This is a genomic window from Tabrizicola sp. (genome assembly GCF_051645465.1).
Taxonomy (GTDB): domain Bacteria; phylum Pseudomonadota; class Alphaproteobacteria; order Rhodobacterales; family Rhodobacteraceae; genus Tabrizicola.
The window spans coordinates 1-47,762 of the sequence record NZ_JBOFBI010000246.1 but is presented as its reverse complement, the minus strand read 5'-3'; the positions used below and the strand labels follow the sequence as shown (position 1 = coordinate 47,762).

Sequence of the window (47,762 nt, the reverse complement as noted above, 5' to 3'; positions counted from 1 at the left end):
GAGATCCCCGGCAAGCCCGGCAGCTACAACGCCGTGGCCTGGATGCGTCCGTGGCTGCAGATGGAAGAGCTGACGACATCGCTTAGAATGGTCGCGCGGATTCCCGAAAAGACCTGAAATGGGCGCCTCGACATCATATGTCGGGGTGTCGTGCACGGATGACGCGGCCAGCGACCGGTTCAGGGTTCTGGCCGCGCGTATTGATCGTCTGATTGCTGCAATCGACGCCGCTCTCACCCGGCAGGTCAATGCCATCCTGCATGCACCCGAGTTCCGTCAGATGGAGGCGCGGTGGCGCGCCCTTCATCTGCTGGTCGGCCTGTCGGGTACCGGCAGGGGCGTGATCATGCGCGTTCTAGATGTGTCCTGGACCGACCTTGCCCGCAGCATGGAGCGTGCGACCGACTTCGATCAGAGCCATCTTTTCCGGCTGATCTACGATGGCGAGTTTGGGATGCCCGGTGGGCTTCCGTTCGGCCTTCTGGTCGGGGACTACGTGGTGTCTCAGGTGACCGACCGTGCCCGAGGCGACCAGATCGAGGTTCTGCGCCGTCTGTCTTCCGTTGCGGCCGCTGCCTTCTGCCCGATGATCATGGGGGCGGATCCTGAAACCCTGGGCTTTGAAGCTTTCAGCCTGATCGGCGCGGAGAGCGATATCGAGCCGAACCCGCGTCGTAACGACCCGGACCCCAATCGCCGCCGGTGGGAAAGCCTGCGACAGGCCGAGGACACACGCTTTCTTGGCCTTGTAGCCCAGCGGGTGCTCGTCCGGTCCCCATATCACAGGTTTCAGCTGGCCCGCGCCGACGGCTTTTCGTTCGACGAAACGCAGGACCAACCGCTTTTCGCCAATGGCGCCTTCGCCTTTGCGACGACCGTGATCGCGAACTTCCTTGACAACGGTTGGTTCGCGGCGATCCGGGGCGCCTATCAGGATGCGCCCGGCGGGGGACGGGCCGTGGGCTTTCGACCCCATGAGTTCGGCACCGATTTCCACGGTCTGTCGGCCCAGTCGCCCATCGAGTTCCGACCGACCGCGGCGCAGGAAGAAGCTATGATCGAGCGCGGTCTGATCCCGCTTTCGGCGCTGTATCTGGACCCGGAACCGGTCTTCAACGCGAACCCGTCGCTGCACGCACCGCAGAAATACGACACCGAGATCGCGACCCAGAACGCGCGCCTGGCGTCGATGCTGCAGTATGTGCTCAGCACCTCGCGGTTCGCTCATTATCTGAAGGTGATCATGCGGAACGAAGTCGGGTCGGTAGCCGATCCGGCCTCGCTGCAGATCCGCCTGAACAACTGGTTGCGTGACTATTGCCTTGGCAATGACGACGCCTCGCAAGAGCTTAAGGCGCAGTATCCCCTGCGCGACGCGGGCGTCGAAGTGTCTGCGATCGTTGGCAAACCCGGGTCCTACGCCTGCACCGTCCGTCTGCAGCCCCATTTCCAGCTGGATGACATTTCGACCAGCTTCCACCTGATCGCAGAGGCGCCCGTGCGTCCGCTTTCCGAAAGGGTCTCTGCATGATGCATACCGAAATAGCGGCCCTTCTGTCGGAAGGGGCCCTGGATACGGCAGTTGCTGCGGCGGCTGAAGCCGTGAAGACAAAGCCGCAGGATGCGCATGGGCGGATTGTGCTGGCCGAGCTTTCCGTGCTTGCCGGTGACCTTGAGCGGGCCGAAACCCATGCGAAGCTGGCGGCCCGCCTGTCGCCTGGCGATGCGGTGGGTCTTGGCGTCTTCCGCCAGCACCTCCGTGGATTGCATGCCCGAAATCAGTGGTGGCAGACCGGCGCGATGCCGACCTTCCCTTCGGGCGCGACACCGCTTGACGAGCTGGCGCTGAAGCTGAACGTCGCCCTTTTTGCTGGAGAAGGTCCCTCGGCCCGCGCAGCACTTGATGCGTTGGACGAAGCACGCGGGCCTCGTTCCGCCCGTTGGAATGGTGTCCCGGTCGATGATTTGCGCGATCTGGACGACCGCCTGCCTCATGCGGTGGAGGCGGTAACGGCGGGTGGCAACTATCTTTGGCTCGACATGGCGCTGATCAGCGAAGTCGCTTTCCAGCCAACGCAGCGTCCGCTTGACCTTGGCTACCGCCGGGCCCGCGTCACCCTTACCGATGGCGCCGCAGCCGATCTTCTGATCCCTGCCGTCTATCACGGCTCTGCAGCGCCTGAGTATCTGCTGGGGCGGAAGACCGACTTTGAAGAGCTGCCCGGCGGGCTGACGGCCGCAAAAGGACAACGCGCGTTTCTGGCTGGTGAAGACATGGTCGGTCTTCTTGACGCCGAAACGATCGTGTTCGGGAGGGCAGACGATGGCTGACCCGCGCCTCAAGGACGACAGGCTCGCCCCCTCGCTGCTGGATCGGCTGATCGACCTTGATCCCGATCTTTCGCGCGATCCTGACGTTACGGTTGCAGAAACCCCCAGTGGGCTTCGGGCATCGCTCCGCCGCGATCTGGAGATCCTTCTCAACACCCGCTGCCTTCCCGCCACCCCGCCTCCGTCCATGCCAGAGCTTGCCGACAGCCTTGTAAGCCTTGGGGTCGAGGATTTCTTCGCTGCAAGCCTTGTGACCGACGGACAGCGCAACGATTTCGCCCGCCGTCTGCAAGCCCGCATCGCCCGGTTCGAGCCGCGGCTGGAAAACCTGTCGGTCGCGATCCTGGCTGATCCCGTACCGGGTCGGCGTGGCCTGAGGCTACGGATCGCAGCGCACTACCGCGCGCGCCCCGGCCTTCCGCCCATCGTGTTCGAGACGCGGATGGACCCGGTCGCGGGGCACTTCAAGGTGGTGGAGGGATCGCGTGGCTAACCGGTTCCTCGAATTCTACAATGACGAACTGAACGCGGTACGCCGCCGCGCGACACGGTTTGCCGAGGCCTATCCAAAGATTGCCGGTCGCCTCAGGCTGGCGCGCGAAACCTCGGACGATCCGCATGTCGAGCGGCTGGTCCAGAGCTTTGCCTTCTCGGCCGCCCGCATCCGGCAGAAGCTGGACGACAGCCTGCCGGAACTGACCGATGGCCTGATCGAGACGCTTTACCCCCATTACCTTGCCCCGGTTCCCGCGATGTCGCTGGTCGCCTTCCAACCGGCCCGCGGCCTTGATGCCGTGCAACTGGTGCCGCGTGGGGCGGAGATCGTGTCGGAGCAGATCGAAGGGGATGTCTGCCGCTTCTGCACGACGCAGGAGGTAAGACTGGCGCCGGTCCGCCTTGCGACGGTGCGGATGATGGACCGGCCGATCGAAGCGCCACAGGCGCCCGGCCTGAATGCGGCAGGCTGCCTGCGGCTAACGCTTGAGCCTTTGGGCAAAGCGCCAATTGCCGAGCTGGGGCTGTCGCGGCTTCGGCTGTTCCTGTCCGGCCCGCCGCGTCAGGCGAATGCCCTGTTCCGGCTGCTGCATCAACACACGGTCGGTGTCGCCGTAGCTGCGCATTCAGCCGACCAAGACGCTCGGCATCTGCCAAAAACGGCAGTATCTGCCGTGGGTTATGCAGATGAGGAGGCCTTGCTTCCCTATCCGGCCGGCAGTTTTCGCGGTTACCGCACCCTGACCGAACACTTCACGCTGCCTGAGAAATTCCTCTTCGTTGAAATCGATCTTGGTCAGGTCACCCAGACCGACCGGCTTGACGTCTATGTCTACTTCAACCTCCAGCCTGAAGGCCTGACGCGGCAGGTCGATACGTCCTCGCTGACGCTGCACGCCACCCCGATCGTCAATCTCTTCCGGTCGCGGGCGGAGCCGATCGTGCTGGACGGCACGCGGTCGGTCTACCCCCTGCAGGCCGACGCAAGGCGCCCCCTGACACGGCAGGTGCATTCAGTGACCTCGGTCACTATTGCCTCGAGCGACGGCCAGACCGAGGCGAGCAAGCCATTCTTTCACCGGATGACAGACCGGGCGGCCCAAGGCACCTTCTGGCAGCTTCGCCGCCATCCCGACGACGGCCAGCGCCTTCCCGGGGCCACCTCCATCGCGTTCGTGGATACCCGCGCGATGCCCCTGTCGCCCGGCGACAGCACGGCGGGGGTCGAGGTCCTTGCGACGAATGGCGCCCTGCCCCGCCGGCTGCCGTTCGGTGGCGGACAGCCCCGGCTGAAGATGGCCTCGGCGATCGACCATGTCGCGGCTGTGACCTGCCTCAGGCCGATGACGTCGACCCTCCGCGCGGGTCCGCCCGAAGATCGCGCGTGGCAGCTGATGTCTCACCTCTCGCTCAACCACCTGTCGATCACGGCGGATGGCGTCCCGGCGCTGCGCAACATCCTGCGGCTTTACGATCCGGGCGACAGCCGCGAGGTGGCGCAGATGATCGATGGCATCGAGGGAGTCCAGGCCACCCCTGCCCTTACCCGGATGGGCGGAGTGATGATTTCGGGCACCGACGTGACAATCACCTTCGATGACCAGCGGATCGACCGCGATCAGGCTGTCGTTTTCGGTACCGCACTGGACCGGTTTCTTGGCTGCTACACCACACTGAACACCTTCACCCGGCTGACGCTGCGGATGAGGGGGCGGACCGATGCACTTGCCGTCTTCCCCCCACGCGCTGGTGAGGAGGCGCTGATATGACCGCCTCGCCGCTCTTCGATCTTCTCTCCAGAAGGCCCGATACCTTCGACCCCGCAACCGCCCTGCGCGTCGCCGAGGCAGAGGCGGAACGTGAGGGCCTACCCATCCTGGTACGCGCAATACCAAGCGCTGTGCTGGAACCCCTTGCTGTCGCCGGGGTCAGAAAAAACGACGCGGCCGTCGAGGCTGAAGCGCATCTGATCGGCCTAACTGGCCCGCTTTCGCCGTTACCGCCCGCCTACACCGAGATTGCCGCACGGGACAACCGCCGCCGGGCCGGTGGGCTTTCGGCCTTTCTCGATCTCTTCTCGGATCGCCTGACCTGGCTTTTCGTTGCCGCCACCGAAAAGTACAATCTGCCCGCTCGCCTGCGTTGGACCCGATCGGACGAGAACACGATCCTGACGGCACTGCGTGCGCTGATCGGCTTTTCGACCCCCGGCATGGCCGAGCATACGCCGCTTCCCGGCGACGATACGCTTAGGTATGCGGGCCTTCTCGCGCAACGCACCCGCAATGCCGAAGGGCTTCGCGCGCTTGCGGCGGCAGAGCTTGGTCTTCCCGTGAAGGTGCAGCAGTTCCACTTGCGCTGGCGCGACGTGCCGGTGAGCGAGCAGTCGTGCATGGATGGCAATGTGCGGCTTGGCGAAACCGCGATGGCCGGAAGCCACATCCCGGATCGGGCCAGCCAGTGCCGGCTTGTCATCGGGCCCGTTCGTTACGCAGACTTCCTGTCACTTGAGCGGGGGCAACCGCGGCTGGAGCGTCTGAAACGCCTTGTCCGGCTCTATGTCGGGCCAGTCATGGACTACGACATCAACATCATCCTGGACCGCCGCGACATACCCGAAACCCAGCTTGGTGGCGGGGCGTCCGACGTCAGGCTTGGCTGGAACGCCTGGGCCCGGTCCGAACCGGCGACGCGCGACAGCGACGATGCCGTTATTGGATCGGCCGCATGAAAGGGGGACATAAGCCATGCAATTGACCCTCGAACTGATCGACGGCGCGCAGTCCGGTGCCACTCGGGCGGTTGACGGCAGTACGCCCTTTACCGTCGGCACCCGGCGCGGTGCGAACTGGCTTTTGCCTGGCGGGACGGGGCTTGCCTCGGTAACCATCCGCCGCGCCCCCGACGGCTTCCGCGCCGAAGCAACGGGTGAAGTCACGATCGAAGGCCATGCGATTGCCGACGGCACCACTGTAACTCTGGGACACGGCAGCCGGATCGGCATCGGCGGCCTGACCCTGGCCGTGACCCTGACCCAGGATTTGCCGTCGGATGCCGGCGGTCGCCATCCCGCACTCGGCCAGCCGACAATCAGCTCGATCCTTTCGGATGTGACGCCGGGGGGCGACAGCGCCGGGGGCCCGCTGCCCGGGCGTAGCGCCGAGGAATGGCTTGAAAGCTTCACACGCTCACGCGCGCCCGCAGCCCGAGCCGACTGGACCACGCTTGGTGCGTTCGGTGCAAACGCGGACCGCCCCGCAGCGCTGCCCGATCCGCTGGCAAAACCGCTTGCAACCTATCTGCCGGAAGACTGGGACGCACCCAGCGACCGGATGAACCGGATCTCGCAGGCCCAGGTCTCGACGAATGCGCTTGCCATCGGGCCGGTCAAGTCCGAGCCCGACAACGTAAAGCCTCTACGACCCAAGGGCGACATCAGACCGCTGCTTGAAGCCGCCGCAGTCCAGCGAGGCGAGGTGGAAGGTCCGCCGGACCGCCAGCTTGCCAATGCGGGTGCTGCGCTTCGTCTGGCGCTGGAAGGCATAGCCCGGCTCGAGACGCTGATCGCCCGCCAGCGGACCGAACTTCACTTGACTGCGCCAGTGCATTCCGAAGACCCGGCCACGCTGAGCGCGGCATTGCTTCTTTCGGACCCAGACGGCCTTCGTATTCAGGCGCTTGCTGCCCGAATTACTGCGTTGGAGGCCGCGCAGTCTGCCTTCGTCGAAGGCGCGCGCGATCATCTTGCAGCCGTGCGTCAGTCGCTCGATCCGACCTCGATCACAGCCGCGGTGGCAAGCCGCGGCGGCCTTGCGGACCGTCTGACGCCCGCCACCCGCGCCTGGGCCGAGTACCGCGCCCGGTTCGCAGGCGAGGCCCACAACGGCGCATCTGCCCTTTCGGACAAGGCGCTTGCCCGTGCAATCGGCGAGCGCCTTGACCGCCAGTACCCCGAGGAGTCGTCGCATTGAAGACCGAAAACCGCGTGGCCTGGACCGAAGGCATGTTCCTCAGGGTTCAACACTTCCAGCAAGCCGACCGCTGGACGGACCGTCTGATGCGCGACCGGACCGAGCCTTTGTCGCCCTATCCCTGGGGCTTTCTGGAGCTTTCGATCGACAAGACAGCGCTTGGGATCGGCCGGTTTGCGCTGACCTCGGTCCGGGGCATTCTTGCTGATGGCACACCGATTTCGGCGCCGGATCAGTGTGATCTGCCACCACCGATCCTCCTTTCTGAAGGCAGCGGTCCGTCGACCGTGCACCTGTCGCTTCCAATGCGTCGCCCGGGCGCTGCAGAGTTCGCCGCGACAGGGGGCGATAGCGCGGCGCGGCTCATGCGCAGCGACTACGACGCCGAGGATGCGAATGCCGACACCTCGTTCAGCGCGGCGATTTCGGTGGGGCGTTTTGCGCTTGGCCTGAAACTTGACAGCGACGAGCGCGCAGGCTTCGAGACATTGCCGGTCGCCCGGGTAGTCGAGGTGCGCGCCGACCTCAGCATCGTCCTTGACGAAGACATGATCCCGCCAGTCCTGTCGATGGGGGCCGTTCCGCGCCTTCGCGGCTTTGTGACCGAGCTTCTGGGTCTCGTCCGCCATCGGGCCGAGGCCATTGCCCGGCGTGCTGGCGATCCAAGCCTGCGCGGTTCGGCAGAAATCGGGGACTACCTTGTTCTGCAGGCCCTGAACCGTGCGGGGCCCGTCCTGGCCCATCTGAACGCGCAAGCCGGTCAGGTTCATCCTGAAACCGCCTACCGGGTCCTCGCCGGGCTTGCGGGAGAGCTTGCGACCTTCACCGCAGCGACCCGTCTTCCGCCGGAGTTCCCGGACTACACCCACATCGACCCTGCCGCGACCTTTGTGCCGGTGATGAACGAACTGCGCCGTTCGCTTTCGGCGGTTCTGGATCAGAGCGCCGTTCTGATCCCGCTGGAAGAGCGTCGCCATGGCGTGCGGGTCGGCATGCTGGCGGACGCCGGGCTGAAAGCCGGTGCGGCACTTGTGCTGGCTGCGCGGTCGGACATGCCGCAAGAGAACCTGCGCCGGATGCTGCCCAATCAGATCAAGATCGGCCCGGTCGAGCGGATTGCGGAACTGGTGAACGTGGCGCTTCCCGGCGTGGTCGTGCGCCCGATGCCGGTCGCCCCGCGTCAGCTTCCGTTCCAGTCGGGCACCGTCTATTTCGAGTTGGGCACTGAAGGTGACATCTGGCGCGGGGTCATTGCCTCGGGAACCGTCGCCATCCATCTTGCCGCCGAATTTCCGGGCCTAGAGATGGAACTCTGGGGGGTCCGGTCATGACGGCGAAATCCGACCCCATCGGCGGTGACGCCCCCCGTATCATCCTGCCGACCCCCGGCCGCAAACGCGTGGTCGAAGATCTGGCCCCGGCCGCCCCACCGCCCGACTTGCCCGAAGACGACGGCCTTTCGGTCAGCGACATCACGCACGGCTTCCGGCTTGAGGGCGGCGAGATTCCGGTGATGGTGACGGAAGCGGCCCCGCTTCTCAATCTTGCCAACGCCATGCGTCGTAAGCGGGCAGCCCCGGATATCGCCGCGTTGCGGCGGGATACGATTGCGGCGATCAAGACCTACGAGAAACAGCTGAGTGCGGCCGGGATACTGCCCGAACAGGCACGGGCGGCCCACTATGTGGTCTGCGCGACGGTCGACGACGTCATCCGCAACACGCCCTGGGGTGGCGACTGGTCGGTCGAAGGGCTGGTCTCGACGTTCCACCATGACGTGACGGGCGGCGACAAGGTCTTCGAGTTGCTGGCGTATTTCCAGAACGCGCCGGGCGCCAACCGCGACCTCTTGCTGTTGATCTATCTCTGCCTTTCGCTTGGCTTCGAGGGGAGGACACGCGTCTCGCCCCGCGGTGCGCTGGAGCTTAGCCAGATCCGCGACAACCTCTATCGTATCCTGCGTGGCCAGTTCGGAATGCCGGAGCGCGATCTGTCGCCCTCGTGGAAAGGCGAAGCAGCGGCGCATGAACGGCTGCGGGCAGGTCGACGGTTCTGGCTTATTGCCGGACTTCTGCTGCTTGGCATGGCCCTCTTGTTCGGGGGGTTCACGATGCGGCTTGGACAAAGCGCCGATGAGACGATAGCCCAGATGGCCGCCCTGCCGCCCGACACGCCGCCAAGCCTGTTCATCCCCGAACCGCCGCTTCCCGTCGTCGAAGAAGTGCCAGAGTCACCTCCGCTTACGCCACCCCCGGAAGATCCCAAGCCGAAGGATGTCGACGCGATCGCGGAGTTCATGTCGTTCCTCAAGCCCGAAGTCGACGAGGGTCTCGTGCGGCTTTACAGGGATGGCGATGCCGTCCTGGTCCGCATCGCCAACTCCGGGGCGTTTCAGCGCGCCCAAGCCGAGATCGACCCGGCGTTCGAGCCGATCTTCAATCGTATCGGCGAGGCGCTGGCGGTCGAGGACTTTGACGTCATCGTCTTCGGCCATACCGACAACATACCTATCCGCGACAACTTCCCGTCGAACTTTCATCTGTCCAACGCCCGCGCCAGGGCCGTGCATGACATTCTTGTCGGCCACATTGAAGCCAACCGCATCACTGTCCGCGGCGTCGCTGACCTCTGCCCGATCGCGGATAACGGCACGGAAGCGGGCCGTGAGGCCAATCGCCGGACAGAGATCCTGGTGATCGGGGCCGGAAGCAGCGTGGCGCCCTCGATGTTCCAAGAGGGAACGGAGTGCGTGAATACATCTTCACCCGCCGGCGAAGCGGGCGCAGCGGAGCTTGACCAATGAACCCGTTGGGAATGTGGACCAATCTGCGGTCGCAGATCGACAGCTATACTGCAGTTCTCGGGGGCCGGTTCATATCGCTTATCTGGGTCGGCGCGATCTGCGCGCTGATCTGGATTTTCGGCCCACGGCTGGAGCTTTTCGGGGACCGTCCGCTGGAATCGGTGCGCTCGCGGGTTATCGCCATCGCGGTCGTCGTGGCACTTTGGGCAATCTGGAGGTTTGTCGCCTGGCGGCGCGCCAGAAAGGCTGATGCGGCACTGATCGAAGGGGTCGCGGAAAGCCCCGAGGCCAGGGCTGCAGCTGAAACAAAGGAAGAGATCGCAGAACTGCGCAACCGCCTGCGCAACGCGATGGCGCTGATGCGCAAGGTGGTGAAGCGGCGCTACGGCTATGCCTATGAATTCCCCTGGTATCTGATGATGGGCGCGCCGGGCGCCGGCAAAACCACACTTCTGACCAACTCGGGTTTGAAATTCCCATTGGGCGACGCGATGGGCGCGGAACCGGTACAGGGCGTCGGCGGCACCAAGAACTGCAACTGGTGGTTCACCGACCGCGCGATCCTGATCGACACGGCAGGCCGCTACACGACCCAGGAAAGCGGGCATGAGCGCGACAAGGCCGGGTTTCTCGGCTTCCTCTCCATGTTGCGGAGCAAACGCCGGGCTCAGCCGATCAACGGCGTGATCCTGACGCTGTCGCTGACCGACCTTCTCTCGCAGGCGCCTGAAGACCGGATGCGCGAGATCCGTGCCATCCGCCAGCGCCTGTCAGAGGTCGAGGATACGCTGAAAGCGCGGGTCCCCGTCTATCTTGTCCTGACAAAGGCCGACAAGCTGACCGGCTTCTCGCAGTTCTTCGAGGCCTTGGGCAGCGAAGGCCGCGAACAGGTCTGGGGCATGACCTTTCCCCTTGAGGAGACGCGCAAGCCCGGTTCGGTCCCCGAGATCTTCAGCCGCGAATATCTTGCCCTTCAGGACCGGCTGAACGGCCTGCTTATCGAAAGGCTGCAGCAGGAAACCGATGTCGACCGCCGCGGGCGTATCTTCCGCTTTCCGGCCCAGGTCGGTGCGCTGCATGACTCGCTTCGCGAGATGATCGAAGAGCTGTCCTCGGGCACTTCGCATATCGCAGAACCGCTGATCCGCGGCGTCTACTTCGCGTCGGCCACTCAAGAGACCCAGCCGCATCGGGCCACAGGGCCGGTAAGGTCGATGAACCGCAGCTTCTTCGTCTCGCGGCTCTTTTCCGAAGTGATCCTCGGCGAAGCGGCGCTTGTGTCCCGTGATCACCGCGTCAGCCGCCGCCGCCGCATCATAACCGGCATCGGGTATGGCGTTACTGCCGCCCTGGCCGTTTTTCTGCTCGGGTCATGGACATCAAGCTATCTCTTCAACCGCGAGGCGCTGGCCCGGACCGGAACCGATCTGGCGCGCTACACGGAACTGGCCCAGAACATCCCGGTACGCGACGTTCAGGATGCCGATTTCCTGCGGGTGCTGCCCGCGCTGAACACCCTTTCCGAAGTGCCCACGGCCTTCGAGCCTTCGGCAGAAAACGGAAGCTTCGCCCTGCCGCTGCACCGCGTCGCTTTCGGGCTTGGCCAGGAAGCCCGGATCGTCGGGCAGTACGAAGAGGTCTATGACGAAGCGTTGGGGGCCTATCTTCTACCGCGATATATGGTGGCGCTGCAAAACCGCCTCAAGGACGAAAACCTTTCCGAGGCCGACGCGTTCGAGACGCTGAAACACTACCTTTCCCTGGCCGGTGTCGGCCCCATCGACTCCGATGCACTACTTGCCCAGGCCGAAGAGATCTTTGCCGATCTCTATCCCGGGTCCGACCGGACGACGACGCGGGCGGCCCTTCTGCGGCACATGACGGCGATGCTGGACCGCGGGGAACTTACCGTGATGGTGATCGACGAGGATCTTGTCAGCAAAGTCCGTGACAAAATCCGCACACGCAGCCCAAGCCAGCGCGCCTATGACCTTCTCTACACCCGGCCCGCCGCCCGCGCCCTTGGGGTCTGGACCCCCGCAAAGGCGCTTGGCCCGGCAGGCGCGCGCGCCTTCGCCCGTGCGTCCGGCACGCCGATGGACGAGGGCATCAACGGTCTTCTCACCCGGAAGGGGTATCAGGAGGTCGTGCTGACCCAGATCACCGCGGTATCCGAAATCGCCGCCAACGAAGGCTGGGTGCGGGGCCCAGGCGCCGATCAGGACATCACTGCAAGCGAAATCGCCGCTGATGCGGTAGAGCTATACTGGTCGGACTTCACCGACACCTGGGACGACATGGTCTCGGACATCGTGATCCGCGACATAACCGGGCTTGAGGACGCGGCGGAGCTCGTTTCGCTGATCGCGTCCGAAGCCAACCCGATCGAACGGCTCGCCACGGACATCGCGCGCCAGACCTATCTGATCGGGCCACCCGACATCGCCGAAGGGGCCGGTGAAGCAGCGATAGCAGGGGCCGAGGCGCTTCTTGTCGACCCCAATCTGCCCTTCAACGCTCTCGGGGCGCCCGATCCCTACGCTGCCCTGCGCCGAAGTCTTGCCAAGCAGGAAGCGGTAGAGGGTGAAGAGGCTGGCAACGCGATCTCCGCCCTGCTTCCAATCATGGACGAGATTTATCAGCAACTGAACCGCGTCTCTGCGACCGATGCCCAGGTGGCCGAGCTCTTTGCCGCCGAAAGTCAGCTGAACGCGGCCAAGCAGCAGCTGGTCGCCGCAGGCCGGAAGCTTCCCGCCCCGGTTGGCGGCTGGGTAGTCGGGCTTGCCGGACGTATCGCCTCTGCTGCGGTAGCGCAGGCGCGGACTTCGGTTGATGCGCTCTGGCAGGCGAACGGCGCCAAGGAATGCACGCGCGCAGTAAGCGGACGGTATCCGTTCGACCGGACCGCCTCGACCGAGGTCACCATCGACGATTTCACCCGGGTCTTCGGGCCGGACGGCATCTTCGACAGTTTCTTCAAGGACAACCTAGCCGGGTTCGTGGACGTCTCGACAAGCCCATGGCGCTGGAAAGGCGGGCTTGGCACCACCGGAGAAGAGTCGGCCGCTCTGGCCCAGTTCGAACGCGCCGCGGCCATCCGCACCGCCTTCTTCCCGCCGTCAAGCACCACGCCCCAGGTCCGGCTGACCATCGACATGATCAGCTTCGACCCCGCCACGACCTCGGTGTGGATCACCATTGGTGACGAGACATCCAAGCACAACCAGGCCTTCGACGACGACGTCATACTGCTCTGGCCGGGGGAGACCTCGAATACCGCCCGGATCAGCCTTTTACCGGTAAGGCCTGGAACGGAAATCGAAAAGGCCGGCCCGTGGGCCCCCTTCCGTCTCTTTGACGAAGCCGACATTACCCCGGTTTCCGAGAACGAGTTCGATGTCCGATACCAGACGGGCGGGCGCACCGTTGAATTTCGGGTCAAAAGCAGCAGCGTCAACAACCCCTTCCGGCTGGAGGCGCTGTCGCAGTTCTCCTGCCCCGACAAACTTTGAGGCGGGTCGCGATTGGGAGAAACAGAGGTCATCGTCCGGTCCGGCTACTTCGGCAAGGTGCCGACGCAGGGCGATTTCGTCTCGAACGGGCTGCAGCGCAACCTGGCCGATGCGCTTGACCGCTGGCTCCGCCAGGCGATGCAGCAAAGCCAACGCCGGATGGGACGGGACTGGCTGGACGCCTTCCTGGTCGCGCCGATCTGGCGAATGGCCCTGACCTCGGGCACGCTTGGCCCCGATCCCGTCGTCGGGCTGATGATGCCCAGCGTCGACCGGATCGGACGCTACTTCCCGCTTGTGATCGCGGCCCAGCTGACCGGCCTTTCTCCGGACGTTCACGACATGATCGCCCTTACCGAGTGGTATGATGCGGCAGAAAAGCTGGCGCTTTCCACCCTCGATCCCGGGTTTCTCTTCGCGAACTTCGACCAGGCCGTCACCAGCCTTGGGATGCGCATCCTGCCGGAGTTCTGGTCGCGGCACTCCAAAGGCAAGCCGCTTTCGGTCTGGTGGTGCGGATCGTCACCGGACGAAGTGGTCCAGTTCAACGGAATGCCCGATCCGCATGATTTCGAACGACTTTTCCTGCTTACAACAACTGTCGAAGCGGTGTCACCCGCGGCCCAGCAACCACCTGTTTCTCAAACCAACCGGACCCTCCTTTCGGTCGACTGTGCCGCCGCCTCGCTGAAAGGCCTGCGCAGTCCGGCCCTGATGGAAGCGACCGCCATTGCTGAGAACCAACAGGCGATGAGCGTTATCAGTGGCGTCGGCAAGCTCGTCGGCACCAGGGTCGCGGTCCAGATCGTGGCAGACACCCTAAGCACCATCGAAAACCCGTTCTCGATGAATGACCTGGTCGCCGAGGCCAAGGGCAAGCTTGGAACGGCCAACGCTCTTTTGCGTGCCCGCAATCAGCCGCCGGGCGAAGTATCTGCGGCATCGACGGTCACCCTGCTTGTGCAGGCGCAGCGCTATTCCGTGCTCTGGGCGGGCAACGCCCGCGCCTATCTTCTGCGCGACGGCGTGATGACGCTTCTGACGCGTGATCATGTCGAGGCGAGGCTGCCCACGGTCTTGATCCGCGCCGTCGGCGGCCCCGGCCCGCTTTTGCTTGACACGGTGGCCGGCGAAGCGCGCGAAGATGACAGATTCCTCTTGTGCTCCGCAGGTTTGGCGGTCGCCCTGACAGAACAGGAAATAGCTTCAACGCTGGCCAATGCTGCCTCTGCGCAACAGGTTGTCACACGTCTGACACAGGACGCCCTCATTGCCGGGGGCGCCGCCGATGTGACTGCTCTTGCTGTCATTCTATCGGCGCGTGCGCCCGGCCGTCGCCCGTGATCTTGGTCCGCCTTAAGGAGTGGTTGATGAAACGTTCCTGCCTAAGCTTGCTTCTGACCGTCGCCCTTGCGGCCTGCGCGCCCGCCGACGGCCCGACTACGAGTGGCGTGGTCTCCAAGGCGAACCAGAACGAAGTTCCGATCCTGCAGCTTGACGCAGCTACAGTCGCTGCCCTTGGCCCGGTGAGGAAAACTTCGAGTCTTTCAGGCTTTTCCGGGCAGTCCTATGTTCCGGGCATCATCAAGCCAGGAGACACCATCTCTGTTTCGGTTTTCGACACGGGCGAGTCCGGCCTTTTCTCGGCTACCGATGTCGCCAACGTATCGCTTGGGGAGTTCGCGGTTTCGTCAAGCGGCACGGTATCCCTGCCTTTCATCGGTACGGTCAATGTCGGGGGGCGGTCGGTCAACAGCGCACAGCAGCTTCTGACTGACAAGCTGCGCGAGACCTCGGTCAATCCGTCTGCGACAGTGAACATCCTCCGCAAGGAAAGCGACAGCTACGCCGTGCAGGGCAGCGTGGCCAGTGGCGGCACCTATGATCTTACGGCCCGGTCCGAGAGGCTATTGGATGGAATAGCCGCCGCCGGTGGCGCCCAGGGGGCTCCTGAAGAAACCATCGTGACGCTTGTCCGTGGGTCGAAGACGGGTAGCCAGTCCCTCGCGTCGATCATCGCCTCACCGGATCAGAACGTCGCCATCCAGCCAGGCGACGTGATCATCGTCGGCGGCGGCGAGGCATCGTTCATCGCCGACGGTGCCTTGCCCAGCACGGGGGAATTCAACTTCGTCGAGGGCGACTTCACCCTTGCGCAGGCCGTCGCACAGGCCGGTGGCCTTTCCGACAGCCGCTCGAACCCCCGGGCCGTCTTCGTCTTCCGTCGCATGCCCGAAGGAGAGAGCTTCATCCTCCGCGACACGCAAGGCAACCAGCGGCGGATCACCGGGGATGTCATCTTCCGCGCGAACTTCAGGGATCCGTCGGAACGCCTGCGCGCCAACCGCTTCCAAATGCGCGATGGTGACGTGCTCTATGTCGGAAATGCGCCGTTGGCGAATTTCTCGAAGTTCTTTCAGATATTTAACAGCCCGCCAGAGATTCCTGCCGTGCCGGAACTGTAAGACCGGCAGGAGACTGATCAATCGCTGAGGGCTTTGCAATCACGCCCATTGCAGGGTTCGCAGTTCGGCGACAGGGTGAGACAAGGGCTGTCATCGGCAGACCGGCACCACTGCTGGCGGGGAAATCGACATGACGCAGAGGATAGAAGACCTCCTGCTCCGTCTGACCGATCCGGTCGGCCCGCAGGGGTTTCTGAATGCGGGCTACGCGACCATCCGGGCCGACGGCAGGCTTGATGCGGTCGCGGTGGGACGCAGGACGCCCGATGGATCCATTCCGGCGACAGACCCGAATGCGCGCCTGCGCATGGCTTCCATTTCCAAAGCGGCAACCGCACGGGCCGTCTGTGCGCTGGTCGTCCGTGGCGAGATGTCGCTTGACGCGACCGTCACGGACGCCCTTTCGTGGCCCGCGCGCCCGGCATGGCTGCGGCAGCACCCGGTCACGATCCGGCATCTCCTGAACCACACCTCCGGTCTGACGGATGCCGCAGGGTATCTGGTCGATCCGGGCGAAAGCCTGCTTCAGTTCATCGATGCGAATGAGAAGGCGGTATCGGGGCGGCAGCCCGGGGCATACTTCGCTTACGCCAATCTGAACTACGTTCTGCTTGGTCACGTGATGGAGACGGTCACGCGCCGTCGGTTCGACCATATCCTGCAGGACGAGGTACTGACGCCCGCAGGCATTGCCGGTGGCTTCACCTGGGCTGGGGTGCCCCTTCCCGAACGCGCGAACCGCCTGCCGCTCTACCAGCGCGGCAAAGACGGCCTGACGGTGCAGGCCGATGCCGACGATGCCGACTGGCATGCCGACATCATCTGGCGCGGCGGGCGCGGGCATTCCTTCCGCGACTATCGCCTTGGCCGGGATACAAGCCTCCTCTCGCCCCACGCAGGCCTGCGAATGAATGTGGTCGAGGCTGCGCGCCTGGCCCGGTTCCTGGGCGACGCATCGCCAGCCGGGCAGCTGCAGCGTGAAGTTTCCTGGCGCTACGATCCCTCAGCCGCCAATGGCGAAGACTGCGACGGGCTGTTCACGGCCTTCGGGCTCGGCCTCACGATCTACGAAAGCCATCCCCGCATCCCCGGCCACCTGATTGGCCATGCGGGCCATGCGCTCGGCTTCACCGGCGGGGCCTGGCACAACGTAGATACCGGCATATCGCATGCCTACTTCCTGACCGGCTCGCGCGACGAAACCGAGGGGCTGGATGGTGAGGTCTTCTATGGCCCGGGCGAACTCGCCCTGATGCAGCAGTTCTGATGCGGTTTTTCAACCTGCGGCTTTCCGCCGATTCTTTTGGCAGTGCCGCCGAAGCGCGCCTTGCCGCAACGTCAATGCAAATAAAGTCTTTCAATCTGCGCGCGAACTGGGTGTCATATCCGGTATTCCGAACCAAGCGGCACCGCCAAACAGAGCGCCGCAACAGCAACCAACAGCAAAGGGGGTTTAGATGACTATCAGAACCGTTCTGGCCGCGACCGTCGCACTCTATGCACTCACCGCCGGGCTTGGCCTTGCCGAGGCCGTGCATCCCACGACCGGGGAGAAGCTCTCGGACAACCAGACCTACACCTACCGCGATCTGGACAACATCATCACGCTCGACCCGCAGCTCGTCGAGGACAACGCAGGCCACGACGTCGCCCGCAATCTCTTCGAAGGCCTGATGAACCAGGACGAAAAGGGCGGTCTGGTCCCCGGCGTCGCCGAGAGCTTCACCGTCAGCGAAGACAACAAGACCTACACCTTCATCCTGCGCAAGGATGCCAAGTGGTCCAACGGAGACCCGATCGTCGCGGGCGATTTCGTCTACGCCTGGCAACGGGCGGCCGATCCCGCATTGGCGTCGAACTATGCCTGGTATCTCGAACTCGCCACCATCAAGAACGCCAAGGCCATCGTCGCGGGCGAGATGCCGGCCGACCAGCTGGGCGTGAAGGCGGTCGATGACTACACACTGGAAGTCCAGCTTGACGAACCGACCCCGTTCTTCGCCGAAATGACGACCTTTGCCACCCTCTTCCCCGCCCACAAAGCCACCATCGAAAAGTTCGGTGCCGACTGGACGAAGGCGGGCAACATCGTGTCGAACGGCGCCTACACGCTCAAGGAGCTTGTGCCCAACGAACGCCTCGTGATGGTGCGCAACCCGATGTACTGGGACAACGCCAACACGATCCTTGAGACCATCACCACCCTGGTCATCAACGACGAAAACCTTGCCCTGACGCGCTATCAGGCGGGCGAGCTGGACAAGACCGACATCCCGATCGGCCAGTATCCCGATCTGGAGGCGTCGAACCCGGATGAGGCGACCTCGGTGCCGAACCTCTGCACCTACTATTACACCGTCAACCTCAGCGACACGGGCAACCCGGCGCTTAAGGACGTGCGTGTGCGACAGGCACTGGCCTATGCGCTTGACCGCGATGTGATCGTAAGCTCGGTCCTGAAAGGCGGCCAGTATCCCGCCTACAACCTGACCCACCAGTACACGAACGGCTTTGAAATGCCCGCCATCGACTATGCCGGATGGTCCCAGGCCGACCGCGATGCCAAGGCCTTGGAGCTGATGACCGCCGCCGGGTTCGGGCCTGACAAGCCGCTTGACCTGACGCTGATCTACAACACGTCCGATGCGCACAAGGCGCTGGCCACGGTCGCTTCGCAGATGTGGAAGCAGAAGCTGGGCGTCAACGTCACACTCGCGAACTACGAATGGAAGACCTACCTCGAAATCCGCGCGCAGCAGCAGTTCGACCTGGCGCGCTATGCGTGGTGCGGCGACTACAACGAAGCCTCGACCTTCCTGAACATCATGACCACCGGCAATGAGGCCAACGACGGCAAGTTCACCAGCGCCGAGTATGACGCGCTGATGGCCGAGGCGAAGACGCTGGCCGATCCCACTCCGAACTACACGAAGGCGGAACAGATCCTGGCGGCCGAAATGCCGATCCTGCCGCTTTATCAGTATACGTCGAACTTCATGCTGCGCGCGGACATCAAGGGTTATCCCTACGACAACGTGCAGAACAACTGGTACGGCAAGGACATGTATCGCGTCGCCGAATGACCATGCCCCGCGCGTGCGGCCTGCGCTGACCGCAGGCCCGCACGCGCCCTTTGCACGGAACCAGCCATGCTCAACTTCATCGCCAGGCGGCTTGCCGTCGCAATTCCGACCATTCTGGTCCTCATCATCGCATCCTTCCTGCTGATGTATTCCGCGCCGGGTGGCCCCTTCACCGCTGAGCGCAGGCTACCCCCCGAAGTCCTGGCAAACATCGAGGCGAAGTACGGCCTCGACCAGTCGCTGCCGATGCAGATCGTGAACTACACCTGGGGGGTCATCGCGCATTTCGACTTCGGCCCCTCGTTCAAATACAAGGACCTGACGGTCAACGACCTGATCGAAGCCGGTTTCCCCGTGACGCTGACCTACGGCGGCATTGCTTTCGTGCTCGCCGTCCTTGTCGGTGTCAGCCTTGGCATCACGGCCGCCGTCCGGCAGAACACGTGGCTTGATTACCTCGCCGTCGGCGTCTCCATCGGCGCGCAGGTGCTGCCGAACTTCGTGCTGGCGCCGATCCTCGTCCTGGTCTTCACCCTCTGGCTGGGCTGGCTGCCCGGCGGCGGCTGGCAGGGCGGGCAGTTGCCCTACATCGTCATGCCGGTCATAGCACTCGCCACCAGCTACATGGCCTCCATTGCGCGGATCACCCGGTCGTCGATGCTTGAGGTGCTGAACGCCAACTTCATCCGCACTGCCCGGGCGAAAGGCCTGCCGACGCGCCGGATCATCCTGCGCCACGCGCTGAAACCCGCACTTCTGCCGCTTCTGTCCTACCTGGGGCCAGTGTTCGTCGCGATGGTGACGGGATCGGTCGTCGTGGACCTCTATTTCACCACCGGTGGCATCGGGCAGTACTTCGTCGATTCTGCCTTGAACCGCGACTATTCGGTCATCATGGGCATCACGATCCTGACCGGCGTGCTGACCATCACCTTCAGCCTGGTGGTCGATGTGCTTTACGCCTGGATCGACCCGAAAATCCGGTTGTGAGGGGAAAATGGCCTCCATTCTTGACCCCACCCGCGTTCCCGAAAAGCTGATCACCGCGGCTGCGGATGTGCGCGGACGGTCCCTCTGGCGCGATGCCCGCACGCGGTTCCTGCGCAATCGCGCTGCATTCTGGTCGATGATCGTCCTGATCTTCGTCGGCGTCTTTGCCGCGCTTGGCCCCTTCATCGCGGCCTGGTCGATCGAGGAGATCGACTGGTCCGTGCTTGGCAACGTGGCCGAGAGCGGCCGCCCCTCCATCGCCAACGGCCACTATTTCGGCACCGACGACCTTGGGCGCGACCTTTTTGCCCGCACCGTGCGGGGAACCCAGGTTTCGCTGATGGTCGGCATCATTGGGGCACTGATTGCTGTAGTGGTCGGCACCCTCTACGGCTCGATCTCTGGCTATTTTGGCGGTCGCGTCGACAGCGTGATGATGCGCCTCGTCGATGTCCTGCTGTCGATCCCCTATATGTTCGTGCTGATCCTTATGCTGGTCGTCTTCGGACGGTCGCTGTTCATGCTTTTCGTCGGCATCGGCCTGCTCTCATGGCTTGAGATGTCGCGTATCGTACGGGGCCAGACACTCAGCCTGAAGAACAAGGAATTCGTCGAGGCCGCCATCGCCACCGGCGTGCGCCCGATGCGGATCATCCTGCGCCACATCATCCCGAACCTGCTTGGTGTCGTCGTCGTCTATGCCACGCTCCTGGTGCCGAGCATGATCATCTACGAGAGCTTCATCAGCTTCCTCGGCCTTGGCGTACAAGAGCCCAACACCTCGCTCGGCGCGCTGATCTCGGCAGGCTCTTCGCAGATGCAATACGGCACGCTGTGGCAGATCGGCTTCCCGCTTTTCTTCTTCGTCATCATCCTGTTCAGCCTGTTCTTCGTGGGTGACGGGCTGCGTGATGCGCTTGATCCGAAGGACCGCTGACGAATGCCCTTGTTGTCGGTTGAAAATCTGAGCGTCACCTTCACCACCGCCGATGGAGACGTGAACGCGGTCAACGGCATCGGCTTTGACATCGATGCCTCCGAAACCCTCGCCATCGTCGGGGAAAGCGGGTCGGGCAAAAGCCAGACCGCCTTCGCCATCATGGGCCTTCTCGCCCGCAACGGGCGTGCCTCCGGATCGGTCCGCTTTGACGGCAAGGAAATGCTTGGCCTGTCGCAGTCGGCGCTGAACAAGATCAGGGCGGAAGAGATCGCCATGATCTTCCAGGACCCGATGACATCGCTGAACCCCTACATGCGCATCGTCGACCAGATGACCGAGGTGCTGACCCTGCACAAGGGAATGACCAAAGCCGCGGCCCGGAAGGAATGCCTGCGCATACTGGATGCGGTCCGCATTCCCGATGCCGCGACGCGCATCGACATGTATCCGCATGAGTTTTCGGGCGGCATGCGTCAGCGGGTGATGATCGCCATGGCGCTTCTGTGCAAACCCCGCTTGCTGATCGCTGATGAACCGACGACTGCGCTCGATGTCACGGTGCAGGCCCAGATCATCGCCCTCCTCCAAGAGGTGCGCCGCGATTTCGGCACCGCGATCATCCTCATCACCCATGACCTCGGCATCGTGGCAGGCACCTGCGACCGCACCATGGTAATGTACGGCGGCCGCCTGATGGAGGCGGGAACGACCGAAGACCTCTTCGCCAGCCCAAGCCACCCCTACACGCTCGGCCTCCTGCAGGCCGTGCCGCGCCTTGACCGCGACGATGACCGCCTGCGCACGATCGCGGGCGAGCCGCCGAACATGACCGGTCTGCCGGACGGCTGCCCCTTTCAGCCGCGCTGCCGCTGGCAGATGCCGGTCTGCGCCAGCACGATGCCGCCCCTCGCCGCCACCAATGCCCGGATGCGCGCCTGTCACGCCAGTCCAGAGGTGGTCCGATGACACCGCTTCTGCAGGTCCAGAACCTGGAAGTCACCTTCTCCATCCCGAAACGCGGCGGCTGGCCCTGGACGCCGCCAAACGTGCTGCGCGCTGTCACCGATGTGTCGTTCGACCTGAACCCCGGCGAGACGCTGGGCATCGTCGGCGAAAGCGGATCGGGCAAGTCCACCCTTGCCCGCGCCATTGTCGGTACCGTGCCCGCATCCGGGGGCAAGGTGCTCTGGCAGGGGAAAAACCTGCTCGGCCTGACCGGCGATGCCCGCCGCGCGCAGCGCCGCGACGTGCAGATGATCTTCCAGGATCCCCTAGCCGCCCTGAACCCCCGGATGCCGGTGGGTGAGATCATTGCCGAACCGCTGATCACCCACCAGCCCGACACGCCACGGGCCGAGGTCCGCGCCCGCGTGCGCGACATCATGGAACGCGTGGGCCTTCTGCCCAACCAGCTGAACCGCTACCCGCATGAGTTTTCCGGCGGCCAGTGCCAGCGTATCGGCATCGCCCGCGCCCTGATCCTGAAGCCGAAGCTTGTCGTCTGCGACGAACCCGTCTCCGCGCTCGACGTGTCGATCCAGGCGCAGGTGGTGAACCTTCTGGCCGATCTGCAGCGCGACATGGGCCTTGCGATGATCTTCATCGCGCATGACCTGAGCGTGGTGAAACACATCTCGGACCGGGTCATGGTGATGTATCTCGGGCGCGAGATGGAGCTGGCACCTGCGCGCGACCTGATCCGCCAACCGCGGCATCCCTACACGCAGGCGCTGATCGCATCGGTCCCGGTCCCCGACCCGGCAAAGGAACGCGCCCGCCCCCGCAGGGTGCTTGAGGGCGACCTGCCCTCACCTCTCCGCCCGCCATCAGGCTGCGTTTTCCGGACACGCTGCCCGATCGCCCGGGCTGACTGCGCGATGCAGGTGCCGGTCATGACCGCAGTCTCGGGCCTGCATGAGGTTGCCTGCCCCTACGGGACCGCAAACGGGTGAGGCGATCCCGAAGTCCCTTGTCTCCGCTATAGCCCTTGGTGCAGAGAACCGTTGGCTGCAAGCTGCGCAGAACGTGCGAGTGTCGGGGAAGTGTTGGCCGAGTCGGGCCGATTCAAGCGGCCCACTCGGGCGCGGTTTCGGTCACGAGGCGAAAGCCCAGATGCGCCGGCGGCAGGCCCGAGGCGCAGCCTCCGTTTGCTGGGTCGCGAACAAGATAGTGCATCACCGCCTCATGCAGTCCTCCCATGATGAAGGCCGGGCAGTTCGCAGGCGAGGTGCGTGCGCTGTCGCCGTCATAGCAGTCCTGCGTCCATTCCCAGACGTTCCCGTCCAGATCGCGCAAACCAGCCGAGGTCGTTGAAAAGTCGCCCGTGGGGTGAAGCGCCCGGTCTACGCCCGGCGCTTCGACGAGATAGGCCGACGCCCAGCGAAGCTCTGGCGCGGTAAAGATCGGGTCAGGGGTTTCCGGCAAGACCTCGTCTGCCAAGGCATACCACTCCGCCTTGGTAGGCAGGCGATACCGCGCGCCGGGCTTGGAGTTCATCCAGGCAATAAACTCCTGCGCGTCGACATAGCTGATCCCGGTTGCGGGATAGTCCTGCTCGTCATCGGGCGCGCGCAATTCGAGCGTACAGCCACCCTCGGCGTGGCATACAGACCATTCCTTCACGGTGATTTCAGTCCGGCTGACATAAAGCGCCTGATCGGCACCAAGCCTGACTGGCACCAGATCAATTGGCATAGGATTAGGCCCGCCCAGCCAAAGCAGGGCGGACCCAACAGTTGCACCTACGGCAGCAAGAGCCAAGGCACGCATGGCCAGACCGTATCGTCCTCTTGATGCCGGGGGCCGTTCCATCTCTTTGGTTCTCAGGTCTCGAAGGTTCTCGGGGCCACGACCTGCTCCATCAGCGCATTGTTCCAGTCGCCCTCGACCACGAAATGGGCGGTGGCCCCAAGCATCACGGCCTCGATCAGGTTGTGATTGACGTAGGCGTAGACGCCCGGCTGCTCGAAGGTGTACATCGCCGCCCCTGACGAGCCGCCACGGATCAGCCAGGTCTCAAAATTGGTCGCGGGCGCGTCGTTGAACGACCCTGCCTCCCAGACATAATTGCCATGCCCGCCAATCAGATGGGGCCGCGTGTCGCGGTTGGCCTGGTTGTGGATCATCAGCACCGTGTTGCCCACCTTGCTGCGCAGCGCCTTGTCGCCGGTCAGCGCGCCAACGGCACCGTTGAACACCGAATGCGTTGGGATCAGCCCGCGCATCGCCTCCAGACTGTCGGAATAGTCTTCGCCCGCGGTGGAATAGGTCTTGTAGGTGCCGTCCTCGTTCTTCGGCAGGTAGTAGTCCTGCTCGCCGATATACGCGATCTCATCGTAGCGCAGCGGGTTGCCCTTGCCGTCCTTCAGCCCGTCGCGCGGCAGTACCATCATCGTGCCGTTCATGCCGTGGCAGACGTGATAGGGGATCATCTCTCCCCCAGGGGCGCAGTGATAGGTGAAAACACCCGATTTAGTCGCCTTCCAGCGCAGCACGGCTTCTTCGCCGGGGAAGACATGCGTCAGTGCGCCGCCGCCAAGCGCGCCCGTCGAGGCATGAAAGTCGATGTTGTGCTCGAATACGCTGTCGGCCGGGTTGCGCAGCGTCAGTTCGACATAGTCGCCCTCATGCGCGATGATCAGCGGACCGGGGACCGAGCCGTTGTAGGTCAGCGCCCAGATCTCGGCCCCGGTATCCTCGTCGACCTTCATGAGGCGTTCCTGCGTCTCCATGTAGACCTCGATGATCTTCGGGCCTCCGGTCGCGACCTGTTCGTGGACAGGGGCAAAGGGCGGTGCCACAAGCTCTTGCTTGACGCGGGTATAGCCGGTCAGGTCCGCAGGCGGCGCCTTCGCAATCGCCTCCTCCTGTACGCGGATCAGCCCTTCGGGAACCCGCGCGGGCATCGGCATCGGGCCACGGGGTGTGCGGGCCTGGCCCATTCCGGCACCAAGGGCCGCAGCCCCCGCCGCAAGCAATGAGCCCTGCAGAACGCTGCGCCTGCTGGCAATGCCAAGGCCCCGGGTGATGAGTTTCGTCATGATCATTCCTCCGATTTCGGTTTGACTTTCAAAGACCTGCAAGCGCAGCCTCAAGCCGCTCCTTCGCCTTCTTGGGGATCCGGCCTTCCAGGAAACCTTCGGGAACCGTGGTCGCATCGCCAACCGCGATCACCATGACCATACCCATCGCGAAATGCGGCTTGCAGCGCACCCCGTAAAGGCCGGGCTGCTCGAAAGTGACGGTAATCTCCTCGTTGAGCTTTCCCTCGAAAGCGGTCGCACCTTCGGGCAGCATGCCTTCGATCGTCTCGGCATTGTGGCCTTTGTCGGTGGCCACGAAGCGGACGCTGTCACCGGGGAGAAGCTTCACAAGTGCAGGCTCGAAAACCATCGTTCCGGCCTCGCCCTTGTTCAGCATCTTCACGTCCACGGTTTCCGCCCGCGTCATGCCTGCCAATGCCAGGCTGATGACCGCCGCTGTCGTCAGTTGACGAAACATTTTGTTGTCCTTTTCTGTCGCCTTCGCTGGCAACCATTTAGCCATCACGATCCGATCCGACTTTGCGCGGGATCAAACTCTGCGTAAGTTGGGCTGCACCGACAGGCCCACTTGGAAAGGCTGCAAAGTGTTGAAACGGCTGGACGAAAGCCTTGTGATGTCGCTGCCGCCGTTTTCGGGTCTGGAGCGCGTTCAGGTGCGCGCCATCCTGGATGAGGCCGCGGCGCATCGCCATGAGGCCGGGGCGACCGTCTTTGCCGAAGGCGCCAGCGCCACCCATTTCTACCTTTTGCTGGACGGCCACGTCCGGGCGCAGCGCGTGACCGCGAACGGCGAGCAGGTCATCCTGCACGAGATCCCACCCGGAGAATTGTTCGGCATCGCCCGGGCCCTGGGCCTTGATGCCTATCCGGCGACTGCCGTGGCGGTGTCGGAAAGCATCATTCTGGCGTGGCCCACGCGGCTTTGGGACGACTTCATGGCGCGGTTCGACGGGTTCGCCCGCCAGACCTTCCGCACCATCGGCCTGCGGATGCACGACAAGAACGCCCGGATCATGGAGATGGCAACGCAGCAGGTCGAGCAACGGATTTCCAACGCCCTTTTGCGGCTGGTGAACCAGTCGGGCCGGAAGACCGCGATCGGCATCGAGATCGACTTTCCGATCACGCGGCAGGATCTGTCGGAAATGAGCGGCACAACCCTGCACACCGTCAGCCGCGTCCTAAGCGCTTGGGAGAAGTCAGGGATCGTCCAAAGCGAGCGCAAGAAGATCACCGTAGTCCAGCCGCACCAGCTTGTACTGCTGGCGCAGCCGCAGACATGATGGCCGTGCGCAATTCGGCCAGCAAGACGTCGGGGTCGATGCCGTATTCGGCGCAGGCGTCATCGACGGTGTGAAACGGGCCGATCATGCAGCCGACGCAAAGCATGCCGCGCGCGATGAACACCGACATCGTTTCCGGCCACCGGCGCATGATGTCGGCAATCGGCAGATCGGGATCATCGAGGGACGGTACGCGCATGGGCTTCTGCCTTTCGTTCCGGCAGTGTCGCCCAAGATAGGGTCCTGGACTTTGTTGCGGCACAAACTCTTCGTCCGTGACAGCCTGCCCTCGTTACTGACTCCTCGTCCGCGGGCGGCGGCGGCAGGCTGCCGATGCCCCTGACCGGGCTTCGTGGCCTACGAAAAGGCCACCCCCATCGCCAGACTTGTCGAGACAGCCGCTCTGTGCGATGAAATTCCGATGGGAGACGTCGACACTGAACAGGCTGACAAGCTACGCCCGGCGGCGGGATATACTGCACCTGCCGGCGCCGCTTATGCCTATGTCGGCGACCGTTTGCGCGAACTTCGGAAGCAATCCGGCCTGACGCAGGTCGAGGTTGCCCGGATCATCTCTGTCAGCCCTCAGCAGTATCAGAAGTACGAGGACGCCCAAAGCAAGTGCAGCCTGACGACGCTGATCGCGCTGTCGGAACACTACGACGTGGCCCTTGCGTCCTTGCTGCCGCCGACGACACTGGTGGCCGAGACCCCGCCCGCCGAACCGCCGCGGAAGCTGCCGGACATCCCGACCGAGGCAGATCTTCTCGCCCGTCTGGTCGGCGCCTTCGTCAAGCTTCGCGACACCGAACAGAAGACCCGCTTCGTTCAGCTGGTCGAAGCCATCCAGAACTCGCATGACCGAACGAGCTGAAAGCAATGCACCCTTTGCCGAGTTCGTCGCGCAACGCCTCGACGCAGAGGAACGCGATGGCCTTGCAGGCGAGTCCGTCGTCATCTGCTTTGCCGCGGAGGGCAACCAGGTGCTTTTCGTCTCCGAGGCATTCGAGCGGCACACAGGCTATCCGGCACAAGAAGCGATCGGTCGCAACCTTTCGTTCCTGCAGGGCCCCGAGACCGAGCCCGAGGCGGTCGAGAAGTTCCGCCATCTGATAAGCACCGGCAGCGCCGGTACCGTCCTGATCACGAACTACCGCAAGGACGGATCGCGCTTCCTGCACGAATGCGAGTTTCGCCCCGTTCGCGACGGCTCGGGCATAATCACGCACTTCATCACCATCCAGCGCCCGGTTTAAGCGCTGCACCGCGACCGAAGCTACCATTTTGTGAGGAAGCGCGGATCGACGCTCTCATAAATTGCGTGCGCCTCGGGCAACTGATCTCCCCAGAATTGCAAATTCTCAAAATTTGGAGCCAAAATACAATCTTAAGTAGAGTGCGCCCCAAAAGGACCTAATTTCATAAGAAAAAACCCCACATTCTCCTCAATCCAGTCAAGGTCTACCTGTACCCAGAGCGAGAACAGACATCGCAATCGGGGCTGAACTGACCATGATTCTCTACTCTCACAGGCTTCACGGCGTCCTCCATCAGATGGTCAACGAGCTGGGTCTCGACCTGATCATTTCTGACGACAACTCGCCAGTTTCGTTGTCAGACAACGAAGCGACGTTGAACGACGTTTCTGCCGGTCTGAACATCGAGATGAAGAAGCTCGCAGGGGCAAACGGGTCCGTTCTCTACCGGTTCCGGAGGCGCACCTGATGACCAGCGTCGCGAAGATGGACACGGTCGGACGCCGCCGCGCCGGCATGCCGCTTGCGCGAGCCGAGCGTCTGGCGGCGAAGACCGAAACCCGGTCAAGCGCAAGCCCGCGGTTCTATGCAGCCCTGGGATTTGCGGCGATAGCGGGCCTGGTGGGCTACGGCGTCGTCCAGAACGGACATGACGCCGGCATGCCCGAGCTGGCGCTCGCCGTAGCGAAAACTGACGCAGCCGCACCGGCAGCCGCGATGTCGCCGGAAGCCCCCGTCAGCCTTGCAACCGCTGCTTCCCCCATCGAAGCCATGCCGACCACCGAAGCTTCCGCCGCGCCAAGCGAGGCCCTGCCCATGGTCGCCTCGGCCGCAGAGCCTTCAACGGCTGTCGCCGCGTCGGCCAGCTGCCTCGACACCATCGAAGGGCTGCTCGCTAGCCTTCAATCGGCAGCCGCGACCGACGGACGCTGGGCGACGCAGCAAGATGGCCTCGGCAAGCTGGTCCAGGCAACGCTCGACTGCGAAGAGGCAGATTTCCGCGTCGCGGGCAGCATCGAGCTGGCTGGCAGCGGCCTTGCGGACCTCAAGATCCGCTGGGACCGCGAAAGCAAGGTGCTCGATCTCGCCATGATCGACAGCTTTGCCGAGCCGCCGACGCAGGAACCTGCGTCGTCCGACGACCAGGCAATCGAATTCGTGATCCGCTGAGAGAGGAGCAGTCCAATGGATTTCAGCAAGCTAACCGAACTGGCCGAGAAATTCGCGCTGAAGGACTACATGGCCACCGTGGCGAACTTCGAGGTGCCGGTCCCCGACGCCGCGATGCTCGCCCTCTTCGCGGTCCTGATCTTCGCGCTCCAGCGCTCGCAGCGGGCAGCCGTAAACGGGATGCGCGCAACCTTGGAGGCAGCTTATGCCGAGGAACTTCTGACCGCGAACCGCCGGGGCCACCGCGCCCGGTCCGATCTGGTGATCGCGCGCCGCGAGATCGAGCATGAGCGGCAGCGGAAGCGCGGCCTTCAGCGCAAGCGCATCGCCGCCGAACAGGGCGGCGGACCGCGGCCGGTATCGGTCCTGCGCGAAGTCGCCACGAACGGGGTCGCGCGCCTTTGAGGTGCAGCCCGATGAACCACTTCAGACAAACACAGCACACGTCCTAACCGACCGTCTTCTCAACCTTCCTCCCAAGACCGGAGCCTCGCTATGAACCTTACCCGCCTTGTGTACTACAGCCAGCGCAACCCATCGATGAGCCTGAAGCTTGATGAGCTTCTGGTTACCTGCAAGCGCAACAACGCCCCTGCCAACGTCACCGGAATCCTGCACTACAACGGAAACTACTTCCTGCAGGTTCTTGAGGGCGGTCGCGCCGAGGTCAGCGCGATCTATCACCGGATCGCTGCCGACCCGCGGCACATCAACATCATCCTGATCTCGTGCCAGGACGTGCGCGAACGGATCTTCCCGAGCTGGTCGATGGGCCTGCACGAAGGCATGGGCGAAGCAACGCGGAAGATCTTCCTGCGCTACTTCCCCAGCAGCAACGTGAACCCTGAAGCAGTCAGCGTCGACAGCCTGCTCGACTTTCTCCAGGACGTCTCAGCCGAGCTGACCTGACCAACGGGGCAAAGCAGGCGCTGTCGCGACGAATGCGGCAAGCGCCTGCCCCTGCCTGCCAACCAAGTGCCTCTGCCTGACGCTTCATGTTCCACGCCAACTCTCAAGAAACACGAGAAGCTCTCTCCTCATTTGGACCCAGTTCGATGACAACTGCAGAAACACTCCCAAATCCGGAAGAAGTGGACGAGCTCAAGCCCGGCACGCAGCTCCTGCATGGGCAGTACAAGATCCGCGAATATCTGAATGCCGGCGGGTTCGGCATCACCTACCTTGCGGGCGACAGCCTGGACCGCACCGTCGTGATCAAGGAGTGCTTCCCCGGGGCGTTCTGCCGCCGGAGCGAGCTTCTGGTCCACGCAAGATCGCGCGCCTTCCAGGGTGAACTTCGCACGATCGTTCAGCTCTTCCTGCAAGAGGCGCGTTCGCTGGCGAGACTGCAGCACCCCAACATCGTCGGCGTGCACCAGGTCTTTGAAGGCAACAACACAGCCTACATGGCGCTGGACTTTGTCGAGGGCAGCGACCTTTTCGAACTGATCGAACGGCGCGATCCCCGGCTCAAGCCCGCCACGATCCGCGCGATACTGGAAAAGCTTCTGGACGCGATTGGCGCCGTGCATTCGGCCGGTCTTCTGCACCGCGACATCTCGCCCGACAACATCATCGTCACCGAAACCATGGAGCCCGTGCTGATCGACTTCGGCGCCGCACGGGAACAGGCGACACGGAAGACCCGCGCGCTGTCGGCGCTGCGCATCGTCAAGGACGGATACTCCCCGCAGGAATTCTACGTCGCCGGAAGCGAGCAGGGACCGGCAAGCGATCTCTACTCGCTGGCCGCCACCTTCTATCACCTGATCACCGGCCATGTGCCGCCCAACAGCCAGCTGCGTGTCGCGGCCCATGTCGACGGCCAGCCCGATCCGTACGTCCCGCTGGCCAAGCAGACCGACCAATACGACACCGCGTTCTGCGAGGCGCTGGACCGCGCAATCGGCATTCTTCCGCGGTCGCGCTTCCAGTCGGCGCACGAATGGCTCGATTGCCTGAAGGGCAAGCGCAGCACTAGCGTTGCAGTCGCGCCGAAGTCGCGCCCGATCAAGTCGGCCGCAACGTTCAGTCCCGCAGCTACAGCAGCGAAGACAGATGCCCCGCAGAAATCGAAGATGGTCAAACTCCTCGCCGGTGCCGCAACCGCGCTGGTCCTGGCCGGTGGTGGCATGGTCCTGACAAGCCCCGGCCAGGGAAATGGCGGGGCCGATGCCGTCGCCGGGGCCACCTCGCGGACCTCACCGCCCGCAGCCGAGACGACCAAGGCCGAAGCGGCCGAGGCGTTCAATTCGGCCCTGGCCAAGATGTCTGACGAACCCGCAGCGTCTGCCGCGCTGGCAGCAACTCCTGATGCCGCGCCTCGTGCCGCGACCCCTGCCCCGGCAGTCCAGACCCGCGAAGAGCTTCCCGGCGTGGGCGTCCTGACCGTCAGCTGGACGGTCGATCTGCCCTTCACCACCACCGCACCCGATGGCCTGGTCATTTCCAGCACCAGAGACGGCGCCGCGGCGGGCCTCGTGCCCGGAATGAAGATCACCGAAGTGGAAGGCCAGCCTGTGGCAAGCCTTTCCGAAGCGGTTGCGAAGATGCAGTCGGCCAAGTCGACCATTTCTGGCGAGATCGTCACGGTCACGCTGACGTTGAAGGACGAAGCGACCGGCAAGGTCGTTAATGAGAAAGTGGCGATGCCCGTCATTCGACAGGCGGCGTTTCCGAACGGCCTGTCGTTCCGCTCGCACTTCGCCAACGGGGCCTGGGTGACAGAAGTCGCCGAGGTGCCGGCCGATCAGGGCAGCGATCTTCGCAGTGGCGACGTCGTTGTCGCAACGATGCCGACGCGCGAACCGATCACGGACATCGATCAGCTTCGGGATCTGCTCGTGCGCGAGGCTCTGGCAGGCAAGACTTCTATCAGCATCGTGGTCCGCCGCGACGGATTGATCTGGGTCGGTGAGATGGCGGTCGGTGCGACCGCCGGATAGGCAGCAAGGTTTGTGGCGCATGCCCTCCATCCGGAAGATGGGATGGGCCTGCGGCCAGGAAAAATGGGGGAAGGGCGCGTGAATGTGGCGTTCATCTAAGGTTCGGTTCGATGTGGCGACCGCGATCGATCGCGGGAGCCGCGATTATCAGGAAGACGCCGTTGTCGCGGACTTTCCGGTCGGCAACGACTGTGGCCTCGGCATCCTTGCCGACGGCATGGGCGGGCATGCGGCGGGCGACGCCGCCAGCACCGTCGTGGTGACCGAGGTCTTCTCCTCGCTCAAGTTCCGCAAAGCCTCATTCATCGACCGTGAGCCCGAGGTGCCGTCCTACCTGCGCGCCGCCGCCACAGCCGCAAATGCAGCCATCGACCGCCATGTCGCGGCACACCCCGGCACGCGCGGGATGGGCTCTACCCTCGTCGCGACAGCCCTTGTCGGCCCGCATCTTTACTGGGTTTCGGTCGGGGACTCTCCGCTTTATCTGCACCGCGGCCGCTCCCTGAGCCGCCTGAACGAAAACCACTCCATGGGCGAGCAAATCGACGCCATGGTAGCCCTTGGCCAGATGAATGCCGAACTGGGCCGCACCCATCCGGACCGGAGCTGCCTGACATCGGCCATCTCTGGCCACAAGATCGCACGCATCAACTGCCCGCAGACGCCCTACGCTCTGCAGGCCGGCGACATCGTCGTGGTATCCAGCGACGGATTGCTGTCGCTGGACGACGAAACGCTCGAGAGGGTCCTCCGCCGCAACGCCAAGCGGCCAAGCCTCGAGATCGCCGAAACGCTGATCGAGGCGGTGCGCGACCTGCGCCAGACCGACCAGGACAACGTCTCGATCATCGTGATCAAGGTTCTGTCCGACAAGGCGCTTGCATCCCCCTTGGTGTCGGCTGGCGGCATCGTCGCTGGCGGCAGGCCGCAGACCCGGATCGTCGACTCGATGGAGGTCTTCGACGCCGTTGTCATTGACGAAGACGAGCCGGTGAAACCAATCCGCCACGCAGTGGGTCGATAGCCGACCGACGCACAACAGTTTCGATTTGACGCCGGGACGACCGGTTGTCCGCCACCCATTACGGAGAAGACCTATGTCGAAGATCCAGACCCGTTTGCATCGTGCCGGTTTCGGCATTTCCGCGCTTGCCGGAGCGATGCTGACTGTCGCCTCCGCCAATGCCGAGACGGTCACGCTTCGGTCGATTGACGGGCTCTTTGTCCTGACGGGTCAGGTTCTGGATGCAAGCAACGGCAACTACGTGATCCAGGGCCCCCTGGGCGAGTTGCGCGTCAGCGCGGAACGGGTGACCTGCGAAGGAACCGCCTGCCCGCAGGTCGCCGCAGCCGAGCCCGCTCCCACCAAGGCCGAGCCCGACGCCAAGCCGCTGGATACTGCTGCCTCCAAGCCCTTGGCAGCGACCGTCGAGACACGGCTCCTGGCGGGGTTTGCCGCAACCTTCGATGCGCCCCTCTCCGTGGAAGAGGTGCCCGGCATCGGCCATCGGCTTTCTGGTGCCGACACTGGTGAAGTTGTCGTAGCAAACGGTGCCCAAGCCGCCACCGCCTTGACCGAAGGCACAGCCGACTTCGCCTTTCACTCCGGTCCCCTTTCGGAAGCCGGCGCCCTGCGCGCGGATGTCGTGGCCTTCGATGCTCTGGCCGTGCTTGCGAACCCTTCTAACCCGGTCGACAAGCTGACACTCGAAGAGCTCCGTGATGTCTACGCCGGGCGCATCACCAGCTGGGTTGATCTCGGTGGCGAAGACCGGCCCATTCGGGTGATCGGCTTCGATCAAAGCCTGGCCACGCGCGACGCGCTCGAGGCTGCTCTATTCGCGGGCGCCGAGGTGGCGCGCGCTCCTGGCCAGACGATGCCGCAGGGGGCCGACGCTGCCGATCTCGTGGTTGCCGACCCTTCGGCGATTGCCTTTGTGCCCCTGTCTGCAAAAGGCGATGCACCTGCGGTTGAGGTTGTCGATGCCTGCGGCGTTGCCACTGCGCTCGACACCACCTCGCTCAAGACCGGCGCCTATCCACTTCTGGCCCCGGTCGCTCTGCTCAGCCGCGCTGACGCTACCGACGCCCAAGGCCAGGATTTCCGGGCCTACGCGCTTTCGACAGCAGCCGACGCCGCCTATGCCGAGGCCGGTCTGGTCGACCGCAGCATCCTCCGCGTCCCGCACAGCGAGGAGGTCAGCCTTCCGGCTACTACGGGCACCAACCGGACGGCGCGGCTGGCGCAAGAGCTGCTTGACGACACAGCGCGCCATGACCGGCTGACGACGATGGTCCGGTTCGGCTCCGGCTCTACAGCAATTGATGCCGACAGCGTGGCCCACCTCGCGCGGCTCGTCGACTATCTTGCCGAACTGCCGCAAGGGACCAGCGTCCTTCTTGCCGGTTTCGGCGACAACGTCGGAACGGCACAGACCAATCGGGCAGTGTCGGCCAGCCGGGCGCTCAACGTGGCCGAGGCTTTGCAGCGTGCCGGCGGTGAGCGGCTCGCCGGGATCGAGATCGCGGCCAAGGGTTTTGGCGATCTTGCCCCACTGGCCTGCAACGATGTGGAAAGTGGCCGCGCTGCCAATCGCCGCGTCGAGGTCTGGATCGAAAGCCCCGTCCAGGGCTGACATCCCGGCACGAGGCGCTGGTCTGCTAACGAACCAGCTGCCTTGGCAGCACAATCCGCACCGCAAGCCCGCCCAGCGTTTGTGATGCGTCAAGCTCAAGCGTGGCATCATAGGCCTTCAAGAGATCGATTGCGATCGCCAGCCCTAGGCCGGTGCCCGGCGTCGACGTGTCAAGCCGCCTGCCCGACTGCAGCGCCGCATTACGATCCTTTTCGGCGATCCCGGGGCCGTCATCCTCGATAGTCAGCTCGATCCCCTGGGACACCCGCCGCGCCGTCATCGAAATCGCCCGGCGGCACCATTTCAGTGCGTTGTCCAGCAGGTTGCCCAGCACTTCCTCGATGTCCTGCGCATCGACGCGGATCGTCAGATTTGGCTCGCAGACCGTCGACAGCTCTTTGCCATCCCGTTTGGCCATTGCCGCAAACATCCGCGAGAACCGGTTGACCGAATTGCTGAGGTCGGTGCGCGCAAAGGTCGTCTCGCCCGTGTTCGACATCCGGATCCGCGCCAAAGACCGGCCAAGCTGCGCATCCAGCCGATCGAGCGCATCAAGCGCCTTGTCGGTGGCCCGGCCCTTCCCGGCCAGGGCCGAAAGCTCATTGCGCAGGATCGCACTTGGCGTCTTCAGCGCATGGGCCAGATCGGCGGCCTGGCGGCGTGACCGGCCGACGATGTCGCGGTTGCGCGCAAGCAAGGTGTTGATATCACCGACAAGCGGCGCCACTTCTTCGGGATAGTCCTTGCCGTCCAGCGCCTCTTCGCTTTCCCACCGATGCGCTACGTCACGTCGAAGCTTGTCAAGCGGTCTGGCAATCGCCGCCGTCTGCAGGATCGTGCTGGCAAGGCCCAGCACTGCGACCAGCGCAAAGGCCACGATCAGACTGCGGCGCGTCTCGGCACGTTCGGCGACCAGATCCGCCCGGCTTTCGGCGACAGCCACGCTCCATTCGCTGCCGTCTTCCAGCGTGATGACCTGATGGGCGATCCGAACCTGATCAAGCTCGGTGCTCTCGGCGTCCGTCAACGTCAGCTTACCAGACCCGGTTTGCGGAACCGGCAAGGTGCCGTCCAGAAGCGATGCCGACGCATAGATCTGGCCATCCGGCCCGACAACCTGCCAATAGCGGCCAGAGAGCGGTGTCTGATAAGCAGGGTCGAAGATCAGATCGCCAAGGCCGTCGGGGTCGTCGGGAACGTTGCTCAGCGCTACGACAATCTGAGTATGGCGATCCGCGAGCGTACTGTCAAAACGGTCCAGAACCTTCTGATTCAGAAAGGAATACAGCAACAGGGTCCCGACAGTAACCGCCACCAGGGCCGACACCCCGCCGCTGATCCATGCCCTCTTCCGCAGCGACAGCATCAGGACGGTTCGATCATGTATCCGCGGCCGCGCATGGTCTGTATGAGGTCAGGCCCCAGCTTCTTTCTCAGACGGTTGATGAAGACGGCAATCGTGTTGGAATCGCGGTCGCCGTCGTATTCGTAGATGTGCTCGGAAAGCTCGGTGCGCGAAATCAGACGCCCGGCGTTGTGCATCAGGTACGACAGAACCGCGACTTCCTGAGCCGTCAGATCGACCGGCACTCCCCCGACAGTCACCCTGCCCGTCCGGGTATCGAAGACGACGCCTTTGCTTTCCACAAGCGGGCTCACCCGTCCGGCGCTTCGCCTCAGCGTCGCACGGACGCGCGCGGCCAGCTCGGGCAAATGGAACGGCTTGGTCATATAGTCGTCGGCTCCGGCATCCAGACCATCCACCCGGTCCGACCAGCCGTCCCGCGCCGTCAGGATCAGCACGGGCGTCGAAATGCCGTTGCTGCGCCATTCCTTAAGGATCGACGTGCCGTCCCGGATCGGCAGTCCGATATCCAGAATGATCATGTCATAAGGTTCGGTCGAACCCAGAAAGCAGGCTTCCTGGCCGTCGTGCACGACATCGACGATCCTGCCCTCCGCCGACAGCAGCTTCTTGATCTGGTCGCACAGGACCGGTTCATCTTCTGCAAGAAGAATTCTCATGGCCGCCGGGGTACTACCCTAGTTTGGCAACATTAAGGGCAAGACCTAGCCTTTGCCGCCACCGTTGCCATTCCCGCCGCCGTTGCCCCCACCATTTCCGCCACCACCACCATTGCCGCCGCCGTTACCCCCACCGTTTCCGTTGCCCCCGCCATTGCCGCCGCTGTTCCCGTTCCCACCGGAGTTGCCGTTTCCGCCCGCGGCCTTGCCCTTGCTCTTGCCGTTCTTGCCCTCAGAGTCCTGCGCGGCCTTGGTCACCTGCTTCCCGACGGAAGAGTTCTTCTTGACCTGCTCACCCGTGCTTGCATCGACAATCACGCTGATCAACGTCCCATCGGACCGCTTCAGCACGATCCGGTAATAGACCCCGTCCGCCTCGAAGGCACGCGCCTCGATCGCTTCGGCACCGATCGAAGTCACGACGGCATCGATCACCGCCTTCAAGCTGATCGTCTGACCCGCATTCACGATCCTGCGCAGCTCAGAGGCACTGATCTCACGCACAGTCGCATCGACTGCAGGCGCAAGAAGCGACAGCAGTCCCGCAACGAGCAAAGCTTGGACACGTTTCATGGCACCATTTGTAGCAAGCCTGACGTGAACTCAAGATGAATGGCCGGTTCCTGCCCCGTTAAACCCGCTTGGTGTCTAATGCCCAAACACCCTGCACTGCCGCGTCGGCTTCAGGCGCGAGATCTTTGCAGTCCAAGTCAACCCGCGGGAAGGCGACTTCCCGGATTTACCCCGAAATGAGGTTTAGCATGAAACACGCAACCAAAACGATCTTGAAAGCCTGTTCGCTGTCGATGGCCCTGCTCGGGTCGGCATCATTTATCGCAATCGTATCGCTTCCGGACATGGCCCAGGCCGACAACGGAAAGGGTGGTGGAAACGGCAATGGCGGCGGCAATGGCAATGGCGGCGGGAACGGCAACGGGAACGGTGGCAGCAAAGGCGGTGGAAACGGGAACAGCAGCGATGGTGGAAACGGTAGTGGCGGCGGCAAGGCCGACAGGGCCGACAAGGCCAGCAAGTCGGAAGGCGGCAAGAGCCAGACCACCAAAGTGAAGAAAACAAAGTCGGTCGAGACCACCAAGACCGGAACCGCCGAAACCGCTGAAACCGGCAAGACCAAGACGGCCAAGGCAAAGAAGATCAAGGCGAAAAGCACCGAAGACGGCGTCGCCCATCCTTCTGAACTTGGCGCGCTGAACGCCGCACACGCATCGCCGAACGCGCTGAAGAACGCCTCGCCGAATTCGCGGGTCGGGCGCATTGCGGCCTATCGCGATGCCGTGGTTGCAGGTGAGGCGCTGGAGGCCGAACTTGAAGAAAAGAAGGCCGAGCTGGAGACGTTGACGCCGCCTGATCGCCCACTTGCAGAGATCGACGCCGACGTGGATGCCGCCGCAGCCGATGTTTCGGACAAAGCGGCAACGGTGGCCGAGCTGGAGCAGGCTCTGGCCGATGCCGGCGGATCGGACGAGCAGATCGAAAGCGATCTGGCTGCAGCCGAGGAAGACCTTGCGGCCGCCGAAGCCGCGCTGGATGAGGTCGAGGCGGAACAGGCCGCAGCTGTCGAGTATGAAACGGTCAGCGCGGAAGTCGACGAGCTGACCCAGAAAGTCGAGGATCAGCCCGAGCTTGAGCGCGACCTCCTGGAAGCCGCGGCGAACAAGCCGGTGACCGACGAAGTCGAGGCTGCCGTCAAGAAACTGCTCGGTCTCGATACGGAAGAGGCGGAAGAGACTGAAGAAACCGTCCAGTAAGGGCAGCCCCCCGGCGGGCCTGGCACCACTTGCCATGACTGCCGGGGATTTCATCGCTTTGCCAAATGCCCTTTGGCGCTGCGGTGAACCAAAGTTGCAAAGCAAGAAGGGCCACCTTTGAGGGTGGCCCTTCTTGCTTGCTGAAGTATCCGATCACGCGTTGGTGGTGCGCGACGCGATCATGTCCAGCGCGGTTACCAGATCCTCGATTGGCGGAAAGCGCTGCAGCTTTTCAAAAGGCCTGCGGCTTGATCTTGCCCGGCCTTGCGCTACCCATTCTTCGCGCTGCTGAAGGTCAAGTGTCAAAGAAAGTCGGTCTTGAGCAGACTTGGAACCAATCATTTCAAACCCCCTGGCCCGTCGGAACTGCGATTCGGTTGGAGTACCCGACTGAGCTTCCGCTGATCCTGCAACACTGAAGTTAAACCGGCCGAAAACCCCGCGTTCACTTTCTATTAATCTTCGCAGATGGGCCGCCTATCCTTCTGCCGCCCGTTCAGATGTCGATCTGCGCAAAGCCGTCACGCAGCGCACCCGACCAGGCCTCGCTCATCGCGCGGAAAGCCGGGTCGCCCGCCTCGATCCGCCGCCTCTGCGAAACCTCGCAAGCGTCCCGTTCGATCACGCAAAGGTCCAGCGGCATGCCTACTGACAGGTTCGACCGAAGCGTCGAATCCATCGACAGAAGCACCGCCTTCTGCCCGTCCTTCAAACTGGTCGACGGCTTGACGACCCGGTCGAGGATCGGCTTGCCGTATTTGTGCTCGCCGATCTGCAGGAAGGGGGTGTCCTCGGTCGCTTCGATGAAATTGCCCTCGGGATAGATCAGGAACAGCCGCATCGCACCACCCTTGCGCTGCCCTGCGACAATCATCGCCGCGCTCGCGCCCTGCATCGCGGACAGCTTCTCGTCGACCTCGGCCCGGACGCTTGCCAGACGACTGCCAACGATCTCGGCCACCTTCAGCATGGTCGGCGCCAGCATGATCGATGTCTCGGGCGTGGCCTCGGGGTCGTCGATCGCTTCGCGCAGCTGGGCGATCGTGGTCTGCGACACCGAAAGGCTGCCCGCGGTCATGATGACAATGACCCGCTCGCCCTTGTCCTCGAAGGTGAACATCTTGCGGTAGGTCGAGATGTTGTCGAGCCCGGCATTGGTGCGCGTATCCGACAGAAGCACCATGCCTTCGTTCAACAACAGGCCCACGCAATACGTCATCTTTCCCCTCCGGCTGCGGGCCGACACTATTGTGAGGACAGTCTTGGGTTCAAGCCTTCCCGCACAGGAAACGCGAGAGAAACCTGCGCGGATGGCATCGCCCGTCCTACCGTCCGTCCCTGACGGCGCTTGCACCTTGCAGTGAAGGATCGGACCATCATGCCACAGCATCTCCCTGACGAAATCGTCCACGACACGCGGCTCTACGATGACCGCTACTGGGTGTCCGAGCCGGAGTTCCCGGATGTCAGTTGGCTGCCCCTGATGTTCGACCTGTCCAGCGGCAACCATACCGAAATCATGCGGGTCAAGAAGGGCGGCCAGCTTGGCCGGAACTTCCATACCACGCCGGTGCGTGGCTTCGTTCTCGACGGGACACCAACGGGCTTGGTGCAGACCTGATCGACCGGCTCTGCCGCTAGACGCGAACCTGGCCGCTTACTGGCTCTGGCTCTGGCTCTGGCTCTGGTTCAGGATCGCGACCGTCACGTCCATCTCCTCCCTCCCGCCGCCACGGGCCACGCCGCGGATCGGGGCCGCGTCCTGCGCGTCAAAGCCCGAGCCGAGCCGGATGTAGCGCTCGTCCGGGCAACAGCGGTTCGCCGGATCGAAACCAACCCAGCCAAGCCCGGGCACATAAAGCTCGGCCCAGGCATGGGCGGCCTCGTGCGCGCTGCCATCCTCGGTCGCGAAGAGATAACCCGAGACATAGCGCGCCGGGATCTCCCGCACCCGCGCCACCGCGATCAGGGCATGCGCATGATCCTGGCAAACCCCCTCACCCAGCGCCAGCGCCTCGGCCGCCGTGGTATGGGCGTGGGTCACGCCCGGACGGTAGGCAATCGCATCCGCCACCACCGCACTCAGCACATGGGCCAGTTCCAGCGGTTCCGCCGCCTCGGCCCGCCCGGCAAGCGCGATCAACGCCACGTCAGCCCGCGTAGCCCCGGTGGCCCGCAGATAGCAGCCCGGCGCGACGGCTTCCCGATGCCCGCGCAAGACGCCGGTCAGGTCCACCGTCTCGACCGTGCCGCGTACCCTGACTTCGACCTCGCTGACCGGCCCGGCCACCGTCCAGCCCTGAACCCGGTCGCCCGCCCCGTCGCGATGCGTGGCCCCCTTTACACCGCCCGAGACCGTGACCTCCCAGTCGATGACCTTCTGTCCGGCAAACGTCGAAGGCGTCAGCCGATGGCTCTGCACCACCGACCGCACTGGCCGGTCGTATTGGTAGCGGGTCACATGATCGACGGTCAGTCGCATGTCAGCGCATCTCTCCGCTTAAGTAGGCGTCGTTGATGGCCGTGGCCAGTTCCGCTGTCTCGGCGATGAAGCGCGTCAGGTATTCGTGCAGCCCCTCGTCGAAAATCGCATCGACCGTCGTCCCCTCAACCGCCGCCATCAAGGCCCCCGCCCTTTCCTGCGCTGCCGTCTCGCGGCCATAGGCCTTGGCAACGCGGCCGAGATGATTGACCAGCCCCGCCGAGCAGGTGGCCAACGACCGCGGGGATTGCGGGTTGCGGATCAGGAAGTCGGCGATCTTCGCCGCCGTAACCTCGCCGCCATAGGCCCAGTGAAATGCCCGATGCGAGCCCATGGCGCGCAACAGCGTGGACCATTGATAGTTGTCCAGGCCCGAGCCGACGTAATCCACCCGCGGCAGAAGGACATAGTACTTCACGTCCATCAGCCGCGCGGTGTTGTCGCCGCGTTCCAGGTAGTAGCCGACGTTCAGGAAGTTGAAGCCGTCGTCGCGCAGAAGCGTTGCATCGATGGCCCCCCGCAGCATGGCCGCATGACGCGTCGTCCAGTCGGTCAGCCGACTCAGTTCCAGGGTCGAGCGTTCCATCCGCTCCAGCCCACGCAGTTCCTGGAAGGCCGTGTTCAGCGCGTCCCAGACCTGCGTCGTAAGCGCCGTCCGCACGATCCGCCCGTTTTCCCGCGCGGCGGTAATGCAGCTTGCAATCGACGAAGGATTGTCGCGGTCGAAGAACAGAAAGCTCTCGATGTTGCGCTGCACCGGGTCGCCGTATTTCCGGTCAAACGCCGCAGCCATGCCGGTGGCTTGCAGAACGCTGTCCCACTCGCTCCGGTAGCCATGCGCTGATGGCAGAAGGCTGATCCGGCTGCCCACTTCCAGTAGACGGGCGACGGTGTCGGCCCGCTCCAAGTAGCGCGCGATCCAGTAGAGGTTGTCGGCGGTCCGGCTCAGCATGGGCGGCCCTTCGGCCCGGCGGCCAGCCCCCCCACCCCGGCCCTCCCCCCCGAGGGGGGAGGGAGGTGCTGGTTGCCACGGTACTGCCAGATGCCACACCGGGTCATTGTTCGTGATGGCGGTGCCGGGCACCTCCCTCCCCCCCCGTGGGGGAGGGCCGGGGTGGGGGGGCTACCACCAGTCACGGCGAAAACGCCTGTCAAACCCGCACCCCTCATTCCGCCAGCACCCATGTATCCTTGACCCCGCCCCCCTGGGACGAGTTCACCACCAGCGACCCCTCCTTCAGCGCCACCCGCGTGAGGCCACCGGGCACAAGCTCGATCCGCTCGCCCACCAGGCAGTAGGGCCGCAGGTCCACATGCCGCGGCGCCACGCCCTCATCGACAAAGGTCGGCACGGTCGAAAGCGCCAGCGTCGGCTGGGCGATGTAGTTTCCAGGATCCTCGCTCAGCTTCGCACGGAACCGCTCCACCTCCTCGCGGCTCGCTTTCGGCCCGACGAGCATCCCGTACCCGCCCGAGCCGTGGACTTCCTTCACCACCAGGTCCGGCAGCTGGTCCAGCACATAGGCCAGGTCGTCCGACTTGCCGCACTGCCAGGTCGGCACGTTCTGCAGGATCGGCTCTTCGCCCAGATAGAACCGCACCATTTCAGGTACATAGGTGTAGACTGCCTTGTCGTCCGCCACCCCCGCCCCAGGTGCGCTGCAGATCGACACCCCGCCGCTGCGATAGACATCCATAAGCCCCGGCACACCAAGCATCGAGTCCGGCCGGAAGCACAGCGGATCGAGGTAGGCATCGTCGATCCGCCGGTAGATCACGTCAACACGCTGCGGCCCCTCGGTCGTGCGCATGTAGACATATTCGCCATCGACAAAGAGGTCCTGCCCCTCGACCAGCTCCACCCCCATCAGGTCCGCAAGGAGCGAATGCTCGTAATACGCACTGTTGAAATGGCCCGGCGTCAGGATGACGACCGTCGGCTCGCCCTTGCACTTCGCCGGCGCGACGCTGGCCAGCGTCCGGCGCAGCTTGTCTGAATAGTTGTCAACCGGCTCGATCCGGTTCTCGCGGAAAAGGTCGGGGAACATCCGCATCATGATCTCGCGGCTTTCCAGCATGTAGCTGACACCCGACGGCGTGCGGCAGTTGTCCTCCAGCACATAGAACTCGTCCGGCCCGGTGCGCACGATGTCGACGCCCACGATATGGGAATAGACCCCCTTCGGCGGAACAAACCCGGTGACCGCCTTCTCGTAAGCCTCGTTCTGGTAGACCAGACGCGCAGGAATACGCCCCGCGCGTATGATCTCGCCCCGCCCGTAGACATCGACCAGAAAGGCGTTCAACGCCCGCGCCCGCTGCTTGATGCCGCGTTCCAGTTTCGACCACTCGGCGCCGGAAAAGACGCGGGGGAACATGTCGAACGGGATCAGCCGATCCGGATCGCCCCCCTCGCCATAGACCGCGAAGGTGATCCCGATCCGCCGGAACAGCGCCTCGGCCTCGGCCTGCTTCAGGCTTCGCAGCTCTTGCGGCATGGTCGCCACCCAGTCCTGCAAGCGCGCATAGGGCGGGCGGACTGCGGTCCCCTGAAACATCTCGTTGAACTGCGCCAAGGATTCCCTCCGGCTGCCTTGTGCCGACTAGAGCAGAGTGCGTGCATCGCGAAAAGGGCTTGATCGACAGTAGCGCCTTTTGCCTGACCATCTGCCTAAAGTTTGGGCGGGGGTCGCGGCTGCCACTTACCCAACCGAACGGAGGCCCGCTGTCCCCCAGGCGAACATCGCCGCCTTCCTCAAGTCCTACCGGAGCATCGCTATCCAGTCATGGCCGGGATGCAGCTGCTCCAGCCAACGGCGCAGATCGGCCTTTTCGTTCGACTGCAGTTTCGGCAGAGCCGCTTGAAAATCACGTTCATCCTTTTCGCGGTGGTACTTGGCCTTGAACAGGAGCACGATCGACGGCGCCAGGTAGGATATGCCAGCGGCACTCCTGCGAATGGCTGCCGCTCTCGGCAAACGGATCAACGGATCCCGCTTATACGCCCAAAACTCCGGCGTTCCCCGTTCCAGCATCATGTCCACCCGCCAACGTCCCGCAGCAAGGTCGGCTCCCCACAGCTGCCAGGTGTCGGCGGGCACGGTTACAGTCGAAGGGAGATGGGTCAGAGTCCCCGCGCTGGCGATGAAGAACTCCAGTTCGGACAATGACTTCCGGCAGCTTTCAATCTGCTCCGGGCGAACGGCAAACTCCAGATCGTCGTGCGCACGCGTCTGGTGGCCGTGCCACAAATCCAATGCCCAGCCGCCGGCAACGTACCAATCCGCCGTCGAGCGCCCGAGACGAGCCGAAAGCTCATCTGGCGACCAAGCGTCCCAGGCGTTTTCCGGAAGTGGCATCATTTAGACAACGATCATAACAGCTTGGGGCCCGCTTCTATCCCGCCCGGATCACGGAACGCAACGACCGCTTCAACGCCAGGCAAAAGCCCGAACCGGCCCGCTGCGGGTTGAGTCGCGCCGCATGGTTAACCACCTTCCACTCAGATGCGCGCATAGACGGAAACAAGATGAAAACAAGACGGAAACAAAATCATAGACCTGTTCGAAAGCTCCAGGATTAACACAGCGTTCTCAAAAGCTTGCAGGTCGATCTAAATCCTTTTGTACGGTGTTCCGATGTTTCTCGTTCACCGCTCCTTAGCTCCATACCACGGCACCCTAAGCCGCCGTCCCAGGCTTCGCCTCGGGCCGCAAAACCAACCCGCCCTCGCGTTCCAGAAACGCCACCACCTCGGCCACCCCCTGCCCCTGCCGCAACCTGGCCATCACATAGGGCCGCGCACCCCTCGCACGGCGGGTATCGGCTTCCAGAAGCATCGGGTCCACGCCGACGTAAGGTGCCAGATCGGTCTTGTTGACGATCAGAAGGTCCGACCGCGTAACCCCCGGCCCCCGCTTCCGCGGGATGTCCTGCCCGGCCGCCGTGTCGATCACATATATAGTGATATCAGCAAGTTCCGGGCTATAGGTCGCAGCCAGATTGTCGCCGCCCGACTCTATCAGGATCAGGTCCAGGTCCGGATGCGCCCGCCGCAAATCGGCGACAGCGGCCAGATTGATGCTGGCATCCTCACGGATCGCGGTATGCGGGCAGCCCCCCGTTTCCACCCCCCTGATGCGGTCGGCAGGCAGGACCTGCGCGCGCAAAAGGTACTCGGCATCCTCGCGCGTGTAGATGTCGTTGGTGATCACCGCCATCGAGCAGCGCGCACCCAGGGCTCTCGCAAGTTGTTCAGTCAACGTGGTTTTCCCGGCTCCGACCGGTCCACCGATACCCACTCGCAAGGGACCGTTCGCGCTCATGTCCTGAAAATCCTCACATCCATCGTCTCATGCCTCATCGCAGCGAGGTCCGCCCCAAAAGCCGCGGCCCCAAGATCGTCCAGCGTCAGGGTGATCGCCTCGCCAGCCAGAGCATCGATCAGAGGGTGCAGCGCCGCAAGCACCCCCTGCCCCTCCGCCTGCCCAAGCGGCATGAACCGCATCGCGACCGAGGTCAAGTTGCTGGCAAAAGCATGCAGATACAAGGCTGTAACCTGAGCCTCCGGCAGGCCCAAGGCACCAGCCGCCTCTCCCACCGCGACCGGCAACGCACGCGGGGGAAGCGCCCGGCCCGTCAGTCCGGCGACTGTAGCCGCAAAGGCCGCCCCCTGATCCAGCGTTTCGGTCAGCCGCTCCGACGAGGGCTGCAAGGCGCGGGCCATGGCATCCAGAGCGTCGTGGTCGGCGTCCCCCCGCAGCGCCTGCACCAGAAGGATCGCGTCCTGCTGGCCCGCGCCGAACTTCAGCACTTCCGACAGCCACAGCTGCAAGCCTTTGGCATTGCTCACCGTTCCGTCAGAAATCGCAGCCTCAAGCCCGTGCGAATAGGCGAAGCTCCCGGTCGGAAACGCCGGGGACAGCCATTGCACAAGGGTCAGCAACGCGGTCACGAGGCATCCCGATGACCGAACGGCAGCTTGGGGGCATGGAAATGCGCATGCCCATCGCCATGATCGTGCCAGCCTAAGCTCTCCTCCGGCCCATGCGAATGCCCCATCGTCCGCCCGATGCCATATGCGCCACCTTCAGGGGTGAAGGGCTCGCTGACGGACGCCAGAGTAGCACCCAGCCCGGTCAGCATGGCCTCCAGCACATGATCGCGGCGGATGAGCAGGCGCCCCGCTTCGATCTGGCAGGGTGTATGCCGGTTGCCAATGTGCCAGGCATATCGAAGAAGGTCCGGACCGGTGATCTGGACCAGCGACTCCTCCGCCGCAACGATCTGGATCGCGCGGCCATCTTCAAGAAGAAAGCCCCAGTATTCGTCAAGGTTGGTCACCGTAGGCAAATCCACCAGGAAACCCTCGTCATGCGCGGTCACCAGCCGCTTCCGACGCAAGACGCGCTCGTCATAGCCCAGAACCACGACGCCATGGCAGGTCTCTGGTGCTTCTTTCAGAAGTCCGAGTGCGGCAGGAAGATCTGTCATCTCAGTGCCTTAGCTAAGGGAGCTATCACGGCGACCCTCCCTTCAGTACAGGAAGTACCGCTGCGCCAGAGGAAGCTCCTCCGCCGGTTCGCAGGTGAGAAGCACCCCATCGGCCCGCACCTCATAAGTCTCCGGGTCCACCTCAATCGCGGGCGTGGCCGAGTTCAGCCTCATGTCGGCCTTCTTCACCCCCCGCGTCCCCATGACGGCGACGGTCTCTTTCGCAAGTCCTAACCGCTGCCCGATCCCGTCCTCCTGCGCGGCCTGGCTGACAAACGTCACCGCATTCCGCGTAAGGCTCCCGCCATAGGCCCCGAACATCGGCCGTGTGTGGACAGGCTGCGGCGTGGGGATCGAGGCGTTCGGGTCGCCCATCTGCGCCACAACAATCACCCCACCCATCAGCACCATCTCGGGCTTGGCACCAAAGAAGGCGGGCGACCACAGCACCAGATCGGCACGTTTGCCGACCTCGACACTGCCGATATGGTCCGAAATCCCATGCACGATGGCCGGGTTGATCGTGTACTTCGCGATGTACCGGCGGACGCGCAGGTTGTCGTTCTGGCCTTGCTCGCCCTCCAGCCGCCCACGCTGCAGCTTCATCTTGTGCGCGGTCTGCCAGGTTCGAGTGATGACCTCACCCACCCGGCCCATTGCCTGGCTGTCCGATGACAACACGCTGAAAGCACCGAGATCATGCAGGATGTCCTCCGCCGCAATCGTCTCGCGCCGGATGCGGCTTTCGGCGAAGGCCACATCCTCGGGCACCCGGCGGTCGAGGTGGTGGCAGACCATCAGCATATCCAGATGCTCTTCGATGGTGTTGACCGTGTAGGGCATCGTCGGGTTGGTCGATGACGGCAGCACATTCTGCGACGACACCACCTTGATGATATCCGGCGCGTGCCCGCCCCCCGCACCCTCGGTGTGAAACGCGTGGATCGTCCGGCCCGCGATGGCCTTCAGCGTATTCTCCACGAAGCCGCTTTCGTTCAGCGTGTCGGTGTGGATCATCACTTGCACGTCCATCGCATCGGCGACCGTCAGGCAGCAGTCGATGGCCGCAGGCGTCGTGCCCCAATCCTCGTGCAGTTTCAGGCACGAGGCCCCCGCCCTGATCTGCTCCTCCAGCGCGGCAGGCAGCGAGGCATTGCCCTTCCCCGCAAAGGCCAGGTTCATCGGAAACGCATCTGCGGCCTGCATCATCCGCATCAGGTGCCAGGGGCCGGGGGTGCAAGTGGTCGCCAGGGTGCCGTGCGCCGGGCCCGTGCCACCGCCAAGCATGGTCGTAAGGCCAGAGTGCAAGGCATCGTCAATCTGCTGGGGGCAGATGAAATGGATATGGGCGTCCATTCCCCCGGCTGTCAGTATCTTCCCCTCGCCCGCAATGATCTCGGTCCCCGGCCCGATGATGACGTCCACACCCGGCTGGGTGTCGGGGTTCCCCGCCTTGCCGATCCTGGCGATCCGCCCGTCGCGAAGGCCCACATCCGCCTTCACGATGCCTGTCCAGTCCACGATCAGCGCGTTGGTGATCACCGTATCCATAGCACCCTGCGCCCGGGTCAGCTGCGACTGCCCCATCCCGTCGCGAATGACCTTGCCGCCGCCGAACTTGACCTCATCGCCATAGCGCAGCGCATTCGCCTGCCCCGAGGAGCGTTCGGCGATCAGGTCACGCTCGACCTCGATGACAAGGTCGGTATCGCCCAGCCGGACCCGGTCGCCCACCGTCGGGCCATACATGTCGGCATAGGTCTTGCGGGAAATCACTGCAGGCATCGGCAATCCTTCGTCATCGGCGGTTCACGCCAGAAACCTCTCATCCACCGGCACACCCAGCGCGGTCGCCAGCGCATTCGTCTGGCTCGCCATCGCGATCACGGCCAAAAGCTCGCCGTGCTGCGCCGCGGTCATCCCCTTGGCCTTGGCCGCGGCCGTATGGGAATGGACGCAATAGGCGCAGCCGTTGGCGGTGGAGACGGCGAGATAGACCATCTCCTTCACCAAGGGGTCGAGCGCGCCCGGCGCCATCACCACCTGCAACCGCTCCCATGTGGCCTTCAG

48 protein-coding genes are annotated in these 47,762 nt (G+C 63.8%); 30 read left to right on the top strand and 18 right to left on the bottom strand.

Going from position 1 to position 47,762, the window contains the following annotated elements:
* Positions 1-3 precede the first annotated feature (3 nt).
* The 18 genes from ACRCSW_RS16230 to ACRCSW_RS16145 all read left to right on the top strand — a co-directional run bounded on the left by ACRCSW_RS16230 (position 4) and on the right by ACRCSW_RS16145 (position 22,542).
* Positions 4-117 carry a hypothetical protein gene (locus ACRCSW_RS16230; RefSeq protein ID WP_438706689.1) on the top strand — a complete coding sequence of 38 codons (114 nt, stop codon included), beginning with the start codon at positions 4-6 and terminating at the stop codon, positions 115-117.
* 1 nt (position 118) lies between these two features.
* Positions 119-1,531: a type VI secretion system contractile sheath large subunit gene (tssC, locus tag ACRCSW_RS16225; protein WP_438706687.1), complete on the top strand. Its 1,413-nt coding sequence runs from the start codon at positions 119-121 to the stop codon at positions 1,529-1,531.
* Entirely contained in the window at positions 1,528-2,331 is an 804-nt protein-coding gene (locus tag ACRCSW_RS16220) for a type VI secretion system accessory protein TagJ (RefSeq protein ID WP_438706686.1), read from the top strand. Before tssC ends, ACRCSW_RS16220 begins: the two co-directional genes overlap by 4 nt.
* On the top strand, positions 2,324-2,824 hold the full coding sequence (gene tssE, locus ACRCSW_RS16215; protein ID WP_438706685.1) for a type VI secretion system baseplate subunit TssE: 501 nt from the start codon (positions 2,324-2,326) through the stop codon (positions 2,822-2,824). Before ACRCSW_RS16220 ends, tssE begins: the two co-directional genes overlap by 8 nt.
* A complete protein-coding gene (tssF, locus tag ACRCSW_RS16210) occupies positions 2,817-4,595 on the top strand; it encodes a type VI secretion system baseplate subunit TssF (protein WP_438706684.1) in 1,779 nt (592 codons plus the stop codon). The genes tssE and tssF overlap by 8 nt, the downstream gene beginning before the upstream one ends.
* Positions 4,592-5,557, top strand: a complete 966-nt coding sequence (tssG, locus tag ACRCSW_RS16205) for a type VI secretion system baseplate subunit TssG (protein WP_438706683.1) — start codon at positions 4,592-4,594, stop codon at positions 5,555-5,557. Before tssF ends, tssG begins: the two co-directional genes overlap by 4 nt.
* A 16-nt stretch (positions 5,558-5,573) precedes the next feature.
* Positions 5,574-6,797: a hypothetical protein gene (locus tag ACRCSW_RS16200; RefSeq protein ID WP_438706682.1), complete on the top strand. Its 1,224-nt coding sequence runs from the start codon at positions 5,574-5,576 to the stop codon at positions 6,795-6,797.
* Positions 6,794-8,128 carry a type VI secretion system baseplate subunit TssK gene (gene tssK / locus ACRCSW_RS16195; protein ID WP_438706681.1) on the top strand — a complete coding sequence of 445 codons (1,335 nt, stop codon included), beginning with the start codon at positions 6,794-6,796 and terminating at the stop codon, positions 8,126-8,128. The genes ACRCSW_RS16200 and tssK overlap by 4 nt, the downstream gene beginning before the upstream one ends.
* Entirely contained in the window at positions 8,125-9,600 is a 1,476-nt protein-coding gene (gene icmH / locus ACRCSW_RS16190) for a type IVB secretion system protein IcmH/DotU (RefSeq protein WP_438706680.1), read from the top strand. The genes tssK and icmH overlap by 4 nt, the downstream gene beginning before the upstream one ends.
* Positions 9,597-13,112, top strand: a complete 3,516-nt coding sequence (gene tssM / locus ACRCSW_RS16185) for a type VI secretion system membrane subunit TssM (RefSeq protein ID WP_438706679.1) — start codon at positions 9,597-9,599, stop codon at positions 13,110-13,112. Before icmH ends, tssM begins: the two co-directional genes overlap by 4 nt.
* A 12-nt stretch (positions 13,113-13,124) precedes the next feature.
* The gene (gene tagF, locus ACRCSW_RS16180; RefSeq protein ID WP_438706678.1) at positions 13,125-14,456 is read left to right on the top strand and encodes a type VI secretion system-associated protein TagF; all 1,332 of its coding nucleotides are present in this window, start codon (positions 13,125-13,127) and stop codon (positions 14,454-14,456) included.
* Between the two features lie 26 nt (positions 14,457-14,482).
* Positions 14,483-15,577, top strand: coding sequence for a polysaccharide biosynthesis/export family protein (locus ACRCSW_RS16175; protein WP_438706677.1), 1,095 nt, complete (start codon positions 14,483-14,485; stop codon positions 15,575-15,577).
* A 130-nt stretch (positions 15,578-15,707) separates the two neighbouring features.
* On the top strand, positions 15,708-16,844 hold the full coding sequence (locus tag ACRCSW_RS16170) for a serine hydrolase domain-containing protein (RefSeq protein WP_438706676.1): 1,137 nt from the start codon (positions 15,708-15,710) through the stop codon (positions 16,842-16,844).
* 190 nt (positions 16,845-17,034) lie between these two features.
* Positions 17,035-18,660 (top strand): peptide ABC transporter substrate-binding protein, encoded by a 1,626-nt coding sequence (locus ACRCSW_RS16165; RefSeq protein ID WP_438706675.1) that lies wholly within the window; start codon positions 17,035-17,037, stop codon positions 18,658-18,660.
* A 66-nt stretch (positions 18,661-18,726) separates the two neighbouring features.
* Positions 18,727-19,650, top strand: coding sequence for an oligopeptide ABC transporter permease OppB (gene oppB / locus ACRCSW_RS16160; RefSeq protein WP_438706674.1), 924 nt, complete (start codon positions 18,727-18,729; stop codon positions 19,648-19,650).
* Between the two features lie 7 nt (positions 19,651-19,657).
* A complete protein-coding gene (locus tag ACRCSW_RS16155; RefSeq protein ID WP_438706673.1) occupies positions 19,658-20,587 on the top strand; it encodes an ABC transporter permease subunit in 930 nt (309 codons plus the stop codon).
* Positions 20,588-20,590: 3 nt separating this feature from the next.
* A complete protein-coding gene (locus ACRCSW_RS16150; RefSeq protein WP_438706672.1) occupies positions 20,591-21,556 on the top strand; it encodes an oligopeptide/dipeptide ABC transporter ATP-binding protein in 966 nt (321 codons plus the stop codon).
* The gene (locus tag ACRCSW_RS16145; RefSeq protein ID WP_438706671.1) at positions 21,553-22,542 is read left to right on the top strand and encodes an oligopeptide/dipeptide ABC transporter ATP-binding protein; all 990 of its coding nucleotides are present in this window, start codon (positions 21,553-21,555) and stop codon (positions 22,540-22,542) included. Before ACRCSW_RS16150 ends, ACRCSW_RS16145 begins: the two co-directional genes overlap by 4 nt.
* Positions 22,543-22,654: 112 nt before the next feature.
* On the opposite strand, the gene ACRCSW_RS16140 is transcribed toward ACRCSW_RS16145, so the two are convergent.
* The 3 genes from ACRCSW_RS16140 to ACRCSW_RS16130 form a co-directional block, all read right to left on the bottom strand.
* The gene (locus tag ACRCSW_RS16140) at positions 22,655-23,284 is read right to left on the bottom strand and encodes a formylglycine-generating enzyme family protein (protein WP_438706670.1); all 630 of its coding nucleotides are present in this window, start codon (positions 23,282-23,284) and stop codon (positions 22,655-22,657) included.
* Positions 23,285-23,412: 128 nt separating this feature from the next.
* Positions 23,413-24,630, bottom strand: coding sequence for a copper-containing nitrite reductase (gene nirK / locus ACRCSW_RS16135; protein WP_438706669.1), 1,218 nt, complete (start codon positions 24,628-24,630; stop codon positions 23,413-23,415).
* Positions 24,631-24,658: 28 nt separating this feature from the next.
* Positions 24,659-25,090, bottom strand: coding sequence for a pseudoazurin (locus tag ACRCSW_RS16130; RefSeq protein ID WP_438706668.1), 432 nt, complete (start codon positions 25,088-25,090; stop codon positions 24,659-24,661).
* Between the two features lie 130 nt (positions 25,091-25,220).
* On the opposite strand from ACRCSW_RS16130, the gene ACRCSW_RS16125 reads away from it, so the two are divergent.
* Positions 25,221-25,916, top strand: a complete 696-nt coding sequence (locus ACRCSW_RS16125) for a Crp/Fnr family transcriptional regulator (protein WP_438706667.1) — start codon at positions 25,221-25,223, stop codon at positions 25,914-25,916.
* On the opposite strand, the gene ACRCSW_RS16120 is transcribed toward ACRCSW_RS16125, so the two are convergent.
* Positions 25,864-26,115 carry a DUF1858 domain-containing protein gene (locus ACRCSW_RS16120; protein ID WP_438706666.1) on the bottom strand — a complete coding sequence of 84 codons (252 nt, stop codon included), beginning with the start codon at positions 26,113-26,115 and terminating at the stop codon, positions 25,864-25,866. The genes ACRCSW_RS16125 and ACRCSW_RS16120 overlap by 53 nt on opposite strands.
* Before the next feature lie 222 nt (positions 26,116-26,337).
* Between ACRCSW_RS16120 and ACRCSW_RS16115 the strand changes: the two genes are divergently transcribed.
* From ACRCSW_RS16115 to ACRCSW_RS16075, 9 genes are all read left to right on the top strand, one after another.
* Positions 26,338-26,790: a helix-turn-helix domain-containing protein gene (locus ACRCSW_RS16115; RefSeq protein WP_438706665.1), complete on the top strand. Its 453-nt coding sequence runs from the start codon at positions 26,338-26,340 to the stop codon at positions 26,788-26,790.
* Positions 26,774-27,172 (top strand): PAS domain-containing protein, encoded by a 399-nt coding sequence (locus ACRCSW_RS16110; RefSeq protein WP_438706664.1) that lies wholly within the window; start codon positions 26,774-26,776, stop codon positions 27,170-27,172. The genes ACRCSW_RS16115 and ACRCSW_RS16110 overlap by 17 nt, the downstream gene beginning before the upstream one ends.
* A 256-nt stretch (positions 27,173-27,428) precedes the next feature.
* The gene (locus ACRCSW_RS16105; protein ID WP_438706663.1) at positions 27,429-27,641 is read left to right on the top strand and encodes a hypothetical protein; all 213 of its coding nucleotides are present in this window, start codon (positions 27,429-27,431) and stop codon (positions 27,639-27,641) included.
* The gene (locus tag ACRCSW_RS16100; RefSeq protein ID WP_438706662.1) at positions 27,641-28,342 is read left to right on the top strand and encodes a hypothetical protein; all 702 of its coding nucleotides are present in this window, start codon (positions 27,641-27,643) and stop codon (positions 28,340-28,342) included. Before ACRCSW_RS16105 ends, ACRCSW_RS16100 begins: the two co-directional genes overlap by 1 nt.
* A 15-nt stretch (positions 28,343-28,357) precedes the next feature.
* On the top strand, positions 28,358-28,747 hold the full coding sequence (locus ACRCSW_RS16095; protein ID WP_438706661.1) for a hypothetical protein: 390 nt from the start codon (positions 28,358-28,360) through the stop codon (positions 28,745-28,747).
* 90 nt (positions 28,748-28,837) lie between these two features.
* The gene (locus tag ACRCSW_RS16090; protein WP_438706660.1) at positions 28,838-29,251 is read left to right on the top strand and encodes a BLUF domain-containing protein; all 414 of its coding nucleotides are present in this window, start codon (positions 28,838-28,840) and stop codon (positions 29,249-29,251) included.
* A gap of 146 nt (positions 29,252-29,397) precedes the next feature.
* The gene (locus tag ACRCSW_RS16085) at positions 29,398-31,287 is read left to right on the top strand and encodes a protein kinase domain-containing protein (RefSeq protein WP_438706659.1); all 1,890 of its coding nucleotides are present in this window, start codon (positions 29,398-29,400) and stop codon (positions 31,285-31,287) included.
* 82 nt (positions 31,288-31,369) lie between these two features.
* The gene (locus ACRCSW_RS16080) at positions 31,370-32,311 is read left to right on the top strand and encodes a PP2C family protein-serine/threonine phosphatase (protein ID WP_438706658.1); all 942 of its coding nucleotides are present in this window, start codon (positions 31,370-31,372) and stop codon (positions 32,309-32,311) included.
* A 73-nt stretch (positions 32,312-32,384) separates the two neighbouring features.
* Positions 32,385-33,923: a phosphate ABC transporter substrate-binding/OmpA family protein gene (locus ACRCSW_RS16075; RefSeq protein ID WP_438706657.1), complete on the top strand. Its 1,539-nt coding sequence runs from the start codon at positions 32,385-32,387 to the stop codon at positions 33,921-33,923.
* Between the two features lie 25 nt (positions 33,924-33,948).
* Here the strand turns inward: ACRCSW_RS16075 and ACRCSW_RS16070 are convergent, their stop codons facing one another.
* From ACRCSW_RS16070 to ACRCSW_RS16060, 3 genes are read right to left on the bottom strand one after another with little or no spacing between them, the layout of a single operon-like run.
* Positions 33,949-35,289: an ATP-binding protein gene (locus tag ACRCSW_RS16070; protein WP_438706656.1), complete on the bottom strand. Its 1,341-nt coding sequence runs from the start codon at positions 35,287-35,289 to the stop codon at positions 33,949-33,951.
* The gene (locus ACRCSW_RS16065) at positions 35,289-35,948 is read right to left on the bottom strand and encodes a response regulator transcription factor (protein ID WP_438706655.1); all 660 of its coding nucleotides are present in this window, start codon (positions 35,946-35,948) and stop codon (positions 35,289-35,291) included. The genes ACRCSW_RS16070 and ACRCSW_RS16065 overlap by 1 nt, the downstream gene beginning before the upstream one ends.
* Before the next feature lie 45 nt (positions 35,949-35,993).
* Positions 35,994-36,521, bottom strand: a complete 528-nt coding sequence (locus ACRCSW_RS16060; RefSeq protein WP_438706654.1) for a PepSY domain-containing protein — start codon at positions 36,519-36,521, stop codon at positions 35,994-35,996.
* Positions 36,522-36,709: 188 nt separating this feature from the next.
* Here ACRCSW_RS16060 and ACRCSW_RS16055 point away from each other — a divergent pair, with 188 nt between their 5' ends.
* Positions 36,710-37,717: a hypothetical protein gene (locus ACRCSW_RS16055; protein WP_438706653.1), complete on the top strand. Its 1,008-nt coding sequence runs from the start codon at positions 36,710-36,712 to the stop codon at positions 37,715-37,717.
* 153 nt (positions 37,718-37,870) lie between these two features.
* On the opposite strand, the gene ACRCSW_RS16050 is transcribed toward ACRCSW_RS16055, so the two are convergent.
* Together ACRCSW_RS16050 and ACRCSW_RS16045 are read right to left on the bottom strand one after the other, a co-directional pair.
* Entirely contained in the window at positions 37,871-38,059 is a 189-nt protein-coding gene (locus ACRCSW_RS16050) for a hypothetical protein (RefSeq protein ID WP_438706652.1), read from the bottom strand.
* 154 nt (positions 38,060-38,213) lie between these two features.
* Positions 38,214-38,936, bottom strand: a complete 723-nt coding sequence (locus tag ACRCSW_RS16045) for a proteasome-type protease (protein ID WP_438706651.1) — start codon at positions 38,934-38,936, stop codon at positions 38,214-38,216.
* Positions 38,937-39,095: 159 nt separating this feature from the next.
* On the opposite strand from ACRCSW_RS16045, the gene ACRCSW_RS16040 reads away from it, so the two are divergent.
* On the top strand, positions 39,096-39,338 hold the full coding sequence (locus tag ACRCSW_RS16040; protein WP_438706650.1) for a hypothetical protein: 243 nt from the start codon (positions 39,096-39,098) through the stop codon (positions 39,336-39,338).
* Between the two features lie 36 nt (positions 39,339-39,374).
* Here the strand turns inward: ACRCSW_RS16040 and ACRCSW_RS16035 are convergent, their stop codons facing one another.
* The 9 genes from ACRCSW_RS16035 to ACRCSW_RS15995 all read right to left on the bottom strand — a co-directional run.
* Complete coding sequence (locus tag ACRCSW_RS16035; RefSeq protein WP_438706649.1) at positions 39,375-40,199, bottom strand: transglutaminase family protein; 825 nt, start codon at positions 40,197-40,199, stop codon at positions 39,375-39,377.
* 1 nt (position 40,200) lies between these two features.
* Positions 40,201-41,151, bottom strand: coding sequence for an alpha-E domain-containing protein (locus ACRCSW_RS16030; RefSeq protein WP_438706648.1), 951 nt, complete (start codon positions 41,149-41,151; stop codon positions 40,201-40,203).
* A 214-nt stretch (positions 41,152-41,365) separates the two neighbouring features.
* Positions 41,366-42,757, bottom strand: a complete 1,392-nt coding sequence (locus tag ACRCSW_RS16025) for a circularly permuted type 2 ATP-grasp protein (protein WP_438706688.1) — start codon at positions 42,755-42,757, stop codon at positions 41,366-41,368.
* A gap of 204 nt (positions 42,758-42,961) precedes the next feature.
* The gene (locus ACRCSW_RS16020) at positions 42,962-43,561 is read right to left on the bottom strand and encodes a nucleotidyltransferase domain-containing protein (RefSeq protein ID WP_438706647.1); all 600 of its coding nucleotides are present in this window, start codon (positions 43,559-43,561) and stop codon (positions 42,962-42,964) included.
* A 318-nt stretch (positions 43,562-43,879) separates the two neighbouring features.
* The gene (gene ureG, locus ACRCSW_RS16015) at positions 43,880-44,524 is read right to left on the bottom strand and encodes an urease accessory protein UreG (protein ID WP_438706646.1); all 645 of its coding nucleotides are present in this window, start codon (positions 44,522-44,524) and stop codon (positions 43,880-43,882) included.
* Entirely contained in the window at positions 44,521-45,153 is a 633-nt protein-coding gene (locus ACRCSW_RS16010) for an urease accessory protein UreF (protein WP_438706645.1), read from the bottom strand. The genes ureG and ACRCSW_RS16010 overlap by 4 nt, the downstream gene beginning before the upstream one ends.
* Entirely contained in the window at positions 45,150-45,692 is a 543-nt protein-coding gene (locus ACRCSW_RS16005) for an urease accessory protein UreE (protein WP_438706644.1), read from the bottom strand. Before ACRCSW_RS16005 ends, ACRCSW_RS16010 begins: the two co-directional genes overlap by 4 nt.
* 42 nt (positions 45,693-45,734) lie before the next feature.
* Positions 45,735-47,477, bottom strand: a complete 1,743-nt coding sequence (ureC, locus tag ACRCSW_RS16000; RefSeq protein WP_438706643.1) for an urease subunit alpha — start codon at positions 47,475-47,477, stop codon at positions 45,735-45,737.
* A gap of 24 nt (positions 47,478-47,501) precedes the next feature.
* A partial coding sequence (locus ACRCSW_RS15995; RefSeq protein WP_438706642.1) for a carboxymuconolactone decarboxylase family protein occupies positions 47,502-47,762 on the bottom strand: 261 nt, incomplete at its 5' end.

What these genes read in the sequence shown, in the direction of transcription:
- ACRCSW_RS16035 (WP_438706649.1), bottom strand. Translation starts at nt 40,199, where the DNA reads ATGCGACTGACCGTCGATCATGTGACCCGCTACCAATACGACCGGCCA.
- ACRCSW_RS16080 (WP_438706658.1), top strand. Translation starts at nt 31,370, where the DNA reads ATGTGGCGTTCATCTAAGGTTCGGTTCGATGTGGCGACCGCGATCGAT.
- ACRCSW_RS16075 (WP_438706657.1), top strand. Translation starts at nt 32,385, where the DNA reads ATGTCGAAGATCCAGACCCGTTTGCATCGTGCCGGTTTCGGCATTTCC.
- tssG (WP_438706683.1), top strand. Translation starts at nt 4,592, where the DNA reads ATGACCGCCTCGCCGCTCTTCGATCTTCTCTCCAGAAGGCCCGATACC.
- ACRCSW_RS16110 (WP_438706664.1), top strand. Translation starts at nt 26,774, where the DNA reads ATGACCGAACGAGCTGAAAGCAATGCACCCTTTGCCGAGTTCGTCGCG.
- ACRCSW_RS16175 (WP_438706677.1), top strand. Translation starts at nt 14,483, where the DNA reads ATGAAACGTTCCTGCCTAAGCTTGCTTCTGACCGTCGCCCTTGCGGCC.
- ACRCSW_RS16120 (WP_438706666.1), bottom strand. Translation starts at nt 26,115, where the DNA reads ATGCGCGTACCGTCCCTCGATGATCCCGATCTGCCGATTGCCGACATC.
- nirK (WP_438706669.1), bottom strand. Translation starts at nt 24,630, where the DNA reads ATGACGAAACTCATCACCCGGGGCCTTGGCATTGCCAGCAGGCGCAGC.
- ACRCSW_RS16100 (WP_438706662.1), top strand. Translation starts at nt 27,641, where the DNA reads ATGACCAGCGTCGCGAAGATGGACACGGTCGGACGCCGCCGCGCCGGC.
- ACRCSW_RS16025 (WP_438706688.1), bottom strand. Translation starts at nt 42,757, where the DNA reads ATGTTTCAGGGGACCGCAGTCCGCCCGCCCTATGCGCGCTTGCAGGAC.
- ACRCSW_RS16115 (WP_438706665.1), top strand. Translation starts at nt 26,338, where the DNA reads ATGGGAGACGTCGACACTGAACAGGCTGACAAGCTACGCCCGGCGGCG.
- tssM (WP_438706679.1), top strand. Translation starts at nt 9,597, where the DNA reads ATGAACCCGTTGGGAATGTGGACCAATCTGCGGTCGCAGATCGACAGC.
- ACRCSW_RS16095 (WP_438706661.1), top strand. Translation starts at nt 28,358, where the DNA reads ATGGATTTCAGCAAGCTAACCGAACTGGCCGAGAAATTCGCGCTGAAG.
- ureC (WP_438706643.1), bottom strand. Translation starts at nt 47,477, where the DNA reads ATGCCTGCAGTGATTTCCCGCAAGACCTATGCCGACATGTATGGCCCG.
- ACRCSW_RS16065 (WP_438706655.1), bottom strand. Translation starts at nt 35,948, where the DNA reads ATGAGAATTCTTCTTGCAGAAGATGAACCGGTCCTGTGCGACCAGATC.
- ACRCSW_RS16085 (WP_438706659.1), top strand. Translation starts at nt 29,398, where the DNA reads ATGACAACTGCAGAAACACTCCCAAATCCGGAAGAAGTGGACGAGCTC.
- ACRCSW_RS16020 (WP_438706647.1), bottom strand. Translation starts at nt 43,561, where the DNA reads ATGATGCCACTTCCGGAAAACGCCTGGGACGCTTGGTCGCCAGATGAG.
- ACRCSW_RS16030 (WP_438706648.1), bottom strand. Translation starts at nt 41,151, where the DNA reads ATGCTGAGCCGGACCGCCGACAACCTCTACTGGATCGCGCGCTACTTG.
- oppB (WP_438706674.1), top strand. Translation starts at nt 18,727, where the DNA reads ATGCTCAACTTCATCGCCAGGCGGCTTGCCGTCGCAATTCCGACCATT.
- ACRCSW_RS16200 (WP_438706682.1), top strand. Translation starts at nt 5,574, where the DNA reads ATGCAATTGACCCTCGAACTGATCGACGGCGCGCAGTCCGGTGCCACT.
- ACRCSW_RS16060 (WP_438706654.1), bottom strand. Translation starts at nt 36,521, where the DNA reads ATGAAACGTGTCCAAGCTTTGCTCGTTGCGGGACTGCTGTCGCTTCTT.
- ACRCSW_RS16220 (WP_438706686.1), top strand. Translation starts at nt 1,528, where the DNA reads ATGATGCATACCGAAATAGCGGCCCTTCTGTCGGAAGGGGCCCTGGAT.
- ACRCSW_RS16105 (WP_438706663.1), top strand. Translation starts at nt 27,429, where the DNA reads ATGATTCTCTACTCTCACAGGCTTCACGGCGTCCTCCATCAGATGGTC.
- tssE (WP_438706685.1), top strand. Translation starts at nt 2,324, where the DNA reads ATGGCTGACCCGCGCCTCAAGGACGACAGGCTCGCCCCCTCGCTGCTG.
- ACRCSW_RS16050 (WP_438706652.1), bottom strand. Translation starts at nt 38,059, where the DNA reads ATGATTGGTTCCAAGTCTGCTCAAGACCGACTTTCTTTGACACTTGAC.
- ACRCSW_RS16155 (WP_438706673.1), top strand. Translation starts at nt 19,658, where the DNA reads ATGGCCTCCATTCTTGACCCCACCCGCGTTCCCGAAAAGCTGATCACC.
- ACRCSW_RS16165 (WP_438706675.1), top strand. Translation starts at nt 17,035, where the DNA reads ATGACTATCAGAACCGTTCTGGCCGCGACCGTCGCACTCTATGCACTC.
- ACRCSW_RS16055 (WP_438706653.1), top strand. Translation starts at nt 36,710, where the DNA reads ATGAAACACGCAACCAAAACGATCTTGAAAGCCTGTTCGCTGTCGATG.
- ACRCSW_RS16005 (WP_438706644.1), bottom strand. Translation starts at nt 45,692, where the DNA reads ATGACAGATCTTCCTGCCGCACTCGGACTTCTGAAAGAAGCACCAGAG.
- ACRCSW_RS16090 (WP_438706660.1), top strand. Translation starts at nt 28,838, where the DNA reads ATGAACCTTACCCGCCTTGTGTACTACAGCCAGCGCAACCCATCGATG.
- ACRCSW_RS16045 (WP_438706651.1), bottom strand. Translation starts at nt 38,936, where the DNA reads ATGACGTATTGCGTGGGCCTGTTGTTGAACGAAGGCATGGTGCTTCTG.
- ACRCSW_RS16150 (WP_438706672.1), top strand. Translation starts at nt 20,591, where the DNA reads ATGCCCTTGTTGTCGGTTGAAAATCTGAGCGTCACCTTCACCACCGCC.
- ACRCSW_RS16130 (WP_438706668.1), bottom strand. Translation starts at nt 25,090, where the DNA reads ATGTTTCGTCAACTGACGACAGCGGCGGTCATCAGCCTGGCATTGGCA.
- tssC (WP_438706687.1), top strand. Translation starts at nt 119, where the DNA reads ATGGGCGCCTCGACATCATATGTCGGGGTGTCGTGCACGGATGACGCG.
- ACRCSW_RS16145 (WP_438706671.1), top strand. Translation starts at nt 21,553, where the DNA reads ATGACACCGCTTCTGCAGGTCCAGAACCTGGAAGTCACCTTCTCCATC.
- ACRCSW_RS16170 (WP_438706676.1), top strand. Translation starts at nt 15,708, where the DNA reads ATGACGCAGAGGATAGAAGACCTCCTGCTCCGTCTGACCGATCCGGTC.
- ACRCSW_RS16040 (WP_438706650.1), top strand. Translation starts at nt 39,096, where the DNA reads ATGCCACAGCATCTCCCTGACGAAATCGTCCACGACACGCGGCTCTAC.
- ACRCSW_RS16070 (WP_438706656.1), bottom strand. Translation starts at nt 35,289, where the DNA reads ATGCTGTCGCTGCGGAAGAGGGCATGGATCAGCGGCGGGGTGTCGGCC.
- ACRCSW_RS16140 (WP_438706670.1), bottom strand. Translation starts at nt 23,284, where the DNA reads ATGCCAATTGATCTGGTGCCAGTCAGGCTTGGTGCCGATCAGGCGCTT.
- ureG (WP_438706646.1), bottom strand. Translation starts at nt 44,524, where the DNA reads ATGAGCGCGAACGGTCCCTTGCGAGTGGGTATCGGTGGACCGGTCGGA.
- icmH (WP_438706680.1), top strand. Translation starts at nt 8,125, where the DNA reads ATGACGGCGAAATCCGACCCCATCGGCGGTGACGCCCCCCGTATCATC.